Here is a 57671-nt window from a genome sequence, read left to right on the forward strand (position 1 = left end):
ATATGCGGCTCCGCCGCGATGGGGGTCCCCCCGCTCGAGCGAAGCCGAGAGTGGGGGAGCGACCAGCCCCCACCCACCCGCAGCCGAAGGACGACCCAAGGCTCCCTAACTCTTCCGGTGGCCGATAAGCCGCGGCTTCTGCTCCATGCCGTCCAACCCGTGCCACGCCAGGTTCACCAGATGCGCAGCCACCTCCGCCTTCTTCGGCCGGCGGACGTCGAGCCACCACTGCCCGGTGAGGGCGACCATGCCGACCAGGGCCTGGGCGTACAGCGGCGCGAGCTTGGGGTCGAAACCCCGGCTCTTGAACTCGCGGCCCAGGATGTCCTCCACCTGGGTGGCGATGTCGGAGATCAGGGACGCGAAGGAACCCGTCGACTGGGGGATGGGGGAGTCGCGGACCAGGATGCGGAAACCGTCCGTGTACTCCTCGATGAAGTCGAGGAGCGCGAAGGCGGCCTGCTCCAGCAGCTCGCGGGGGTGGCCAGCCGTCAGGGAGCTGGTCACCATGTCCAGCAGGCGGCTCATCTCGCGGTCCACCACCACCGCGTACAGGCCCTCCTTGCCGCCGAAGTGCTCGTACACCACCGGCTTGGACACCCCGGCCTTCGCCGCGATCTCCTCCACCGACGTGGCCTCGAAGCCCTTCGCGGCGAAGAGGGCGCGGCCGACCTCCAGCAGCTGCGCTCGGCGCTCGGCGCCCGTCATCCGGGTGCGGCGCGTACGCCGCGGCTTCTCGTTGCTCGGGGTACTGCTGGAGTCGGTCGCCACGGCGTCAATCATGCCGCCTCGGCGGGTGCCTTCCGGTGCCGGGAGGCGCCCTCATCGGTGTTCCGCCGGGAATCGATACGTGAGCGTGACGGCCAGCGCACGTCGTACGCCCAGCCGAGCTGCTCGAACCACCGGATGAGACGGGCCGAGGAGTCCAGCTGGCCGCGTTCGACGCCGTGCCGCGCGGACGTGGGGTCGGCGTGGTGGAGGTTGTGCCACGACTCACCGCACGACAGCACGGCCAGCCACCACACGTTGCCCGAGCGGTCGCGGGACTTGAACGGGCGTTTGCCGACCGCGTGGCAGATCGAGTTGATCGACCAGGTGACATGGTGCAGCAGCGCCACCCGGACGAGCGAGCCCCAGAAGAACGCCGTGAACGCGCCCCACCAGGACATCGTCACCAGACCGCCGATCAGGGGAGGCAGGGCCAGGGAGAGCACCGTCCACAGGACGAACTGGCGGGAGATCGCCCGGAGCGTCGGATCCTTGATCAGATCCGGCGCGTACTTGTCCTGCGGGGTCTGCTCCTCGTCGAACATCCAGCCGATGTGTGCCCACCACAGGCCCTTCATCAGGGCCGGGAGGGTCTCGCCGAACCGCCACGGGGAGTGCGGGTCACCTTCCGCGTCGGAGAACTTGTGATGCTTGCGATGGTCGGCCACCCAGCGGACCAGCGGGCCCTCGACGGCCATCGACCCGGCGATCGCCAGCGCGATCTTCAGCGGACGCCTGGCCTTGAACGAACCATGGGTGAAGTGCCGGTGGAAGCCGATCGTGATGCCGTGGCAGCCCAGGTAGTAGAAGAACACGAGCAGGCCGAGATCCAGCCAGCTCACCCCCCAGCCCCAGGCCAGCGGGACCGCCGCGATCAGCGCGAGGAACGGGACGATGATGAACAGGAGCAGCGCGAGCTGCTCGACGGAACGCTTCTGCTCGCCGCCCAGCGTCGCCGAGACGGTGGCGGCGCCGGTCGCTTCGGAGCCCCGGGAATCGGTCGGCTTCGGGGCGTCGTCGATCACATCGGAACTTGGGGTCATGGGGCGTCCCCTGTGGGTTCGAGGGTGGAGAGAGGGGGGAAGTGCCTACGGCGACATCGTGCGGGACGTACCTGACGGCATCCCCTACGGTTCCGTAACCTACGGCATCGTAAGTATGTCAGCGCGCTGCACGGCGGCAAGAGAGCCAACCCCCGTCCGGCCGAGTCACCGGAGCGTCCGGCGAAGTCACCGGACCCGGACCGGGCGGCCCACCTGGCACTCCGTGCCGCCAAGTGGACACCTAACGGCCTGTGCGTGCCACCGGCCACCTATCCTGGACTCGGTCGGACAGCGCGGTCCGCTCTGAATCCTGCCCGGATGCCAGGCCCACCACGCGGGCCGAACCGCCGGGCACCACCCGTGCCCCGCCCGGGTTCCCCTCCCAGCCGAGCTTCAACACTGCAAGGAGCCGCACCTGTGAGCAGTGCCGACGACCAGAGCACAACGGTCAGCAGCGAGCTGCGCGCCGACATCCGGCGCCTGGGCGACCTGCTCGGCGAGACCCTCGTACGCCAAGAGGGCCCCGAACTCCTGGAGCTGGTCGAGCGTGTCCGCCGCCTGACCCGCGAGGACGGCGAGGCCGCCGCCGACCTGCTGCGCGGCACCGAACTGGAGACCGCCGCCAAGCTCGTACGAGCCTTCTCCACCTACTTCCACCTCGCCAACGTCACCGAACAGGTCCACCGCGGCCGCGAGCTCCGCGCCCGCCGCGCCGCCGAGGGCGGCCTCCTCGCCCGTACGGCCGACCGCCTCAAGGACGCCGACCCCGAACACCTGCGTGAAACCGTCAAGAACCTCAACGTCCGCCCGGTCTTCACCGCCCATCCCACCGAAGCCGCACGCCGGTCGGTACTCAACAAGCTCCGGCGCATCGCCGCGCTCCTCGAAACCCCCGTCATCGAATCCGACCGCCGTCGCTACGACATCCGACTGGCCGAGAACATCGACCTCGTCTGGCAGACGGACGAGCTCCGCGTCGTACGTCCGGAGCCCGCCGACGAGGCCCGCAACGCCATCTACTACCTCGACGAACTGCACGCCGGCGCCGTCGGCGACGTCCTGGAGGACCTCACCGCCGAACTGGAGCGGGTCGGGGTGACCCTCCCCGACGCCACCCGCCCCCTCACCTTCGGCACCTGGATCGGCGGCGACCGCGACGGCAACCCCAACGTCACCCCCCAGGTGACCTGGGACGTCCTCATCCTCCAGCACGAACACGGCATCAACGACGCCCTCGAACTGATCGACGAACTACGCGGCTTCCTGTCCAACTCGATCCGCTACACGGGCGCCACGGAAGAGCTGCTGACCTCCCTCCAGGCCGACCTGGAAGCCCTTCCCGAGATCAGCCCCAGGTATAAGCGGTTGAACGCCGAGGAGCCCTACCGCCTCAAGGCCACCTGCATCCGGCAGAAGCTGGAGAACACCAAGGAGCGCCTGGCCAAGGGCATCCCGCACGAGCCCGGACGGGACTACCTGGGCACGTCCGAGCTGATCGGTGATCTGACGCTGATCCAGACCTCGCTGCGCGAACACCGCGGCGGCCTCTTCGCCGACGGCCGCATGAACCGTACGATCCGCACCCTCGCCGCCTTCGGCCTCCAGCTCGCCACCATGGACGTCCGCGAACACGCCGACGCCCACCACCACGCCCTCGGCCAGCTCTTCGACCGCCTCGGCGAGGAGTCCTGGCGCTACGAGGACATGCCCCGCGAGTACCGCCACAAGCTCCTCGCCAAGGAACTCAGGTCCCGCAGGCCCCTCGCCCCCACCCCGGCCCCGCTGGACGCCGCCGGCGCCAAGACCCTCGGCGTCTTCGAGACCGTCAAGAAGGCCCTCGCCGTCTTCGGACCCGAGGTCATCGAGTCGTACATCATTTCGATGTGCCAGGGTGCGGACGACGTCTTCGCCGCCACGGTTCTGGCGCGCGAGGCGGGCCTCATCGACCTGCACGCCGGCTGGGCCAAGATCGGCATCGTCCCGCTGCTGGAGACGACGGACGAGCTCAAGGCCGCCGACACGATCCTGGAGGAGATGCTCGCCGACCCGTCGTACCGGCGGCTCGTCGCCCTCCGCGGTGACGTCCAGGAGGTCATGCTCGGCTACTCCGACTCGTCGAAGTTCGGCGGCATCACGACAAGCCAGTGGGAGATCCACCGGGCACAGCGGCGCCTGCGTGACGTGGCGCATCGGTACGGGGTGCGGCTGCGGCTGTTCCACGGCCGGGGCGGCACCGTCGGCCGTGGCGGCGGTCCGTCCCACGACGCGATCCTCGCGCAGCCGTGGGGCACGCTGGAGGGCGAGATCAAGGTGACCGAGCAGGGCGAGGTCATCTCCGACAAGTACCTCGTGCCCTCGCTGGCCAGGGAGAACCTGGAGCTGACGGTGGCGGCGACGTTGCAGGCTTCTGCCCTGCACACCGCTCCCCGCCAGTCCGTCGAGGCGCTCGCCCGCTGGGACGCGGCCATGGACCTGGTGAGCGACGCCGCCGAGGCCGCCTACCGCCGCCTCGTCGAGGACCCCGACCTCCCCGCGTACTTCTTCGCCTCCACCCCCGTCGACCAGCTCGCCGACCTCCACCTCGGATCGCGGCCCTCGCGCCGCCCCGACTCCGGCGCCGGACTCGACGGCCTGCGCGCCATCCCGTGGGTCTTCGGCTGGACCCAGTCACGGCAGATCGTGCCCGGCTGGTACGGCGTCGGCTCCGGCCTGAAGGCACTGCGCGAAGCCGGCCTCGACACCGTGCTCGACGAGATGCACGAACAGTGGCACTTCTTCCGCAACTTCCTCTCCAACGTCGAGATGACGCTCGCCAAGACCGACCTCCGGATCGCCGAGCACTACGTCGACACCCTCGTCCCCGACCACCTCAAGCACGTCTTCGCCACCATCAAGGCCGAACACGAGCTGACCGTCCGCGAGGTCCTGCGCATCACCGGCGAGGACAAGCTGCTCGACGTCAACCCCGTCCTCCAGCAGACCTTCTCCATCCGCGACGCCTACCTCGACCCCATCTCCTACCTCCAGGTCACCCTCCTCAAGCGCCAGCGCGACGCCGCGGCCGCCGGCGACACCCCCGACCCGCTCCTCGCCCGAGCCCTCCTCCTCACGGTCAATGGCGTCGCGGCGGGCCTCCGCAACACCGGCTGACCCCACACAGAAGCGGTGCCCCCATGGTCGTACGACCATGGGGGCACCGTTGTATCCGAAGAAGAGGCAGGGCTCAGAGGGCCACCCAAGCCGCCGTGATCAGCGCGATCCCCGCGCCGCCCAGCACCCACGCCGAACGCGTCATCCGCAGCCCGCCCGCCACCACCACCGAGGCGAGCAGCAGCGCACCGCCGAGCGGCACCCAGGCGTGCAACAGACCCGCCGGCCCCGTCCGCACGACCTCACCACTGCCCGGCTTCACGACGACCGTGTACGTCTTGCCCGTCTCCACCGCCACGGTCTGCTCGATGTCGACCCGCTTCCGCGCCGTCGACCCCACCGACACCGGCTCGTACGGCCCCCAGCAGGACTCCTCGCCACACCGCGAGACAGTCATCGTCCCCTGCTCACGCCCCTTGCTCAGCATCACGTGCTGGGCGCAGTCCCAGGAACCCCACACCCCCGCGATCAGGATCACCACGGCCACGGCACCCATCGCCACGAGCCGCCCGTACCGCAACGCGGACGCCGCGCCGCCGTCCTTGCGCGACGCACGGGCGCGTCGCGAACGCGGAGAGGTCTCGGTGGTCGTCGCAGGCATGGCGGGGATCATTGGCCATGGAACTGCGGTCGGTCAACCGTCGCAGGCCAGCACGGGCGGCCGCCCGAAAACAGGACTTATCCGGATCGACAAGGATCGGCTCAGGAGTTGTACGTCCCCTGCGCCCGCTCCAGGCCATCGATGACCAGACACTCCACCGCGTCCGCCGCCCGGTCCACGAAGTAGTCCAACTCCTTGCGCTCCGCGGAGGAGAAGTCCTTCAACACGAAGTCCGCCACCTGCATACGACCTGGCGGCCGACCGATCCCGAACCGCACCCGGTGATAGTCCGACCCCATCGCCTTCGTCATCGACTTCAGCCCGTTGTGACCGTTGTCACCACCGCCCAGCTTCAACCGCAACGTCCCGTAGTCGATGTCCAACTCGTCATGGATCGCCACGATGTTCGCCACCGGAACCTTGTAGAAGTCCCGCAACGCGGTCACCGGACCACCCGACAGATTCATGAACGACATCGGCTTCACGAGAACCACCCGCCGGTTCCCCGGCCCCGGCGGACCGATCCGCCCCTCCACCACTTGCGCCTGAGCCTTCCCGGCCCGCTTGAACCTCCCCCCGATCCGCTCGGCCAACAGATCAGCCACCATGAACCCCACGTTGTGCCGGTTCGCCGCGTACTCGGGCCCGGGATTGCCGAGGCCGGCGATGAGCCAGGGCGCACTCGGATCGGTCGTCACGTGCATGTCTCCTTGATACGCGCCAGCCGCTGCCCCCTGAAGGGAACAGCGGCTGACGAACCGATGACAGAGCTGAGGATCAGGCCTCGGCGGCCGCTTCGCCCTCCGCGGACTCCTCCGACGGCTCCTCCGCCTGGGCGGACAGGACCTGGAGGACGACGGCGTCGCCGTCGACGGCCAGCGTGGTGCCCTTCGGCAGGGTGATGTCCTTGGCGAGGACGGACGCACCGGCCTCCAGACCTTCGACGGACACCGTGACGGACTCCGGGATGTGCGTGGCCTCGGCCTCGACCGGCAGCGCGTTCAGCACGTGCTCCAGCAGGTTGCCACCCGCCGCCAGCTCACCCTCGGTGTGCACGGGGATCTCGACGTTGACCTTCTCGCCCTTCTTCACGAGCAGCAGGTCGACGTGCTCCAGGAAACCCTTGATCGGGTCACGCTGCACGGACTTCGGGATCGCCAGCTGGGTGGCCTTGCCGTCGATGTCCAGCGAGATCAGGACGTTCGGCGTACGCAGGGCAAGAAGAAGGTCGTGACCCGGCAGCGTCAGGTGCACCGGGTCCGCACCGTGACCGTACAGAACACCGGGAACCTTGGCGTCACGACGGATACGACGGGCCGCACCCTTACCGAACTCGGTACGCGTCGACGCGGCGAGCTTCACCTCGGACATGATCACTCCTCGTAGAAAACTAGGGGGACAAGGTCACCCGGCCACACGAACGGCCTGCTACGAAGAGCGCGTCGATAACGGACCACCGCATCCGTCAGAAAACGGAGTACGGCCTCCCTCGCCGAGCAACTTCAGCAGTCTACTCGGAGGGGGAGGCCGTACCCAAAACGATCTCTAACGCTCGCTCTACTGCTCGTCGAACAGGCTCGTCACCGAACCGTCCTCGAACACCTCACGCACCGCATTCGCGATCGTCGGCGCGATCGAGAGAACCGTGATCTTGTCCAGATCCAGCTCACCCGGGGTCGGGAGGGAGTTGGTGAACACGAACTCGCTGACCTTCGAGTTCTTCAGACGGTCGGCGGCCGGGCCGGACAGCACACCGTGCGTCGCCGTCACGATGACGTCCTCCGCACCGTGCGCGAACAGCGCGTCGGCGGCGGCACAGATCGTCCCACCCGTGTCGACCATGTCGTCCACGAGGACACAGATACGACCCTTCACCTCACCCACGACCTCGTGCACGGTGACCTGGTTCGCCACATCCTTGTCACGCCGCTTGTGCACGATCGCCAGCGGCGCGCCGAGCCGGTCGCACCAACGGTCCGCCACCCGCACCCGACCCGCGTCCGGAGACACCACCGTCAGCTTGCTCCGGTCCACCTTCTCACCCACGTAGTCCGCCAGCAGCGGCAGCGCGAACAGGTGGTCCACCGGACCGTCGAAGAAGCCCTGGATCTGATCCGTGTGCAGATCCACGGCCAGAATCCGGTCCGCACCCGCCGTCTTCATCAGATCCGCGATCAGACGCGCCGAAATCGGTTCACGCCCACGGTGCTTCTTGTCCTGCCGCGCGTAACCGTAGAACGGCACGATCACGGTGATGGAACGAGCCGACGCACGCTTCAACGCGTCGATCATGATCAACTGCTCCATGACCCACTGGTTGATCGGCGCCGTGTGGCTCTGAATCACAAAGCAGTCCGCACCACGAGCCGACTCCTCGTAACGGACGTAGATCTCCCCGTTCGCGAAGTCGAAGGCCTTCGTCGGGACAACCCCGACACCCAACTGCTGGGCGACCTCCTGGGCAAGCTCGGGGTGGGCGCGGCCGGAGAAGAACATCATCTTCTTCTCGCCGGTCGTCTTGATCCCGGTCACAGCACTGTCTCCTCAGAGGTTTCTCAGCCGGGCGTACGGCAGCCGCTCAGCTGGGGTGCGGGTGTGCATTTATCACGGTACGCCGTCCCAGACGCACCTGTTTCCGGTCAGCTTTCGCTCTCCGCCTCCCGAGAAGCCACCTCGGCCGCCTTCGCCGCCGCGCTCCCCGGACGCTTACGAGCCACCCAACCCTCGATATTCCGCTGCTGGCCACGGGCCACGGCCAACGAACCGGGCGGCACATCCTTCGTGATCACGGACCCCGCCGCGCTGTACGCGCCGTCCCCGACCGTGACAGGCGCCACAAACATGTTGTCGCTGCCGGTCTTGCAGTGCGACCCCACGGTGGTGTGATGCTTCTGCTCACCGTCGTAGTTCACGAACACGCTCGCCGCACCGATGTTCGTGTACTCACCGATCGTCGCGTCACCGACGTAGGACAGGTGCGGCACCTTCGTCCCCTCGCCGATGTTCGCGTTCTTGGTCTCCACGTATGTACCGATCTTGGACTTCAGCCCGAGACGGGTACCGGGACGGAGGTACGCGTACGGCCCCACGGTCGCCTGCGGCCCGACCTCGGCACCGTCCGCGACCGTGTTGTCCACCCGCGCACCGGCCCCGACCCTCGTGTCCTTCAACCGGGAGTTCGGACCGACCTCCGCGCCCTCACCGAGGTGCGTGGCGCCGAGGAGCTGGGTGGCGGGATGGACGACCGCGTCCTGCTCGAAGGTGACGGTCACATCCACCCAGGTGGTGGCCGGGTCGACGACGGTCACACCGGCCAGCATGGCCTCGGTCAGGAGCCGGTCATTGAGGATGCGACGGGCTTCCGCCAGCTGCACGCGGTTGTTGATACCGGCGATCTCACGGTGGTCGCCGGCCACCGAGGCACCGACCCGATGCCCGGCCTCCCTGAGGATCCCGAGGACGTCCGTCAGGTACTCCTCACCCTGGGAGTTGTCCGTCCTGACCTTCCCGAGCGCGTCCGCCAGCAGCTGACCGTCGAACGCGAACACCCCCGAGTTGATCTCACGGATCGCGCGCTGCGACTCGGAGGCGTCCTTGTGCTCGACGATGGCGGTCACGGCACCGGAGGCGCCGTCGCGCACGATACGGCCGTAGCCAGTGGCGTCCGGGACCTCGGCGGTCAGCACGGTGACCGCGTTGCCGTCGGCGGCGTGGGTGGCGGCGAGGGCCTGGAGGGTGGCGCCGGTGAGGAGCGGGGTGTCGCCGCAGACGACCACGACCGTTCCGTCGACGGTGCCGCCCAGCTCTTCGAGGGCCATGCGCACGGCGTGCCCGGTGCCGTTCTGCTCCGCCTGGACCGCCGTACGGACGCCCGGGTCGATCTCGTTCAGATGCGCGGCGACCTTCTCGCGGGCGTGCCCCACGACCACGACGAGGTTCTCCGGGTCCAACTCGCGTGCGGCGGCGAGTACGTGGCCGACCAGCGAACGGCCACAAATGCTGTGCAGAACCTTCGGTGTGGCCGACTTCATACGGGTGCCCTCACCCGCTGCGAGTACGACGACGGCTGCCGGGCGGGTTGCGCTCACGGGGATGCCCTTCGGCTGTGGATGGGTGGGGTGTGGACATCCGCAGGATACCGGGGCGTTGTGAGGGGGAAATGTGAGCGGGTCCTGACCCGTCTGGCTTGGGTCAGGACCCGAACTGAGTAGAGCTCCCCCGCCAGGACTCGAACCCGGACAGATGGCACCAAAAGCCACAGTGCTGCCAATTACACCACGGGGGAATAACTCGACCAAACCAGACATTTAGTCCGGCCGTCGAGAGGCGCCTCCTACTATGCCGTACCAGGCGCCTTCCATGCGACGGTATAGATCGGCGCTCTTGAGTACGTAGATGATCAGACAGCCGCGATATGCCTCCGAGGTGTTCTTGCGGTTTGTCTTCGGGTTGTGCTTCTTGAGGGTGGCCTTCTGGAATGCGGCGCGGTCGACGCCGACCAGTCCGGCCCAGAACTCTTCAGCGCCTGCCACGTCGGCCGACTCGTGGATGCTCACCCGAAAGCGCAGGCGCTCGCGCTCTACGCCAACTACGTCAAGCCAGCGCAGGAAGAAGCGGATGACGTTCGGGTCGCTGTTGATGAAATGCAGCCTCTCGCGGCGGCTGTACGACTTGTCCTTGGCGCCTTCGGCCCAGTAGAGGGTCACCCCCGCCAGGAACACCTCTCGCTCGGTCAGGTCGCCGACTGCTTGCTGGGCGGCGGACTTCGCGTGCTGGCGCTCCTCCTCGCGGCGCTGCAGAGTGGCCTCCCAGCCCCTCCTCGCGATGGCTGAGGCTTCCTCGGGGGAACGCTTCCGTTCCGGCTTCGGCAGGTCCCGTACCCAGAGCGAGATCGAGCTCTTCGAGCAGCCCAGCTCTACCTGGATCTGGTCGTACGTCCAGCCCTGGAGGCGTAGCTCTCGTGCCCTGTGCCGCAGGTCGTCCTTGGCGTTCGGGCGCTTGGTCCACTCCGGTGGGGGCTCCCCTTCCAGGAGGCGGTTGAGGATGTCGTTGTTGTCGACGTGGAGCCGGTCGCGGATCTGGCGGCGGCTGAGGCCTGATCGGCGGAGGGCGACCGCCTGGTCGCGGAGGCCCTCGAAGTCGGCGTACTTGCCGTATGCGTGTGCCATGGGCATACCGTCCGGGCGGAATGGGGGGTTCCGGGGTCGAACGGTGGGCGATTCAACAGTTCGAGGGATACCGGGTGGTTTCGCTTCTGTTCGAATGCGGGGTGTGGTGTAGGCCAGTACGGGAAACTCGCCGGAAAAGCGGGGGCGCACGAACGTAGGCTTGGGCTATGACCACGACGGGGGAAGACCGCACCGGGGCCGAGGCGGGGGAGAGGGCCGGGCCGTGGTGGTGGGAGCGGTGGCGGGGGGCGCTGCTGGACGGCGGGTTGGCGCTGGTGTCGGCGGTCGAGTGCGCGGTGCAGGGGGAGCGGTTCGCGGGCGAGGCCGGGTTGCCGGTGGGTGTGGGGGTCGTGTTCGGGGCCGTCGCCGGGTCGGTGTTGTTGGTGCGGCGGATGTGGCCCGTCGCCGTCGTTCTGGTCTTCGTCGCTGTCGCGCCTGCTCAGATGGGGTATCTGATGGGGCTCGTCGGGTTGTACACGCTGGCGGCGTCGGAGGCGCCGCGGCGGATCATCGGGGCGCTCTCGGGGATGGCGTTCGTCGGTGTGTTCATCGTGTGGTTCGTGCAGGCGACGCAGAGCAAGGTGAGTGGGGACGCGGGGGTCGGTGGGGAGTGGTTCGCGCCGTTCGTGTCGTTGACGCTGGCCATAGGACTGACCGCGCCGCCGGTGTTGCTCGGGTTGTACGTGGGGGCGCGGCGGCGGTTGATGGAGAGTCTGCGGGAGCGGGCGGACTCGCTGGAGCGGGAGCTTCAGTTGCTCGCGGAGCGGGCGGAGGAGCGGGCGGAGTGGGCTCGAGGGGAGGAGCGGACCCGTATAGCGCGGGAGATGCATGACGTGGTCGCGCATCGGGTGAGCCTGATGGTTGTGCATGCCGCCGCGTTGCAGGCGGTGGCGCGGAAGGATCCGGAGAAGGCGGTGAAGAACGCGGCGCTTGTGGGGGACATGGGGCGGCAGGCGTTGACCGAGTTGCGGGAGATGCTCGGGGTGTTGCGGTCGGGGGAGGGGTTGTCGTCGGTGGTGCGGGCGGAGCCGGCGGGGGTGCCGTTGGCGGCGGTGGGGGCTGCTGCCGCTGCTGCGGCTTCGCGGGCGGAGGAGGAGTCGGGGGAGGGGCCTTGTCTGGCGGAGTTGGAGGAGTTGGTGGGGCAGTCGGCGGCTGCGGGGATGGTCGTCGAGTTGTCGGTGGAGGGGGAGGTGCGGGCGTATGCGGCTGATGTGGAGCAGACGGCGTACCGGGTGGTGCAGGAGGCGTTGACGAACGTGCACAAGCATGCGGCGGGGGCGAAGACGCATGTGCGGTTGGCGCATCGGGCGGCGGAGATCGCGATGCAGGTGGAGAACGGTCCGCCGCCGGAGCCGGGGGCGGCGGGGGCCGCGCGGTTGCCGAGCGGGGGGAACGGGTTGCTCGGTATGAAGGAGCGGGTGGCCGGGCTGGGTGGTGTGTTTGTGTCGGGGCCGACGGAGGCTGGGGGGTTTCGGGTGTCGGCGGTGATTCCGGCGGCGTAGCTCCGCTGTAGCCAAGGTTCGCGCGGCTTGTACGGCGCCCGGCGGCTGGTGCTGGGCGGGGGTGGGTTTCGCTTACCGGCGCTTGCCGGGTGCCGCTGGGCCCACCCTCCCCCACTCTCGACTTCGCTCAAGCGGGAGGGACCCCCATGAGCGGGAGGTACCCCCATCGCCCCAGCGGCACGATTGCCCGCGGCTGCGTATGCGTATGGGCGTGCTCAGCCCGCTGTCAGCCGTACCGGGGCGTTGCCCGCGAGGAGGGTGGTGAGGGCGGCGTCGATGTGGGGGCCGAGGTACCAGTCGCCGGTGTGGTCGAGGGCGTAGGCGCGGCCGCTCGTGTCGATGGCGAGGAGGGCTCGGGTGGCCGTTTCGTGGCCGAGGGGGCAGACCTCGGTGTCGAGGGCGCGGCCGAGGTCGCCGAGGGTGCGGGCCATGTGGAGGCCGTGGAGGGGGTCGAGGTGGAGGTTGACGGGGGCGAGTTGGCGGCCGGGGCCCTGTGAGGTGAGGTGGAGGCCGCCGAATTCGGCCCAGGCCTCGACGGCCGCCGGGAAGACGGCGTGGCGGTGGCCTGCGGGCGAGGTGTGCTCGCGCAGGGTGTCGGCCCAGAATTCGGCCTGCTTTATGTCCCAGCGTCCGGGCTGCCAGCCGGCGGCGCGCAGGGCGGCGTCGACGGGTACGGAGAAGCGCGTGGTCGAGGTGCGGTCGGTGTGCATCTGCCCTTTGTTCGTCGGGGGGTTCGTCGGTGGTGGGGACATCGGCCTACCAGGTGATCCTGTGTGTCCGGGGTGGGTTTCGTGATTTCCGGGGTGTTCCTCCAGAGATGGCGCTTGGGGCTGTTCGGTTGCCCGGTGGGGGCTCGGTGGGGGATTGCCCGTCAGTTCTGCTGCGTCGGGTCCACGATGCGGACGCCGAAGTGGGAGCTGAGGGCGGTGCAGGCGCGGCAGGGGGTGGCGAAGCCGCCGTGGAGGGGGTCGCCGTCCTCGCGGATGTGGCGGGTGGTGAGTTTGGCCTGCTTGAGGACCTTGCGGGCCTCGCCGTTGGTCATGGGTCTGCGGGCGGCGCGCTTGCTGCGTCCGGCGTCGGCGGTGGTGATGTGCCGGGAGATGAGGATGGCCTCGGCGCAGCGGCCGGTGAAGCGGTCGCGTTGTGCGGTGGCGAGGGAGTCGAGGAACTCCTGGACGAGGGGGTGCAGGGGCGGTGGGTGGTCGCCGCGGGCGGCGGTGCCGGTGAGGGTTTCGCCGCGTACGGAGAGGGCGGCGGCGACGGTGGGCAGGATGCCGTCGCGGCGGTGGAGGAGGGTGGGGGCATGCGGTTGTTCCGCGGTGCTCCAGCCGATACGGGGATCGCCCGAAGGTCCCGCCTGCGTCGTGCTCATGATCGTCATCCCCTCCTGTTGCATCCCCCGTCAGCGGACACAGAGTGCCAAACGGTGTGGCGGGTGCGGAAGCTGGGGCTGTGCGACACGCCCGGGCTTCGGCACACGGTGAGGGTGATGTGACGGCTGGTCACGGAAGCGGAGGCCCGGTGACCGGTGTCGCCGTACCGCATAGGCTGTCGACAACCGCGATCCGTGCGGTTCCCGCGATCGAGGGCAGATCGAGAGCCGGTCGGGTGCGGGGGCAGGGCGGATCGGGGTGTGGGAACGGGGCGTGTACGAGGTCGTACACGGGCCTTTCCACAGCCAGTCACATAGAGACAGCAGTCAGACCGCCAGAACAGGTCACACAGAACGCCGCAGGGGGCTACCGCCATGACGACAGGTCGGCTCGGGCAGCAAGCCGCGCCGCCGAACGCGGCCTACGCCGGGCAGGTCGTGCAGTTTCCGGACCCGGTCCGGGCCGCGCGTCATCCGAGGGGTGTCCGTGTTGACGCGCACGGCTATCCGGACTTCTCGCCCTATGCGCGTGCCGCGGCGGAGATCGCCGATCCTCCGGAGGGGTTCGGGGTGGACGAGCTGCGGTTGACGGACTACGTGTCCGCGAACGCGGCGCTGGCGGCGACCGGGCACGAGTTGTGGGACACGATCCCGGCGGTGGCGACGCCGCACGGGTGGACGTGGCATCACGTGGCGGGCGGTCGGCGGCTGGAGCTGGTGCCGGTCGAGGTGAAGGCGCTGCTGCGGCATCACGGTGGGATCGCGACGGCGCGCGTGGACCAGAACAAGCGGGGCACGCGGCCGTTGCAGGAGACCCGGCCGGCGCATTTCGGGTTGCCGAAGACGTCGGCGGTGGCGGTGACCGAGTCGCAGGTGCAAGGGGTTGAGGAGGATCTCGGGTACCGGCTGCCGGGCGCGTACCGGTCGTTCCTGAAGGCGGCCGGCGGTTGCGCTCCGGTGGGGGCGGCGCTGGACGCGGAGTTGGGGCTGCTGGTCGATCAGCCGTTCTTCACGGTGCGCGACGAGGCGGCCGTCAACGACCTGGTGTACGTCAACAAGTGCCTCCGCGACCATCTCACCAAGGACTATCTGGCGGTCGCGTTCGCGCAGGGCGGGCTGCTCGCGGTGAAGGTGAAGGGCGACCGGATCGGGTCGGTGTGGTTCTGCGCGTACGACGACGCCCGTGATGTCGATCCGTCGTGGCCTCCGGCCGAGCGGGTGGAGCGGTTGCTGGTCCCCGCCGGTGAGGACTTCGACACGTTTCTGTCCCGGCTGGCGGGCAATCCGCCGGAGTTGGAGACGGTGGCGAACCTGATGGTGGACGGTGGCTTCGCACGTGCCGTGCCGGTTGCCGCGGGCGCCGCGACGTCTTCGGTGGGGGAGTGAGTTTTCGATGGTGACGTTCGCTCAGGCGCAGGAGCGCGCCGAGGAGTGGATCAACGGGGAGCTGCCCGCGTACCAGCATCGTGAGGTGCGGGTGCGGGAGTTCGAACTCGGGTTCGTGGTGTGGGCGGAGGACCGTGCGGACGGTCCGCGCTCCGACGGCGGCGCGCAGCGGCTGGTCATCGCCCGGGACAGCGGGGAGGCCACGCTGTGGCCTGCGCTGCCGGTGGGTGAGGTGATCCGCCGTTACGAGGAGGAGTACGGCCGTACGGAGGCACCTCCGGAGGCCGCGCCTCCGGCGCCTCCGGCGCGGGTGGATCTGAACCAGACGTCGTTCCTGCTGACGCCGCCGGAGTGGTTGCAGGACGCGGCGGACAAGCTGGGGATTCCGGATCGCCGGTCGGGGTCGGGGTCCGGGTCGGGGTCGGGGGCGGGTGCGTCCGATGGCGCCGGGGCCCGTCCGGCCGCGGCCGCTGCCGCGGATTCCTTGGGTGGCCCGGGTGGCCCGGGTGCCAATGGGGTGTCCGGGGGTGCCGGGGCGATGCACGAGACAATGCCGGGTCCGGGTCCGGCGACCCCGCCCGGACCCATGACGCCCGGTACACCCGGTGCGCCCGGTGCGCCCGGTACGCCCGTCACTCCGGCCGACGCGACGCCGTGGCCGGCCGCCGCGGCGGCGGACGACGACGTGCGGGACGCGGTGCCGCCCAGGGACATCGGCGAGCCGCACGACGCGGTGCCGGGTGTGCCCGCCGGGGCGACTCCGTGGGCCGGTACGGACACCAACGCCGAGGCGGAGGACGACCGTTCGGTACCGCTGCCGCAGACGGTGTTCGCGCCGCCGCTGTCCGTGGACGAGGAGCGCGACACCCCGCCGCCGACCGCGGCGCCGGACGCCAAGACCGCGCTGATTTCCGGGGGCAGCCAGCTTCCGCGTACGACGGTGGCTCCCGCGGTGGGCGGTCCTGGCCCGGGTCCCGACCAGGGAGCGCCGGGCGGGCCTTCGCAGCAGCAGCCGCACGGGCCGGGCACTCCGCCGCCGGGTGCGCCTTCGTACGGGTACCCGCAGGGGCCCGGTGGGCCGCACGGGCAGCCGGGTACTCCGCCGCCGGGCGCGTCTTCGTACGGCTATCCGCAGGGTGCGGGTGGCCCGCAGGGGTCCGGTCCCGGTACGCCGCCGGGTCGTCCGCTCGCGCCCAACGCCGGTGACATCGCCGACGCCGCCACCAGCAAGGCGGCGCCGCCTCCGCGTCGGGGCGGCCGGAGCGGTGGTCCCGGTACGCCGCCGCCTCCGGCTCCGCCGGGTACTCCCGGTACGCCGGGCGCGCGTCCGGGCGGTACGCCCGCGCCGCAGTCCGGGCCCGGTGCTCCGGGGACCCCGGCGGGTGGTTACGTGCCTACGCAGCTGGTTTCGGCGCTCGGCCCGGACGGGCCGGAGGGCCTGGCCGGCGGGCCGGGTACGCCCGCTCCCGGTCAGCCCGGCGCTCCCGGTGTCCCGGGTGCTCCTGGTGCGCCGAATCCGCCCGGGGGTACGCCTGCGGGTGGTATGCACCATGCGGCGACCATGTTGGCCGGTCCCGCGGTGGGCGGCCCGGGCGCGCCGCTGCCGCCGGGGCCTCCTGGGGCTCCGGGTCAGCCGCCCGCTCCCCCCGGTCCTCCGGGCGCGCCGGGTGCTCCTGGCGCGCCGCATCGGCCCGGGGGTACGCCTGCGGGTGGTGTGCATCACGAGGCGACCATGTTGGCCGGTCCCGCGGTGGGCGGCCCGGGTGCGCCCGGCGCTCCTGGGCAGCCGGGGACACCGCCGGGTGCCCCCGGTCCCGTACACCACGCCGAGACGATGCTGGCCGGGCCTCCGGTCGGCGGCCCCGGCGCGCCCGGTGCCCCGCAGCCGCCCGGCCCGCCGGGGATGCCGCCGGGTGCTCCGCAGGGGATGCGGGGCCAGCCGCCGGTGGGGATGGGGGCGCCTCCCGCGTACGGCTACCCGCAGCCGCCCGCCGGTCAGCCGACCGTCGGCCCGGGCTACCAGGCCGTACTGCGCTATCGCGCGCCCGACGGCTCCGAGCAGCAGGTGATCCGGCGGTCCGCGCCGGGTACGCCGCACCCGGAGTGGCAGATCTTCCATGAGCTGCGCGGCATGAACATTCCGCCGGAGGCGGTTCTCGAACTGCACACGGAGCTGGAGTCGTGCGAGCTGCCGGGTGCGTACTGTGCGCGGATGATTCGCGAGCAGTGGCCGAACGCGCGCATCACGTCCATCGCCCCGTACGGCAAGGACCACGCGAGCCGGCAGCAGGGTATGGCTCAACTCCTCGCGCATCAGGGTGAGTTGCACCAGGTGGCGGACGGTCCGGCGCGGCCCGCGCCGGTGCGTGCGCCGTTGGTGCCGGTGCAGCCGGCGCCGCCGATTCCGCCGGAGGCGATCGGGCAGGAGCTGGCGGCGGTGTTCGGGCCGGGGGTGTTCCGGTTCGACCAGCAGGCGGTGTCGCGGCAGGGTGTTCCGCCGATCGTGGCGCACACGCTGGTCGTGGCTGGGCTGCCGGTGGACATGGGGCCGTTCTTCTGGGCGCAGGCCCAGCCGGGCCGTCCGGTGCCGACGCTGGCGGAGCTGGCGCAGGAGCGGGGTGTGCAGCCGGGGGCCGACGCGGGCTCGTACCTCGTCATGGGCAGCGACTTCGGCAAGGCGCTGTGTGTGCAGTACGGCACGGCGAACATCGTGGCCGTACCCGTGGAGGCGGGGCCGGGCGGTGCGCCCGTACCTCCGCAGTTCGTGAACACGGGCCTGCCCGAGTTCGCGCGCTGCCTGGCTCTGCTGGGCCGGATGTGGCGGCTTCGCTTCGGTCTGAACCAGGAGCAGGCGGGCCGCTGGACCGTCGATTTCCAGGCCCAGCTCGCCGCCCTAGACCCGGCGGCGCTGGCGTCGCCGGAGAGCTGGTGGTCGGTGCTGCTGGAGCAGATGTGGGACGGATTGCTGTGAGGCGCGGCCGTCGTCGCTGACGGTGGTGTGGGAAGGCAACAGGGACTGGGCCCGGTCGTAGAACCGGGCCCAGTCCCTTTCTCTGTTCTTGTTGCCCATGGCCTCGTACGGAGTGTCGCGTTATGAACACTTCTGTCCGATACATCAAGATGTGCGCGAAATCATCATTTCGTGTGCGTCCGGCGGAGAGGGTCCAGCATGAGCAGCGCACCGACGGCGCCCCCCGGTTTCGACTCCGACTTCGACGTCGTACGGCGTGGTTACCGCCCCGACCAGGTCTACGCCTGCGCGGTGGCGCTCTCGCAGGACCGTGACGCCGCCTGGGAGCGGGCCGCCCGGCTGACCGTGCTGGCCAAGGACATGGCCGCGGAACTGGCCCGGCTGCGCGAGACGGTCGCCGGGCTGCCCCCGCAGACGTACGAGGCGCTCGGCGGCCGGGCCCGCGAGCTGTTCGAACTCGGGGTCGAGGAGGCCGGGGCGGTGCGCGAGGGCGGGCGCGAGGAGGCCCGGCGGATCGTCGAGGAGGCGGCGGAGGCCGGGCGGCGGATGCTTCAGGCCGCGCAGGCGTACGCCGACGAGGTGCGCGGCGAGGCCGACGAGCGGGCCCGGCACCGGTTGCTGGCCGCCCAGGCCGAGGCCGACGACCTGCGGATCGGCGCGCGGCGCGCGGTGAAGGAGGGCCGGGGTGAGGCCCTGGCCGCGCTGCGGGAGGTACGGGAGCGCACCGAGGGGATGCTCGCCGAGCTGGACAGGGAGTACGCCGAGCGTGTCGCCGACATCGAGCGCGACATCGCCGGGCGCGAGGCCCTGTTCGAGGCCCACTACGCGGAACGCGTCGCCCACGCCCAGGCCGCCGTCGCCGAGGCGGAACGCGTCCTCGCCGACTCCGCGGGATCCGCGGCACAGATCCAGGCCGAGGCCGAGGCCCGCGCCTGCGAACTGATCGCGGAGGCCCGCATGTGCGAGGAACGCCTCATGCGCGAGACCGAACGGATCCTGCGCGAACACGGGGACCGCTCGGACGAGTTGCAGGCCCAGATGGACTGTGTACGCGCGAGCCTGTCGGCACTGACGGGCAACGCTCCGGGCGAGTAGCCGGAAAGTACACGTCGAGAACCACGGCGAGCCGCTACCGCATGTCTTCTTCGGGCTGGACGTGACACCAGCCGTCGTCGACTCCTACCTGGATGAGGATCCCGAGGCGCCCGACTGGCGCGCGACGCTCGGGTTCCTGGAGCGGCAGCTGGGACGCGGGGTTCCTGGTGTCACCGAGGTGATCGTGACGTCGTTCCTGGGCCAGCTGCCCTACCAGCACGAGCCGGGACACGGAGTCGTCGAACACCTCGGTCCCGCTGCTGTCCGCGAGGTACCGCGAGCTGCGGCCTCGGGTTGAGGTGGGTCACGTCCCGGCCGGTCGCGCGCGGCTCAGTCCTTCAGGACCGGAAACCTCCGCGGCGCGACCATCAGCAGCACCACGAACGCCACCGCCGCCGCGCACGCCGCGCCCAGATACACCGCGTGGACCGCGTCCGCGACCGCCCGGCGTACCGGCTCGGCGGCGGTACCGGAGTCGAGGGCGTGAGTCACCGAGTCCAGGTCGCCCGCGCCGCCGAGCCGGGATGCCAGGACGCCGTTCGCGACCGCGCCGAAGGCCGCCGCGCCCAGGGTCTGGCCGGTCTGGCGGCAGAAGAGGATGGACGCGGTGGCGGTGCCGCGCTCCTCCCACTCCACCGTCGACTGGACGCCCACGATCAGGGGGAGTTGGAAGAGGCCCAGGGCGGCGCCGAGGAGGAGCATCAGCAACGTCGGCTGCCAGGCCTCGCCCGGATAGGGGAGGAACGGGAAGGCGAACAGGAGTGCTGCCGCCCCCGCCATGCCCAGGAGGGCCGTGTCGCGGAAGCCGATGCGGCGGTAGACGTGCTGGCTGAAGGCCGCTGACACCGGCCAGCTCAACGTCCAGATGGAGACCACGAATCCGGCGGCCACCGGCGCCAGGCCCAGCACCGACTGGGCGTAGGTCGCGAGGAAGACCGTGGGCGCGACCATCAGCAGGCCCAGCGCGCCGAGCGACAGGTTCACCGCCGCGATCGTGCGCCGGCGCCACACCCAGCCGGGGATGATCGGTTCGGCGGCCCGGCGCTCGATGAGCACCAGGGCCGCGATCAGGGCGACCCCCGTGCCCAGCAGGGTCAGCGAGGGCCAGGAGAGCCAGTCCCAGGCCACCCCGCCCTGCACCAGCGCCGTCAGCAGGGCGCCTCCGCAGGCGAAGATCGTCAGGGCGCCGGCCCAGTCGATACGCGGCCGGCTCGTCGACTCCCGCCGCGGCTCGTGCAGATGACGGACCAGCAGCCACAGCGCCGCCGCGCCGAGCGGGAGGTTGATGAGGAAGATCCAGCGCCAGTCGGCGTACGCGGCCAGCACGCCGCCCACCCCCGGACCGGCCACCGCGGACACCGCCCACACCGTGGACAGCTTGGACTGGATCTTGGGGCGCTCCTCCAGGGGGTAGAGGTCGGCCGCCAGCGTCTGCACCGTGCCCTGCAGCGCCCCGCCGCCCAGACCCTGCACGACACGGAAGGCGATCAGGGACGCCATGTTCCAGGCCAGCGCGCAGAGCAGCGAGCCCAGCAGGAACAGGACCGCACCCGCGATCAGCACCGGCTTGCGGCCGAAGGTGTCGGAGAGCTTGCCGTAGACCGGGAGGGTGACCGTCACCGCGAGCAGATAGCCCGAGAACAGCCAGGAGAAGACGGAGAAACCGCCGAGGTCCGCGACGATCTGCGGTACGGCGGTCGAGACGATCGTGGAGTCCAGCGCGGCCAGCCCCATGGCCAGCATGAGGGCGGCCGCGACGGCTCTTCGCTTGCCGGTTCCGGTGCGCTGTGCCGTGTCGCGTATCGCGGGTCGCGTGTCGCCCACCGCATTCCTTTCCCTTGCATCTATCTGCCTGGAACACCATGCCACTTGAGCCTCACGTGGCGGCAGGGTGCAACCTGAGTGGGCCGGAAGGAGGACGCGGACCCCGAGACGGGCTCGTTCCGGCGGGCGAGATCCCCTAGGGGTAGCTCCGCCATACGGCTCGGGGAGGGCTCGTACCGGCGGAGGACGAGATGCCACCGGTCATCTCCTTAACCTGGCTTTACGCCGCTGGGGGGCGGCTCACCGGATCGACGGGGGTGGGGTTTTCCCCAGGGGAAGACGGGGTCGCGCACCAGCGCGCCGGACTCCCGTCGCGGACCAGACTCATCGACGTACCGCAGCGAGCCATTCCAGAACTGCCGCACAGCAGAACCATCTGCTGACCGACTTAGGAGACATACCGTGACATCGGCTGTGACCATCACCAGGCACGGGGGTACTGGAGGGACTACGGCCGTTGCCGCGCGGGCGCGGCAGGTCGTGAAGGCGTACGGGTCCGGGGAGACCCGTGTCGTCGCCCTCGACGAGGTGGACGTGGACATCGCGCGGGGGCAGTTCACCGCGATCATGGGTCCTTCGGGGTCCGGGAAGTCCACCCTCATGCACTGCCTCGCCGGGCTCGACACCGTGACGAGCGGTCAGATCTACCTGGACGACACCGAGATCACCGGGCTGAAGGACAAGAAGCTCACGCGGCTGCGCCGGGACCGGATCGGGTTCATCTTCCAGGCGTTCAACCTGCTGCCGACGCTGAACGCGATAGAGAACATCACCCTGCCCATGGACATCGCCGGGCGGAAGCCGGACAAGCAGTGGCTGGGGCGGGTCGTGGACACGGTCGGGCTCTCCGACCGGCTGGGGCACCGGCCCACCCAGCTCTCCGGCGGTCAGCAGCAGCGCGTCGCCGTGGCGCGGGCGCTGGCGGCCCGGCCGGAGATCATCTTCGGTGACGAGCCGACCGGGAACCTGGACTCGCGGGCGGGTGCGGAGGTGCTCGGCTTCCTGCGGCGGTCCGTCGACGAGCTCGGGCAGACCATCGTCATGGTCACCCACGATCCCGTGGCCGCCTCGTACGCGGACCGTGTGCTGTACCTGGCCGACGGGCGGATCGTCGACGAGATGTACAAGCCGACCGCGGACACCGTCCTGGACCGTATGAAGGACTTCGACGCCCGGGGGCGTACGTCATGAGCGTCATGAAGACCTCGATGCGCAACTTCTTCGCGCACAAGGGACGGATGGCCCTGTCGGCCATCGGGGTCATGCTGTCGGTGGCGTTCGTGTGCGGCACGCTGGTGTTCACCGACACGATGGGCACGACGTTCGACAAGCTGTTCGCGGCCACCGCCTCCGACGTCACGGTCAGCGCCAAAGACGCCTCGGACACCGGTGAGACCCAGGCCGACAACGGCAAGCCGCCGGTCATGCCCGCCTCCGTCCTCGACAAGGTGGGCGGCGCGGAGGGCGTCAAGTCCGCCGAGGGCACGGTCTTCTCGACCTCGGTGACGGTCGTCGACGCCGACAAGGACAGCCTCTCGCCCACCAGCGGCGCCCCGACCATCGTCGGCAACTGGAACGCCAACGACGCCCGCACCATGAAGATCGCCTCCGGGAACGCCCCGCGCGGACCGGACCAGATCATGGTCGACGCCGACACCGCCGACAAGCACGGACTGAAGCTCGGCGACGAGATCGGTGTCATCACGGCCGTCGGCACGCACAAGGCCGAGGTCTCCGGCACCGCCGAGTTCCAGGTCACCAACCCCGGCGCCGCGATCTTCTACCTCGACACCGCCACCGCCCAGAAGACCCTCGTCGGCGAGACCGGCGTGTACACCAACGTCAACATCACCGCCGCGGCCGGCTTCACGGACGCCCAGGTGAAGAAGAACATCGCCGCCGAACTGGGCGGCGCCTACAAGGTGCAGACCGCCAAGGAGGTCGCGGACGCCAACGCCAAGGACGTCGGCGAGTTCATGGGCGTGATGAAGTACGCGATGCTCGGCTTCGCCGGGATCGCCTTCCTCGTCGGCATCTTCCTGATCATCAACACCTTCTCGATGCTGGTCGCCCAGCGGACCCGTGAGATCGGCCTGATGCGGGCAATCGGCTCCAGCCGCGGCCAGGTCAACCGGTCCGTGCTCGTCGAGGCGCTGCTGCTCGGCGTCTTCGGCTCGGTCCTCGGCGTCGGCGCGGGCGTCGGCCTCGCCATCGGCCTGATGAAGCTCATGGGCGCCACCGGCATGAACCTGTCCACCGACGACCTCACCGTCGCCTGGACCACTCCGGGGGTCGGCCTGCTCCTCGGCGTCGTCGTGACCGTCCTCGCCGCGTACGTCCCGGCCCGGCGCGCCGGCAAGGTCTCCCCGATGGCCGCCCTGCGCGACTCCGGCGCCCCGCTGGACGTCAAGGCCGGTGTCGTACGGGCCGCGATCGGCCTGCTCCTGACCGGCGCCGGCGGCTACTGCCTGTACCTCGCGTCCGCCGCCGACAAGGCGAGCGAGGGCTCGATGTGGCTGGGCGGCGGTGTCGTCCTGTCCCTCATCGGCTTCGTCGTCATCGGCCCGCTCCTCGCGGGCGCCGTGGTCCGGGTGCTGGGCGCGCTGGTCCTACGGATCTTCGGCCCCGTCGGACGGATGGCCGAACGCAACGCACTGCGCAACCCGCGCCGTACGGGAGCCACGGGCGCCGCCCTGATGATCGGCCTCGCCCTCGTCGCCTGTCTGTCGGTCGTCGGTTCTTCGATGGTCGCCTCGGCCACGCAGCAGCTCGACAAGACCGTCGGCACGGACTTCATCATCCAGAACGACCGGGGCGAGCCCCTCACCCCGCAGGCGGTCGAGGCCGCGAAGTCCGCGCGGGGCATTGAGCGCATCACCGAGTACAAGTGGACCCGGGCCGACTTCACCACCCCCGACGGCGAGACGCTCGAGAAGACGGCGATCACCGCCGCCGACCCGGGCTACGCCACGGACCTCGCCACCGAGACCGTCGCCGGCAAGCTCACGGACGCCTACAAGCCCGACTCGATGTCCGTCCACGAGGAGTTCGCCAAGGACCACGGCATCGAACTCGGCTCCAAGATCGCCGTCGCCTTCCAGGGCGGCACCACGGCCCAGCTGACCGTGCGGGCCATCACCAGCAGCGAGGTCGTCATCGACCAGGGGGCCATGTACACGGCCATCGACACCATGGCCAAGTACGTCCCCGCCGACAAGATGCCGCTCGACCAGCTCCTGTTCGCCTCGGCGAAGGAGGGCCAGGAGGCGGCGGCGTACAAGTCCCTCAAGGACGCGCTGCACGACTATCCGCAGTACAAGGTCCGCGACCAGACCGACTACAAGGAGGCCCTGAAGGGCCAGATCGACCAGCTGCTCAACATGATCTACGGCCTGCTGGCCCTCGCGATCATCGTCGCGGTCCTGGGCGTCGTGAACACCCTGGCCCTGTCGGTCGTCGAGCGGACGCGCGAGATCGGCCTCATGCGGGCGATCGGCCTCTCGCGCCGCCAGCTGCGTCGCATGATCCGCCTGGAGTCGGTTGTGATCGCCCTCTTCGGCGCGCTGCTCGGCCTGGGCCTGGGGATGGGCTGGGGCGCCACCGCCCAGCAACTCCTCGCCCTGGAGGGCCTGAACGTCCTCGACATCCCCTGGCCGACGATCACCGGGGTCTTCCTCGGCTCGGCCTTCGTGGGCCTGTTCGCGGCCCTGGTGCCGGCGTTCCGGGCGGGTCGGATGAACGTGCTGAACGCGATCGCCACCGAGTAGCCGTCGAGTAAGTGGCCATGGGCCACGGGGGAACCGGGGGAGAGCCCGGCGCCGGGAAGTCGACACTTCCCGGCGCCGGGTTCCACCGCTTCAAGGGGACGTACGTTTCAAAGGGGGCGTACGACTCAAGGAGCTGCGCGGCGGCCGACTCAAGGGGAGGTTCGTTTCAGCAGCACGTACCCCTGGACCAGGCCCTTGAGCTCGTACTGGGCGCGCGGATGCAGCTGACGGGCGTACCCCGGGACGTCCTTCACCCACCGCGAGGAGTTGTTGAAGACGATGTAGTCCGGGGTGAGTCCCTTGGCGCGGCCGATCCAGAAGACGCGGCAGCGGGAGGTGAGGCGGCTGATGGGGCCGACGTTGGACTCGACGGTGGCGCCGTCCGGGATGGTGTCAAGGAGCTTCTCGACAGCTCTGACCCTTTCCGGGACGCGGTAGGCGCCGGCCTCGGTCAGCGCGGACAGCGGCAGCGAGGTCGTCAGCGCCAGCGCGGCCGCGGCGACGGCGGCGGGCAGATGGAACGCGTACGAGCGCAGCCACGGGCGGGCGCTGTGGCGGGCGGCGGGCAGCGCGTCGACGAGGGCGAGGGTGACGATCGGCATCAGGACGGCGCTGTAGTGCCAGTCCGTGCCCCAGTAGTGGTCGTCGGAGGAGAGGAAGCGCCAGCCGAGGGTGGGGAGAGCGGCGATGAGGATCGGCGAGCGCAAGGCCAGCAGCCCGCTCGTCGGCACCAGCAGCCACAGCAGCGTGCGGATCTTGGTGTCCGCGCCGTCGAGCGGGCCGGCCTCGCCGACCTTGGTCCAGTAGTCGTAGCCGCCGGTGGAGTTGAACGCCGGGATGATCATGGCGAAGGTGAGCAGCGCCGCGACCGCGCCGAAGGAGACCACGGCGATGGCGTACGGGACGGCCCGGGGCGAACCGTTTCGCCGGGACCGTAGCGCGACCACGACCGCGAGAGCCGCCGTCGTCAGCCCCAGGTCCTCCTTGACCAGCACCAGCGGGAGCGCCCAGAGCAGCGCCGCGCGCCACCGGCGCGTCAGCAGCGCCTCCAGCGAGAACGCGATCAGCGGAACCGCGAAGCAGATCTCGTGGAAGTCGAAGTCCACCGCCCGCTGCAGCCCCCACGACAGCCCGTACGCCACCCCGACCGCCAGCCCACGCGCCCGCCCCAGCATCCGCGCCGCGACCCGCGTCACCGGCACCGCCGACAACGCGAACAGCGCCGCCTGCGCCACCAGCAGCGTGACGGGCGAGGGGAAGAGCCGGTAGAAGGGGGCGAGCAGGGCGGTGACCGGGCTGAAGTGATCACCGAGCACATTGAACCCGGGCCCCTTCAGATCGACGACCGGCGCCCGAAAGTGCGCGTACGCCCATACCGCCTGCTCGAATATCCCCAGGTCCCACGACCGCGTACCCATATGCCGATACCGCCCGACCGACACCGCCACGTACGCCACGAAGAGCCCGACGGCGAGCACGTACGGATCGCGCCGGGCGGGGAGGAACCGCCGCAGGTCACGGACCGAGTCAGAGCCCGAGGCCGTGACCTGCGCGGGTATGAGGGGAGTGGGCGACGGAGCGGTCGGGGACATCGGGGCTCGCGTTCGGGTGGGGGCAGGGGCGGCGGGCGCCCTTCAGGTTAGGCCGCGCCTGGTGAACGAGGCCGCGTACCGGTGTCTGCCAGGGGCGCGGGGAACTGCGCGAGAAACCACATACGACCGTTACGAACCAACTGACCGCAGCCACCCCATGACCCCCAGCGGGGGCCTGGGGCGGCAGCCCCCAGAAGCGGGGTCGAAGGGGCAGCAGCCCCTGGTGATGATGGGGGTCCCCCCGCTCGAGCGAAGCCGAGAGTGGGGGAGGGCAGGGGCGGCGGGGGGCGAGATCCTCCAAGCCCCTCCCAGACCCACCTCACGGTTATCCACAGCCCCCACACCCACCCACACCGCCGTCGTACCCTGGACACCCCCGGCCCGTCCCACGAGGTCGGGCATTCGCGTTGCCCCACCCCAGCTCAGCCCATGCCCAGTCAGCCCCGGCCCACCCAGCCCACACCGACTACCCACCCCCCCATGCCCCCGGACGGGAATCGCCCTACATGAGCCTCCACGGTCTGCTCGACGCCGTAGTCAAGGACGCCCCCCTCGCGGAAGCGATCAGGGCGGCAGCCGACGGCAACCGCACCCACATCGACCTGGTCGGACCCCCGGCGGCCCGCCCCTTCGCGGTGGCCGCGCTCGCCCGGGACGCCGCCCGCCCCGTACTGGCCGTGACGGCGACGGGCCGCGAGGCCGAGGACCTGGCGGCAGCCCTCCGCTCCCTCCTCCCCCCGGAGGGCGTTGTGGACTACCCGGCATGGGAGACGCTCCCGCACGAACGGCTCAGCCCGCGCAGCGACACCGTAGGCCGCCGTCTCGCTGTCCTGCGCCGCCTGACCCACCCGAGCCCCGACGACCCGGAGACCGGCCCCGTTTCGGTGGTCGTCGCCCCCGTCCGCTCGGTCCTCCAGCCCCAGGTCAAGGGCCTCGGCGACCTGGAGCCGGTGGCGTTGCGCACGGGCGGGACCGCCGACCTGAACCGGACGGTCGAGGCGCTGGCGGCGGCCGCGTACTCCCGGGTCGAACTGGTCGAGAAGCGCGGCGAGTTCGCCGTACGCGGCGGCATCCTCGACGTGTTCCCGCCGACCGAGGAACACCCCCTTCGGGTGGAGTTCTGGGGCGACGACATCGAGGAGATCCGGTACTTCAAGGTCGCCGACCAGCGGTCGCTGGAGGTCGCCGAGCACGGGCTGTGGGCCCCGCCCTGCCGTGAGCTGTTGTTGACGGACGACGTACGCGCACGCGCGCGTGCCCTCGCCGAACGCCACCCCGAACTCGGCGAACTCCTCGGCAAGATCGCCGAGGGCATCGCCGTGGAAGGCATGGAATCCCTCGCTCCGGTACTCGTCGACGACATGGAGCTGCTGATCGACGTACTCCCGAAGGGCGCGATGGCCGTCGTGTGCGACCCGGAGCGGGTGCGCACGCGCGCGTCGGACCTGGTGGCCACGTCGCAGGAGTTCCTGCACGCGTCCTGGGCGGCCACGGCGGGTGGCGGCGAGGCGCCCATCGACGTCGGCGCGGCCTCCCTGTGGTCGATCGCGGACGTCCGGGACCGGGCGCGCGAGCTGGACATGATGTGGTGGTCGGTGTCCCCGTTCGCGGCGGACGAAGAGCTCGACGCGGACACTCTCAAACTCGGCATGCACGCGCCGGAGACCTACCGAGGCGACACGGCCAAAGCGCTGGCCGACACCAAGGGCTGGCTCGCCGACGGCTGGCGCACGGTGTTCGTGACCGAGGGCCACGGCCCGGCCGCCCGTACGGTCGAGGTGCTGGGCGGCGAGGGCATCGCCGCCCGTCTGGAGGCCGACCTGGAGGAGATCTCCCCGTCGGTCGTGCACGTGGCGTGCGGCTCGATCGACCACGGCTTCGTGGACCCGGGACTGAAGCTGGCCGTCCTCACCGAGACCGACCTCTCCGGCCAGAAGGCGGCCGGCAAGGACGGCGCGCGCATGCCCGCCCGCCGCCGCAAGACCATCGACCCGCTCACCCTCGAACCGGGCGACCACATCGTCCACGAGCAGCACGGCGTCGGCCGCTACATCGAGATGGTCCAGCGGACCGTGCAGGGCGCGACCCGCGAGTACCTGGTCGTGGAGTACGCCCCCGCCAAGCGCGGCCAGCCCGGCGACCGCCTCTACATCCCGACCGACCAGCTGGAGCAGATCACCAAGTACGTGGGCGGCGAGGCCCCCACGCTCCACCGCCTCGGCGGCGCCGACTGGACGAAGACGAAGGCGCGCGCGAAGAAGGCAGTCAAGGAGATCGCCGCAGACCTGATCAGGCTCTACAGCGCCCGCATGGCGGCCCCCGGACACGCCTTCGGCTCCGACACCCCCTGGCAGCGCGAACTGGAGGACGCCTTCCCGTACGCCGAGACGCCCGACCAGCTGACCACGATCGCCGAGGTCAAGGAGGACATGGAGAAGACCGTCCCGATGGACCGCCTGATCTGCGGCGACGTGGGCTACGGCAAGACGGAGATCGCGGTCCGGGCCGCCTTCAAGGCCGTCCAGGACGGCAAGCAGGTCGCCGTCCTCGTCCCCACGACCCTGCTGGTGCAGCAGCACTTCGGCACGTTCAGCGAGCGCTACTCCCAGTTCCCGGTCAGAGTGAAGGCGCTGTCGCGCTTCCAGACGGACACCGAGGCGAAGGCCACGCTGGAGGGTCTGCGCGAGGGTGGCGTCGACATCGTCATCGGTACGCACCGACTGTTCTCCGCGGAGACCAAGTTCAAGGACCTGGGCCTGGTCATCGTCGACGAGGAGCAGCGCTTCGGCGTCGAACACAAGGAGCAGCTGAAGAAGCTGCGCGCCAACGTGGACGTGCTGACGATGTCGGCGACCCCGATCCCTCGGACCCTGGAGATGGCGGTCACGGGCATCCGGGAGATGTCGACGATCACGACACCCCCGGAGGAGCGCCACCCGGTCCTGACCTTCGTCGGCCCGTACGAGGAGAAGCAGATCGGCGCGGCGATCCGCAGGGAGTTGCTCCGGGAGGGCCAGGTCTTCTACATCCACAACCGCGTCGAATCGATCGACCGGGCGGCGGCGCGACTGCGGGAGATCGTTCCCGAGGCACGCATCGCGACCGCCCACGGCCAGATGTCGGAGCAGGTGCTGGAACAGGTCGTAGTCGACTTCTGGGAGAAGAAGTTCGACGTCCTCGTCTCGACGACGATCGTCGAGTCCGGCATCGACATCTCCAACGCCAACACACTGATCGTGGAGCGCGGCGACAACTTCGGCCTGTCGCAGCTGCATCAGTTGCGGGGGCGTGTGGGGCGAGGCCGTGAGCGCGGATACGCGTACTTCCTCTACCCGCCGGAAAAGCCGCTGACGGAGACGGCCCACGAACGCCTCGCGACGATCGCCCAGCACACGGAGATGGGCGCGGGCATGTACGTGGCGATGAAGGACCTGGAGATCCGCGGCGCGGGCAACCTGCTGGGCGGCGAACAGTCCGGCCACATCGCGGGCGTCGGCTTCGACCTGTACGTACGGATGGTCGGCGAGGCGGTCGCGGACTATCGCCGCCAGCTGGAGACCGGCGAGATCGAGGAAGAGCCGCCGCTCGAGGTCAAGATCGAACTGCCCGTCGACGCGCACGTCCCCCACGACTACGCTCCCGGCGAGCGGCTCCGCCTCCAGGCGTACCGCGCCATCGCCTCCGTCAACTCCGAGGCCGACGTCACCGCCGTACGCGAGGAACTCGTCGACCGCTACGGCAAGTTGCCCGAACCGGTCGAGAACCTGCTGCTCGTGGCCGGCCTGCGCATGCTCGCCCGCGCCTGCGGCGTCGGCGAGATCGTCCTCCAGGGCAACAACATCCGCTTCGCACCGGTGGAGCTGCGCGAGTCGCAGGAGCTGCGCCTCAAGCGGCTGTACCCCGGCACCGTCATCAAGCCGGCGGCGCACCAGGTGCTGGTGCCTCGCCCGAAGACGGCGAAAGTGGGCGGAAAGCCGCTGGTCGGGCGGGAGCTGCTGGGGTGGACGGGGGAGTTCTTGGCTTCGATTCTGGGGTCGTAAGGGGGGTGCTTGCGGCCCCGGCAGCGGGCACCGGGGCCTCGCGGGGCCCGGCTGCGGGCACTCGGGCTTGCGGGGGCCGCAGGCGCTCGGCGATTGGCAGTCTCAGTGGGTGTGCCGTCAACGCGGCCGTTCCTGGGGCATAGCCGGCAATCGCCGAGACTCAGCTGCCAGTTGCTGGGTGCCTACGGGATCGGCCGGCGGCTCCGCATGACGGCCGACGGCCACGACACACTCCCTCGGGGGCGAACGCGCGGACGGTGGCACGGCCACGGCCACGGCCTGGGCCGGTTCCGGCGCCGGTGATCAGAACGGTGCGGAGGCTGGTCAGGCGGAGGCTCGGTCAGGCGGAGGGGAACAGGAGCTCCGTCGCCGTGCGGAAGACCTCCTCCGGGTCCTGGTCGCCGACGACTCCGTCCAGGTTGCGGCTGAGCAGCAGCGTGGCGAAGCCGTGGGAGAAGGACCAGGCGGCGATGCCGGCCAGCCGGGGGTCGGTGCCGGCGGCCTCCGGGCGGGCCGTGGTGACGGCCATGCGCAGCTGCTCGCTCGACAGGGCGCGGGCGGTGGTCAGTTCGAGGTCGCCCTCGCGGAGCAGTTCCGGCCGGAACATCACCTGGAAGTGCGCCGGGTGCTCGCGTGCGAAGCGGACGTAGCGCACGCCCGCGTCCGGCAGGCCCTCGGCCTCCGCGAGCGCGGCCGCCAGCAGTCCGTGTCCCTCCGCCGCGATCGCCGTGAGCAGTCCTGTGCGGTCCTTGAAGTGGTGGGCCGGTGCCGCGTGCGAGACGCCCGCGCGGCGGGCGAGGTCCCGGAGGCTCAGCGCCGACGGGCCGTCCGTGGCGATGGCGTCGAGCGCGGCGCGGAGGATCGCGCGACGCAGGTCGCCGTGGTGGTAGGGGCGTTCGCCGGTGCTGTTCTCGGGCATGGGCAACAGAGTACGCCGAAACTAGCCATTGACAAGTTGGGGGCGGCTGAGGCAATCTAGCCATTGGCAAGTTCCGGCTTGGTCGAGATGGCTGAGGGAAGCGGCAGGGGGATGCGTCATGTCCGAGAACGTCAACGTCGCCGGAGGCGGTTCGGCGGTGGGCGGTGAAGGTGTAGAGGGAAGTGCGGGCGAGGGTGCGGGCGTAGCGCTGCCCGAGGTCCGCCGTATGTGGCACCTCCTGGAGCCACTGCACGCCGTCCTCTACTACGCGCCGGAGGCGTTCGAGGAGGCGGCCGCGCTCGGGTACGGCGTGGAGGAGCGGTGGCCGAGTTACTTCCCGTACCGGGCGGCGCCGTTGGGGGCGGCCGGGAGCGAGCGGGTGACCTCGGCCTTCTTCAGCTTCAGCCCCCGCATGGTCGCCGAGCACATCGAGCCGGCCTGGAAGACAGCGAGCCCGGAGGCCGTGCTGGCGGCACGGGACCGGGCGATCGACCGGGCCTACCGAGCGATATTCGGCGACCGGGTGAACAGCCCCGAGCTCACCGAGGCCGCCGCACTCGCCCGCCGCGCCGCGGAGTCCGCGAACACGGCCGGGCGCCCCCTGGTCGCGGCCAACGCCGAACTGCCCTGGCCCGAGCCCGCCCACCTCCAGCTCTGGCGCGCGGCGACCCTGCTGCGCGAACACCGGGGCGACGGCCACCTCGCGGCCCTCCTGATCGCGGACCTCGACCCCGTCGAGTCCCTGGTCTCCTTCGCCGCGATAGGCGCGGCGTCGGTGGAACGCTTCGAGAGCCGGGGCTGGAGCCAGGAGGAATGGACAGCGGCCCGCGCCCGCCTCACGGCACGGGGCCTGGTCACCGCGGACGCGCACGGGGACGGGAAGGGAGGTGGCGGTTCGGCTACGCAAGCCGGCCGGAGCTTGCGCCGACAGGTCGAGCGGCACACCGACCAACTGGCCGCCGAGCCCTGGCAGTTCCTCGGCCCGGCCGACACCGCCCGGCTCGCCGACCTGCTGGGCGAGTTCTGGGTCGCCGTGATCGGTTCGGGCCTGCTGCCGTCGGAGACGACGCTGGGAATAGGCAAGGTGTGAACCTTCGACCACGAAGCTGTGCCGGGAAGCTGTGAGCGACGGCGGTACACGCCGGGCGTGCACCCACTGCCGGTCGAGGTGCCCGGTTCGCTCCTCCCGGCGGCCGCTACGGTGATGGGCAGGGAAGACAGGCCGGACGGGGCAAGACCGGACGGACAAGGCCGGGCGAGAGCACGGGCAATGGGGAGGGGTGTCGCGTGGTGCGTCTGAGGGGTGGGGTCGCCGTGGCCGCCGCAGCGCTGCTACTGACCGCGGTCAGCGGCTGCGAACTGGACACGGAGGGGTCGTCGGGCCCGGAGGGGAGTTCCGGCGGGGGAGGCGCGGTCCTCGCCGCCGCGGAGGCGTTGCCGGTCAAGGGACGGGCGCCCAAGACCGGTTACGACCGGGACAGGTTCGGCAGCCCCTGGGCCGACACGGACTCCAACAAGTGCGGCACCCGCGTTATCTCTATGATTCGCCGGGTGACCGAGATATTTGTGCAGCTCAAGCCGGGAGTCGTGAGCTGTGCTTACTGAGAGGGACGTGAGGCACAGGGCTGTTGGGAACGCTCGCTTCTTCCGTGCGGCGACGATGTTGGCAGCTGTCGTTCTGCTCGTCTCGGGATGCGAGCGTCTCGGCGAAGACGACTCCTCCACGGGCTCCGGGCCGACTGCGTCGGACGGGCGGGCGGTCAGTCCGCTCAAGAACCCAGACGGTACGAAGCCGGGGCTCGCGCCCCTGACGACGGATGCGGACAAGGCCGCGGCCCGCAAGCTCATCGAGGAGCTCTCCACGAAGGGGCGGGGGCCGAAGACGGGCTATGACCGCGACGAGTTCGGCTACGCGTGGATGGACACGGCCGATGGGGTGCCGCTCGCGAGGAACGGGTGCGACACTCGAAATGATCTTATTCGTCGTGATGGTCAGAACCTTCGTTTCCGAGCCGGCTCCGACTGCGTGGTCATCGCTATGACCCTGGACGACCCGTACACCGGAACGATCATCGAGTGGCGCAAGCAAAAGGCCACCGAAGTGCAGATAGACCACGTGGTGCCGTTGTCCTACAGCTGGCAGATGGGTTCCTCGCGCTGGCCGGAGGCCAAGCGGAAGCAGCTCGCGAACGACGTGCTCAATTTGATTCCCGTCCAGGGGCGGGCCAATTCAGCCAAGGGCGATTCCGGCCCCGCCTCCTGGCTCCCGCCGAGCAAGCCGATCCGCTGCGCGTACGCGGTCCGCTTCGCCCAGGTCGCCATCAAGTACGAGATGCCGGTGACGGCCGCGGACAAACAGATGATGCTGCGGCAGTGCGGCGGTTGAGAGGGCGGCTGTGATGGTCTTCCGGGGTGCCCGCGCTGGTCGTGGACGGCGGCCTGAGGAGTAGATCCTTTGCCAGCGGTTGGCTTCGGGTCCGTCAGAACAAGCACGGCGCGCAGGAGGTGGATGCCGCCGTCGGAGCCGGCTTGACCTTGACGCTGGGTCAACCCCCCATCATTCCGGCAGGGGTGTCCACGCAGACGCGTGGAACAGCTCCGCAAAGGAGGCAGATGACCATGACGGCCCAAACGATCGCCGGTCCGGCGATGCGCGTGCGGGGTCTGGAGAAGTCGTACGGGAAGCTCGAAGTGCTGCGCGGTGTGGACTTCGACGTGGCGCGGGGCAGCATCTTCGCCCTGCTCGGCTCCAACGGGGCGGGCAAGACCACGACCGTGAGGATCCTCGCCACGCTCCTGAAGGCCGACGCGGGGACGGCGAGCGTCCATGGCTTCGACGTTGCCACGCAACCGGCGGAGGTACGGGAGTCCATCAGTCTCACCGGACAGTTCGCGGCTGTCGACGAGATCCTCAGCGGTCGGGAGAACCTCGCCCTCGTCGCCAGGCTGCGCCACCTCAAGGACCCGGGCGCGATCGCGGATGACCTGCTGAGGCGCTTTTCGCTGAGCGAGGCGGGCGCGCGGCGAGTGTCCACGTATTCGGGTGGGATGCGCCGCCGGCTGGACATCGCGATGAGTCTCATCGGGAATTCGCCGGTGATCTTCCTGGACGAGCCGACGGCCGGACTCGACCCCGAGGCGCGCATCGAGGTGTGGGATGCGGTCAAGGAGCTCGCCGAGTACGGCACGACGGTGCTGCTCACCACGCAGTACCTGGACCAGGCCGAGCAACTGGCCGACCGGATTGCGATCCTCCACCAGGGTCGGATCATCGTGAACGGCACCCTTGCCGAGCTCAAGCAGCTCTTCCCGCCCGCCAAGGTCGAGTACGTCGAGAAGCAGCCGACTCTGGAGGAGATCTTCCTTTCGGTCATCGGCGGCGGCGAAAAGAGCGACGCCACTGGCACGACAACCGGGGGACAAGGATGACCGCGTACTTCTTCAGCGACGCTGCCGCGCTGACGGGGCGGACCCTGCGCCATGTCACACGCAGCATGGACACCATCATCACGACCGTCATCACGCCGGTCGCCATGATGCTGATGTTCGTCTACGTGTTCGGAGGCGCCATTGATACCGGGTCGGTTTCGTACGTGAACTACATGCTGCCCGGCATCCTGCTCATGACCATCGCATCGGGCATCTCCTATACCGCGTACCGGCTGTTCACCGATGTGAAGAGCGGGATCTTCGAGCGATTCCAGTCCATGCCGATCGCGCGGTCGGGTGTGCTGTGGGCGCATGTCGTCACCTCTCTGGTCGCCAACCTGATCGCGCTCGTGCTCGTCGTGGGCGTCGCTGTGCTCATGGGCTTCCGCTCGGGGGCAGGAGTGTCGGCATGGCTCGCGGTCGTCGGCATCTTGCTCTTGTTCACCCTGGCGCTGACCTGGCTCGCCATGATCCCCGGACTCTCCGCGTCGTCGGTCGAGGGAGCGGGCGCGTTCGCCTACCCGCTCATCTTCCTGCCGTTCGTCAGCTCGGCGTTCGTGCCCACAAAGACGATGCCCGGCCCGGTGCGCTGGTTCGCCGAGCATCAGCCGGTGACGTCGATCGTCAACACGATCCGTGCTCTGTTCACAGGGCGGCCGGTCGGCGACGACATCTGGATCGCGCTCGCGTGGTGTGTGGGCATCCTCGTCGTGGCGTACGTCTTCGCGATGACCGCCTATCGCCGGAAGATCGCCTGAGGCAGGCTGAGACCCGTGCTCACCATCAGCCAGCTGGCGGCGTACGCCGGGGTGACGGTACGGGCGGTACGCCACTACCACAAGATCGGGCTGCTGGCCGAGCCCGAGCGCGACCGGTCGGGGTACCGGACCTACGATGCCGCCTCGGTCGTGCGACTGATCCGGATCCGCACCCTGGCCGATGCCGGCGTGCCGCTGGCCAGGGTGCAGGAACTCCTTGACGCCGGCCCGGAGGAGTTCGCCGGCGGCGTCCAGGAGATCGACAAGCATCTGCGCGCCGAGATCCGGCGGCTACAGGACACCCGCAGTCGGCTCGCCCGGCTCGCCGCCGGAGAGCACCTGGCGCTCCCGCAGAGCGTCGTGGACTACCTCGACCGGCTGCGCGGTCTCGGCGTCGGGGAGCGGTATATCGAGCTGGAGCGGGATGCCTGGATCATGATCGCCGCGCAGGTGGGCGGACCTGATCGACTCCGTGATCGCCAAGAAGCACGACGAGCTGGACGACCCCGACATGGTGAGGCTCTACAGCTTCTTCACCGGGGAGCCCGACTGGCGGGCCGGCGATCCACGGATCGTCGAGGTCGCCGACATCCTGGAGCGTCTGATGATTCGCGCTGTGGAGGCCGGCGAGGTGGGGGCCGATGGCTTCGACGATCAGTTCGTCGCCCTGATGGACTCAACCATGCTGGAGTCCGCACCGGGCGCCGAACTGGTGTTGGCGATTCTGAAGGAGCGTGGCTGGAGGGGCTGGACCCGCATCGAGCGAGTGCCTGCCGATAGGTTCAACACTGAGCCGCCGTCATCTTGAAGGCAAAGCAGGCACCATGCCAGACCCCTGGCCAGCTATTTCAGATGTGCATGTTCACCGCGGGGGCAGCGATCGCATGGCGCGTCGGAGCCCGGCTCTGGCGGCGACGAGTTCATCCTCGGCTTCCTGTAGTCGTCCCTTCAGAGAGTTCACCTGATCCTGAGCTTCGGGTAGTTGGTTTCTCAAGTCGGCGTTCTCGCCCTCCAGTTGCTGGATGCGTTCCACCAGGCGGTTGCGGTCGACCTCTTCGATCTCGGCTCCCAGCGACAGGCGGACGCGCTCTCGGAGCCGGTCCCGTTCCCGCTTGAGGTCCTTGATCTCCTCTCGTGCCAGAGCGAGCTCCGTCTGCAAGGCAGCAGGTGATGCCTGCTGCTTGCCTGGCGCGGGACGCCCTCGCAGGCCCTGCTCGCGCTGGGTGGTCATACCGGCCCGGACGGCGTCGTGCACCTTGGGCTGGTTGTAAATGAACCAGGTAGAGACCGATGCCTCGCGGGCGATCTGGGCGACGCTGATCCGGCGCCCGGAGTTGAGCAAATCGCTCACCGCTTCCAGCGCGCGTGCCGTCTTGGCTTCGCTGTCACGGGTGCGACTGGCATGCAAGCGCTCGATACGTGCGTCCCGGCCGTTGCCGCTGGCCGGGATGGTCGGCTTCACTCAGGGCTCCGCGTGTGCAGCGCCTGGAGGGGGAAGAACGCTGCGGCGGAGCGGGCCTTGCGCAGTTCGCGTGACGCCGACTCGACCGCAGCCCGTTCCTCCGGCGGCATGTCCTCGAGTTTCCGCCGCATCTCGTCAGCCGACTTCGAGTAGGCGCGGATCTGGTCGTCGAGATTGCGTACGACCCAGTCGGCGGCGTCCATGGCCAGGGCGGACTCCTTGTCGGCCCGTAGGTCCGCGATCTGCTGTTCCAGGGCGGGGAGGTAGGAGGGGTCGGGTCGGTAGAAGTCGCAGCCGGCGCACTGGAAGCGGATGCGGCAGTGTCCGCCGCCGGCCGTGACGTTGCTCGGCTCGGTGCAGCCTCCGTAGGGGACCCCGACGCTCTCGACCTCGTAGGCCAGGGCGTCCTCGAAACCGCGTGGAGCGCCATGCCGGTCGACGGCGAGTCTCGCCACCGTTTTGACCGCCTCTTGTTTCCTGGTCAGGGAGACCTTGTAGTAGCCCATGGTGACGTCCAGGGACCGGTGGTCCATGAGCTCGCGGAGGACGTCGGGACGGGTTCCGGCGTCAGCATGACGCTGGGCGTACGCGTGGCGGAATCCGTAGGGGACGACCTGCGTGCGGTCGTAAGCGAGCGGTTCGCCGTTGTCGTCCAGGCGGTCGTCCACAAGGTCCGGGATCAGCTCGTCCACCCAGTCGCGGAAGATCCTGTTGCAGAACTGTGCGGTGGTCAGATGACTGCGACGTGGACGGTTGCGCTGTCCCGGCGAGGGGAACAGCCACTGCTCGCAGGCGGGTACGGCCGGCAGCTGGTCGAGTTCCTTCTGCCGTGCCTCGATGGCCTGGGCCGTGCTCTCGGAGACGGCGATCCTAGGTCCGTGACGGCGGCGTTTGTGGTTGTCGTAGAGGAGGGTGGGCTTGCCGTCGACCCGCTCAAGGCATTCGCGGTGCAGGCTGGTCACCTCGCCGGGGCGGCGGCCGCGGTCACTCTCACGGGTGATGTTGATCGAAGGTGTGCGCGGGAGGGGAACGGGGTGGCTAGGTTCGTGGCATGTCACGTTTCCGGATGTATCCGACGCCCGCGCAGGCTGAGCAGATGCTCACGCACTGCGCGCACGCCCGGTACGTCTGGAATCTCGCTGTCGAGCAGCACTCACACTGGCGCCGGTGGCGTAAGAGCGCGCCCGGTTTCGCGGAGCAGTGCCGTCAGCTCACCGAGGCCCGGCGGGAAAACGAATGGCTGGGCTCCGGGAACGCGGACGTGCAGCAGCAGGCACTGAAGGACTTCGCCAAGGCCAAGAACGCCCGCTTCACGTCCGGGTTCGGTGAGCCGACCTGGCGCAAGAAGTTCCGGCATGAGGGCTTCAGGGTCATCGGCACCGACCGCGTACCGGAGTGCAACGCAGACGGGTCGCCGAAGCTGAACGCGAAGACCGGCAAGCAGGTCATGGGCCGGTCGGTGGTCGTGCACAGGCTCAACCGCAGGTGGGCTCAGGTCAAGGTGCCCGGCTGCGGCTGGGTCCGGTTCCGCCTCAGCGCCAAGGGCAAGGGCAAGGGCGTGAAGCTGCCCGACGCGAAGACGTTCCGGGTCACCTTCCGCAACGGGCAGTGGCACATTGCGTTCGCGGTCATCCCTGAGCCGACCCCGGCGCCCGGTACAGGGGAGGCGATCGGCATCGATCGGGGTGTCACGATCACCGCTGCCCTGTCGGACGGCCGGAAGCTGAACTGCCCGCAGCTCACCGTCAAGGAACGCGCCCGGATCCGAAAGCACCAGCGGCGGGCGGCCCGGGCGAAGAAAGGCAGCCCCGAGAAGGCGGCCGAGTACGCGAAGGCCGCCAGGCTCAAGGCCCGGGAGGTGAACCGGCGCAAGGACTGGTGTGAGAAGTCCAGCACCATGCTCGCCCGCTCCTACGACCTGGTCCGGTTCGAGAAGCTGAACATCAAGAACATGACCCGCTCTGCGAAGGGAACTGTGGAGCAGCCCGGCAGGAACGTGGCGCAGAAAGCGGGTCTGAACCGGTCGATCCTCGCCCAGGGCTGGGGCCTGCTCCGGCAGCGCACCGAGCACAAGGCCCCGGGCCGGGTCGAAGATGTCCCCGCCCCTTACACCAGTCTGCGGTGCAGCGCCTGCGGATGGATCGAGAAGAAGTCACGCAAGAGCCAAGCTGACTTCGCCTGCGTGTCCTGCGGCTTCACCTGCAACGCGGACACCAACGCGGCAACCAACGTCGCGGCAGGACAGGGCGGGATCCCCCGCCCCCGGCGAACAGCCGGTGCCGGAGGGGTGACAACGGCCACCGGCAGTTCGAGCGCCCGTGAACCTCAACCCGACCAGGTTGGAATCCCCCTCTTTTAAGAGGGGGAGGATGTCAATCCTCGTCCAGGTCGATCACGTTGCCCTTGGGGGCCTCGGCCGGGACCGGCTTGTTGTAGTCGGTGAAGGTGAGCTCGCCGGGCTCCTTGGCGGACTTGCTGACGACGCGGAGGAGGTACGGCTTGCCCTCGGTCGCCACGTACAGGGTGTAACGGTCCTTGCCGTCACCCTCGTTGAGGGTGATCGCGGGGGTGCCGTCGAAGGCGGTGGTCTTGCCGCGCTCGGCGTCGGAGTTCGTGTCCTCGAACTCGGAGAGCGTTTCGTCGAGGTCGCAGAAGCTGGCGATGTCCTCGGAGTCCTCGGCGGTCGCGGACGTCTTGGTCCACTTGTCGGCGAGCATCTCGACGACCATGTCGGCCTCTTCCTTGGAGGAGTCCTTGGACTGGGCGCGCAGGAAGGCCTCGTCGTACTTCATGTAGATCGTGTCGCCGACCTTGATCAGCTCGGCCTGGCCCTCGCCGCCCATGCTCATGGTGCCGGCGCAGTCGCCCTTCTTGTTCATCGCCATGTCGAGTTGGACCGTGCCGCCGGCGGTCTCGTCCGTGATCTCGCCCTTCATCCGGAGCGAGTCCGCGCCCGTGGTGGCCTTCACGGCCTTGTCGGCGATCTCGCCGCCGGTCAGCCCGGCGAACGGGACCTTCGCCGCGTCTTCCTTGGCTTCGCTGCCGGGCAGGCAGCCGGTGACGGAGACGGTGGCCGCGGCGGCGAGGCAGACAGCGGCGAGTGCGGTGCGACGCATGGGAGTACCCCCTGGGATTCGTGAAATGAGCGGTGAGCTGTGCGGTGGGAAGCGAGAAAATGAGCGGTGCCGACGCGGATGCGCAGGGCGTCAGTACGTCCGGGTGCCGAGTACTTCGCCCGCCGAGTCGTAGACCGTGACGCGGCCTCGCTCGTCGTGCTTCCAGTCGGCGAAGACGGTGGCGATCAGTCGGGCGGGGCCTGTGCCGCCGCCCCGTGGGCCGCCGGTGAAGTCGGTGTGGATGTCGGTGGAGTCGATGTCGCCCGCCGACGGGGCGGGTCTGTGAACCTCGGTGACATGGGAGACGGCGGCTCTCTCGGCGGAGGTGCCGTGACTGTTCACAAAGGCCTTGAAGCGGTTCGCGTAGCCAGTGCCGTACACGGCAGTGTCACCGCTCCCGGCGTTCGCCGAGACCACGCCGATGACGAGGAGACCGACCGCCGCGTTCAGCGCGAGCTGGGCTTTCATCCGCATGGCCGTGCTCCTCCCCTGGTATGTGACCGCACGACGAGGTGTGACCACCCGGATCGGGCGGGCTCGCCGTTCCATGGGTCAATCACAGCAGAGCTTGTGAACCGAGTCAACATGATTCACAAGGTTGGGTGTGTACACGATGTGAAGGGGTAGATCTTGCGTACGTCGGTATGCTCGACGTCACAGAGCGGAACGAGGGGAGTCGGGCGCGTGCAAGGCAACGGGACAGAGGTCACCGCCGCGGAGATCGCGCGGCTCGCGGGCGTCGGCCGCGCCGCCGTCAGCAATTGGCGCCGCAGGCACGCCGACTTCCCCAAACCGGTCGGCGGCACGGAGACCAGCCCGTCCTTCGCGCTCACCGAGGTCGAGGGGTGGCTGCGCAAACAGGGCAAGCTCGCCGAGGTGCCCCTCAAGGAGCGCGTCTGGCAGCAGGTCACCGGCCACCCCGACGGCCCCGTCACGGCACTGGTCCACGCGGGCTGCGCCCTGCTGTATCTGCACGACCGGCCCCTGGCCTGGCTGGAGTTGAGCGCCTGTCCCGGCGACGAGCAGCTGGCCAAGCTCCTGCCCGACCCGCTCTGGCACGTCCTCACCCCGCGCTTCGGCCTGGTCCGCGAGCCCGCGGTGCCCCACCCGACGCCCGCCGAGTTCCTGCCCTCGATCCCGCTGCTGCGCGCCGCCACCGAGCTCGCGGCCGACCTGGGCGCGCGGCAGACCTTCGAGTTCCTGCTGGCCCGGCACCTCGACGCCAACCCGCGCCAGTACACGCTCACTCCGGGCGAGCTGGCCGAGCTGATGGCGGAACTCGCCGGCCCCGCACGCTCGGTGCTCGACCCGGCCTGCGGCACCGGCGCCCTTCTGCGTGCCGTCGCCGCCCCGTCCGGCCAGGAGCTGTTCGGCCAGGACAGCGCCCCCGAACTGGCCGCCCTCACCGCGCTCCGCCTCGCCCTGCGCACCAAGAGCACCATCCGCACCGCCCCCGGCGACAGCCTCCGCGCGGACGCCTACGAGCACGTCAGGGCCGAGGCCGTGCTGTGCCACCCGCCGTTCAACGAGCGCAACTGGGGCCATGACGAACTCGCCTACGACCCGCGCTGGGAGTACGGCTTCCCGGCCCGTACGGAATCCGAACTCGCCTGGGTGCAGCACGCGCTGGCCCGCCTGGAGGACGGCGGCACCGCCGTGCTGCTGATGCCGCCGGCCGCCGCGAGCCGTCGCTCGGGGCGCCGTATCCGCGCCGACCTGCTGCGCCGCGGCGCCCTGCGCGCGGTGATCGCCCTGCCGGTCGGCGCGGCACCCCCGTACAGCATCCCGCTGCACCTGTGGGTGCTGCGCCGGCCCGGCAAGGCCCCGGTGCGGCCCGAGTTGTTGCTGGTGGACACGGGGCGGCTCGGGGCCGAGGGCAGGGGTGCGGTCGACTGGGCGGCCGTGCGCGGCGCGGTGCTCGACGCCTGGCGGCCCTTCGACCGGGCGGGCGAGGTCGAGGAGCGGCCGGGGCTGAGCCGTTCGATGCCGGTCATCGAACTGCTCGACGACGACGTGGATCTCGCTCCCGCCCGGCATCTGCCGCCCCCGGCCGCGGGCGGCGGCGCCGAGGAGCTCACCGCCGTACGTGAACGCCTCGGTGAGACCCTCCGGCTGACCGCCGACCTCACGCCCCCCGTCGCCGACGAGGCGCAGCCCGCGCGGTGGCCGCTGACCACGGTCGGTGAACTCGCGCGTGGGGGCGCCCTGTTGCTGCGTACGGGTGGAAACGGTCCGCACGCGCGCGTGCTCACCGATCACGACGTCATCGCCGGAACGGAGCCTTCGGGGACTCTGCCCGAGACCGGCGAGGCTGCCGTACTCGTGGAGTTGGGTGACGTCGTCGTGCCCGTGCTCGGCGGCGGTGGTGTCGCGCGGGTGATCGACGACGAGACGGCGGGCGCCGCCCTCGGCCGCAACCTCGCGCTCCTGCGTCCCGATCCGGCCGCGCTCGACGCGTGGTTCGTCGCCGGTTTCCTGCGCGGCACCGCCAACAGCCGCCAGGCCAGCAGCTACGCCTCCACCGCCACCCGCCTCGACGTACGCCGCCTCCAACTGCCCCGGCTGCCCCTGGATCAGCAGCGTCGCTACGGCGAACGGTTCCGCGCCCTCGCCGTCTTCGAGGCCGCCCTCCGCCAGGCGGGCCGCCTCGGCGAACAACTCGTGCGCGGCATGCACGACGGGCTGACCGACGGCACGGTCGCCCCGGGCTGAACCAGCTGGACGGAACCGTTCCGCCGTGGGCGACGTGACCAGCGACGCAACGGTTGTCCACAACCCTGGACCGCATGTCGGCCTCGGCCTATACCCTCTGAACGTCACTCATACGACTGTCTTCACCAGGCACTCAGGAGCAGCCATGCATGGCCACGGCTACACGCCACCACCGCCGAGGCAACCCTCGACCGGGGCGCTGGTCGTGCTGCGCGTGTTCATCGTGATGGTGGCCTTGCTGAGCATCGGCTTCCTCGCCTGGATCGCGCCTCTCGTGGCCGCCATCGTGACCCGCAAGGCGCGCGACTGGACGGCCCTCATCGGGTCGCTCGTGATGTTGGGCATCAGCGTGGGGCTGATCAGCACCGACCATACGGACGACCTGAGTACCCCGGCCGGCAACGCGGGCATGATCATCCTGCTGCTGAACGCCTGTGCCTCCGCCGGCCATTACCTGTACGCGGACATCCGCCACTACCAACAGCCCAGGTTCGCAGGCTACATATCGCCCCAGCACCCGACGATTCCCACAACGGCGTACGGCTACCCGCCGGCCCCCGCCCCGCAGCCCTACGCGCCCACCTCGCCGGTCCCACAGCCTCCCGTCCAGCCGCAGCCTCAACCGCAGCCGGAGCCGCAGCGCCCCGGGCCCGCTCGAATAGACCAGGTGCGCGCCGAGCTCGACGAGCTCAGTGACTATCTCCGTAACCACGAAGGAGACAGGTGACCCCGGGGACCGGCCGCCTGATCACCGGCCGCTACGAACTGTCCACGCTCATCGGGCAGGGCGGCATGGGCCAGGTGTGGACGGCGTACGACCAGCGTCTCGACCGGCGCGTGGCGGTGAAGCTGCTGCGCCCGGACAAGGTCGCGGGTCAGGAGGCCGACGAACTGCGCCGCCGTTTCGTGCGCGAGTGCCGCGTCACGGCCCAGGTCGACCACCCTGGCCTGGTCACGGTGCACGACGCGGGCAGCGAGGGCGAGGAGCTGTTCCTCGTCATGCAGTACGTCGACGGGGCCGACCTCGCCGACCACCTCGCCGAGCACGATCCGTACCCCTGGCAGTGGACCGTCTCGGTCGCCGCCCAGCTGTGCGCCGTGCTGTCCGCCGTGCACGCGGTGCCGATCATCCACCGTGACCTCAAGCCGCGGAACGTCATGGTCAAGCAGGACGGCACGGTCACCGTCCTCGACCTGGGCGTCGCCTCCGTGATGGACACCGACACCACCCGCCTCACCCACACCGGCTCACCCATCGGCAGCCCCGCCTACATGGCCCCCGAGCAGGCCATGGGCGGCGCGGTCGGCCCGTACACCGATCTGTACGCCCTCGGTGTGCTGATGCACGAACTGCTCAGCGGGAACGTTCCGTTCACGGGGTCCACGGCTCTCGGCGTTCTGCACCGCCACCTCTACGAGCCGCCGGTCCCGGTCGGCCGTATCCGCCCCGAGGTGCCCGAGGCGCTGGAGGCCCTGGTCCTGCGGCTGCTCTCCAAGGACCCGCAGCACCGCCCGTCCTCCGCGCAGGAGACGTACGAGCATCTCCTCCCGCTGCTCCCCGCGCGCGGCATGCCCACCGGCTCCCCGCTCGACCCCACCCGCCCCTTCCTGCGCCCGCACGCCCCCTGGCCGGACCGGGCCCGCATCCCCGCGCCGCAGCCGTCCGCCGCGCCCGTGCAGACGCCCGCGGTGGAGAAGCCGGACGTCGCGGGCGCCGTCGACGAGGTCAAGCGACTCCTCGGCGAGGGCCGCATCACCCAGGCCGTCGACATCCTCGGCGCGATCCTCCCGGCCGCCGCCGCGCAGCACGGTGAGCACTCACCTGTCGTCCGCACCCTGCGCAAGCAGTACGCGGCCACCCTCATGGACGACGGCCAGTACCGCCGCGCCCTGCCCGAGCTGCGCCGCCTCGCCAATGAGCGCGCCACCGAGGCCGGCCAGGCCGACCCGCAGTCCCTGCGCTTCCGCTACGAGTCCGCCCAGTGCCTCGAACAGCTCGGCGAACCGGCGGCAGCCCTCGCCGAGTACCGCTCCCTCCTGCCGTACTTCGAGAACCAGTACGTCGGCGGCGACCCCGAACTGTCGCTCGACGTCCGCCGCCGCATAGGCCACCTCCTCCTTGCCCTCGGCGACCGAGGCGCCGCCCACGAGACCCTGGGCCGCCTCCTCCTCGACGTGGAGCGCCTGCGGGGCCCCGGCCATCCGCTGGCGGCCGAGGTACGGCGGACGCTGCAGTGGCTGGGGCAGGTGCGGGGCTGACCCCCACTAGGCCCTGTCGTCACATTCCCGTCTGCCGAGCGGCGCCATGCACGCTCCCCCACTCTCGGCTTCGCCCGGCACGCCCAGAGCACGCACCTACGCGGACATCAACCGCTACCGCGGCGGGCGCGCGGCCCGCCCTCCGGGCGGACGACGGGAATGTGACGACAGGACCTAGGGTTCGCACATCACAGCGATCAAGGGGCGGGGTCACTCATGTCCAGCAAGTCCAGCCACCGGCAGTCCAAGAAGCGCAGATACGTCGCCTGGACCGCCGCCGGAGCCGCCGTGCTCGCCGGAGCGGGCCTTGCCGCACAGAACTCGCTCGCCGCCCCCACCGCCTGGCCGGCCGCCAAGGGCTACACGGGCCGCGCCTTCGACACCTGCACGGCACCGTCCCTGTCCGCGATGAAGGCATGGAAGACCGGCTTCTACGGCGCGGCGGCCGTCTACATCGGCGGCAAGAACCGCGGCTGCGCCCAGCCCAACCTCACCGCATCCTGGGTGAAGTCGGTCAACACGCTCGGCTGGAAGCTCGTCCCGCTCTACGTCGGCGCCCAGCCGCCCTGCCAGACCGGTTCAAGCCCCGTGGTGATCAAAGCGTCGACCGCCGCCTCCCAGGGCGCCGCCGACGGGGCCGACGCCGTGGCCAAGGCCGCCGCCCTCGGAATGAAGCCGGGCAGCGCGCTCTACCTGGACATCGAGGCGTACGACATCACGAACACCGCCTGCAACGACGCCGTCCTCACCTACATCAGGGCCTGGCACAAGGCGCTCGGCGCCAAGCAGTATCGTTCCGGTTTCTATGGCTTCAGCAGTTCCAGCGCCAAGGCGGTCGCCACCGCCACCGACCGCACCAACCTGCCGGGCAACCTCTGGTACGCCAAGTGGGACAAGGTCAACACGACGACCACCGACTGGCCGTACGACCCGAAGCTGTACACCGGGCACCACCGCGCCCACCAGTACATGGTCAACAGCAGGGAGACGCGCGGCGGACACACGATCAACGTCGACCGGAACGCGTGGGACGCGCCGGTGGCGATCGTCGGCTGAACCGCTGAAACGACGACGTGGGCCGGAGGTGGTGAGGGCCCTGGTGCGGCGGTGCCGGAAGTCGGCATGAATCGTTGGTCGAATGGCTGGCCGAGAGCAGCCCCACTGCCTACCATCGATCACCGCAAGACCTTGTGCACCGTCGCACAATCTCCTCAGGAGGTCTCCTTGCACCGCCGCCGTCGCACCGCGCTCCTCCTCTCCGCCGCGATCACCGCCGCGGCCCCCTTCCTCTCCGCCTGCGGAAGCGACGCGCACCCGGGCGCGGCGGCCGTCGTGGGCGGTGAGCGGATCACCGTCTCGCAACTGGAGAACCGGGTGAACGACGTGCGTGCCGCACTGCGGGCGGCCAGCGCGGACGAGGCCCAGTACGAGCGGGTCGTCGCCCAGACCGGCACCCTCACCCGCAACACCCTCAACGGCATGGTCCTGGAGAAGGTCCTCGACCAGGCCCTCGAAGACGCCGGCGTGAAGGTCACCCGCAAGGAAGTCCAGGAATACCGCTCCGACCTGGTGGAAGACGAGGAGGGCGGCGCCCCGGCCCTGGAGCTGACCTGGCTGCAGCAGTACCATGTCGCCCCCGAGCACCTCGACGAGAGCCTCCGCAGCGACCTCGAGGTCCAGAGACTCGCCACCGCCCTCGGCGTCGACGCCAACACCCCGGACGGCAGCACCGTCTTCTGGCAGGCCATGGCCAAGGCCTCGGAGGAACTCGGCGTCGACCTCAACCCCCGCTACGGCACCTGGACCGTCGAGGTCGAGAAGGAAGGTCGCGTGGGCCTGGCGGAAGCCAAGACACCCTGGGTGGAAGAGGTCACGAAGGCCGGGACGCAGGAGCCGGCGTAGCCCAGTACCGGCCGGTAGGCCCCTGCCCGCAGGGGCCTACGTGCCTCACGGTCCGCAGCCTGTGGATAACTTCGGGGGCCGTCCGTGGCGTGGGTTACGTTCGTGGGGTGAACGCAAACCGCCCCGACGGCGCCCCCGACACCACGGCCCCCGGACCAGCTTCCACCCAGGCCTCCGGCCCCGGCCGTGTCGTCCTGCTCACCACCAGCCACCGTGTCGCGCCCGGCCTGCTCTCCTGGCCCGCCTGGCAGGCGCTGCACGAGGCCGACGGTGTCCTCTGCGCGGACGAGGCGCACCCCCAGCTCCCCTATCTCCGCGAGGCCGGCATAACGGTCGAGCGGGCGGCCCCGACCGCCGAGGAACTGGTCGACGCCTGCGCCGGTGACCGCACGGTCGTGGTCGTCGCGACGGCCGAGGGCGAACCCCACCTCACCGACGGCCTGGCCCGCCTCGCCGGCTCCGGCCGCGTCCAGATGCCGTCACTGGAACTCCTCCCCGCCTCCTACGACCTCCCTGGCGCCCGCCTCCTCGACCTCGTCCAGATCATGGACCGCATCCGCCGCGAATGCCCCTGGTCCTCCCAGCAGACCCACAAGGGCCTGACCAAGTACGGCATCGAGGAGGCGTACGAGCTGGTCGAGGCGATCGAGGAGGGCGACAGGGACGAACTGCGGGAGGAACTGGGCGACGTCCTGCTCCAGGTCGTCTTCCACGCCCGCATAGCCGAGGACGACCCCGACGCCCCGTTCTCCATCGACGACGTGGCCGCCACCATCGTCACCAAACTCATCCACCGCCACCCCCACGTCTTCGGCGACGAGACCGCCACGACCCCCGAGGAGGTCAAGGAATACTGGCTCCGCACCAAGGCGATAGAGAAGCGACGCGAGTCGGTCACCGACGGCATACCCCTCGGCCAGCCCGGCCTCGCCCTGGCCTCGAAGCTGGCGTCCCGAGTGCGCATGGCGGGCCTGGACGTCCCGCTCCCCGCCGACGAGGGCCCCGGCTACGAGTTGCTGGCGATGGCGGTACGTGCGGAGGCGGCCGGAGTCGACCCCGAGGCGGCGCTGCGGGCGGCGGCCCGGGCCTACCGGGACGCGATCCGGGTGGCGGAGGGCGTGGACGAGAACTGACGCGCTGCCATGAGCTGGGACTACGGGCGCGGTGGGCATGACAGTGCCCCTGATCTGCTGTGGGACGAGGTGAGGGAGTTCTTCGACCCCGAGCTGATGGGTTCGCTGCCGGACGTACGTGTTCCCGACACCTCGGTGGAGGACTGGCAGTCGGTCCTTGATCTTGTCGCCGAGCGCGGCTGGAGGCACGAGTACCTCCAGGGCACCACCGTGCTGGCGGTGCCGAGCGCCGCGGATGTGCTGGCGCGCCCGGCCGAGGCCGAGTGCCCACAGCTGAGGGTCTGGCCGACGGCCGACGTGTTGGCGATTTTCCGTTTCTATGCGGACGAGGAGGTCGACTTCGACGTCGACCTGCGGGAACTCCAGGGACAGGACCGACTCGACATGTTCTGCGGCTTCCTCCGGTCGATTGGCCGCCGCCTCGGCCAGCCGGTGCTGATGGATCCGGAGGGTGCCCATGGCCGTCCGGTACTGGGCTTCGACGTCGTGCTCGACCGCGTCGTGCTGCTGTGTGACTGAGTACCGTTGACCCCAGCGCTTGCGGGGCAAGGGGGCGCGGTGTAAGAGGAGTTGACGGAGGCGGCCGCCGGGTTTTCCTCGGGGTGGCGGACAAAGGTGTGGAACCGGATCGAACGTCGTCTCGCGCCGGTCTTCGGCGACAGAGTCGTGAACGTGGTGCTGGTTGGGCGGACACTCAATGCGGGCGGAAGCTCCGAAGACACCGAGAAGCCGGTTGCCGATCTGCTGAAGCGCCGCCTAGTCTCGCGCCCCGAGCTCTTCCTCGAACGGGCGGAGATCCTACGTGAGTTCGGAGGAAACGGGGAGATCGAAGAGTTCGGATGGATGGCCCCGCCTTCCGTCTCCGTCGAGAACGCCACTCCGACGGTACCTTCCACGACACGGTCATCCAGGCCGGTTCCATAGGCACTGTTCACAAGCACTCGCCGCAGCCCCCGGCCGGCGACCGTTTCGACTGTCAGGTGGCCGTGAACTCCACGGGGAGGTTTCGCAGCCCACGCATGATCAGCCCACCTCGCCAGCGCAGGTCCATGGGGTCAGCGGCAAGCCGAAGGTCGGGTAGACGGCGCAGCAAGGTGGCCAGCGCGGTGCGGCCTTCGAGACGGGCGAGCGGGGCGCCGATGCAGTAGTGGATGCCATGTCCGTAGCCGAGGTGCTGGTTGTCCCCGCGGGAGAGATCGAGCGTGTCCGGCTCGTCAAAACGAGCGGGATCACGGTCGGCAGCGGCGAGGACCACGAGCACGGGATCGCCGGAAGCGATTCGTTGCCCACCCATTTCGAGGGGCTCCGTTGCGTAGCGCCAAGTAGCCAGTTCGACAGGGCCGTCGTAACGGAGAAGCTCTTCGACGCCGGTGTCGAGTAGTTCCTGTTCGCCGCGCTCGAGCGACTTCTGTAGTTGCGCTCGCTGCTGTGGGTTGCGCAGCAGCGCATACGTACCGTTGCCGATAAGGTTGATAACCGTCTCAAAACCAGCAAACAGTAGTACGAAACACATGGCCGCGGCTTCGTTCTCGGTCAGGTGCTCGCCATGGTCGGAGGCGCGGATGAGGCCGGAGATGAGGTCTTCGCCGGGGTCGGGCTTGTCCGGGAGCGCCTCCCGTTTGCGGTGGATCAGCTCGGCGAGATAACTGCGCATCTTCTTGACCGACCGGGCAACGCCGCCTCTGGGCCCTCCGCTGTGCCGGATCATCATGCCCGCCCAGTCCCGGAAGTCGTCCTGGTCCTCGCGCGGGACGCCGAGCAGGTCGCAGATGGCGTAGATAGGGAGGGGGAACGCGAACTCGTGGATGAGGTCGGCGCTTCCGGTGTGTGCGAACTGGTCGATGAGGTGGTCGGTCAGCTCTTGGACGCGGGGTGCGAATTCCGCCACTCGGCGGGGTGTGAACGCCTTGGAGACAAGCCGGCGGAGCCGCGTGTGGTCCGGTGGATCGATGTTGAGCAGGTGCGTCATGAGGTTGGCGCTGCGTTCACCGGGGATGCCCGTCCTGCTCTTGCCGTGGGCGTCTTCGGAATGGTGCACGGGATTCTTGGAGAGCCGCGAGTCGGCGAGCGCCTGTCTGGCGTCCGCGTACCGAGTCACGAGCCACGCTTCGACCCCGCTGGGGAGCCGCGTGCGGTGCACCGGGGCGTGCTCCCGGAGCCAGGCGTAGGCGGGGTAGGGGTTGCTGGCGAACTCCCAGGTGAAGAGTTCGGGTTCGATGTGCGGGGCGTTCACGAGGTGACGGTACCGGGAGCCGCGTCGCATGGGTGAGGACGCTGAACTGTGCAATTCCCCTTCAACTGCATAGAGCGACAGATAGGGTTCCTGAAATGGCACCGGCCCCAGAGCGCTTGCAGCAGCGCAAAGGAGCCGGAACCTTCCCGGCGGTGAGCCAACACCCCGGGGACGGAACAGTCTCGGAGGACTGAACATGCCCATTGTGGCACGCCCCTGCCTTGCCGCCCCTGCGGCCGTCGTCGTCGCCAACTACGCGCGCGTCTCTACCTTCGACCAGCTCGACGGCTTCGGACTCGAGGCCCAGGACAAGGTTTCCAACGGGTGGCTCGACCGACACTCTGAAGTCACCGTCTACGACTCCTATGTGGACGAAGCCGTGTCCGGGGCCTTGGAGAGCCGCCCTGAGATGGACCGCCTCGTCACTGACGCACACCAGCAGCGCTTCAACCGCATTCTCGTCCCCAAGGTCGACCGCATCGGGCGTACTGCCCGAGCTGCCTATCAGTGGGCATGGAACATGGCCGACATCGGCATCTACTTCATCTCGGTCACCGAAGGCATCGACACCAGCACCGAAGCGGGCTGGCAGCAGTTCACGCGATATGTCACCTTCTCCGAGATGGACTGGCGACGCATCAAGGAGCGCACCGTCGCCGGCCGAGAGCTGAAGATCAGTTACGGCGGCTGGCCCGGTGGCCCGGCTCCCTACGGCTACAGGATCGAGAAGGACGCCAAGGAAGTCGGCGGACGCCGTAAACGCTTCTCCGTCCTCGTCACCGACGGCCATGAATCCATGGTCCTCGCCGTCGCCGCGGAACTCATCGTCGACCAGGGCATGAACCTCACCGAGGCTTGCGAGGAACTCAACAACCGCAAGCTCCTCACCCGTAGCGGCGTCCCCTGGAGCGTCGGCAACCTCCGTAACCGCCTCCACAGCGAAACCATTCACGACGGCTACGTGGTCTACCGAAAGACCAATCGCAGTAACGGGAGGAACCACACCCGCCGATGCGACGACGGCACCCCCGTCCATGGTGACCAGGTCAGAATCGGCGTCCCGCCCATCTTCTCCGACGAGCGGGCCGCGCAACTCATGGCCGCTTTGAAGGAACTCGGCTTCCAGAACGGTCGGCGAGGGAATTGTGTCTACCCCCTCACGGGACGGATTCACGGCACGTGTGGCGAGGTGTACACAGGGGCCGGCAGGGGCGTCGGCCGGTCGTACCGCTGCAAGGGAGGTCTCAAGGACCCCTCGTGCCGCGAGCCCTACTTCGAGGCTGACGATATCGAAGGTGCCGTCTGGAAGGAGCTGGCCAGGATTCTCGACGAGGAAGGGCATCTACGGGACCTGGCGTCCGAACGGGTGGGCGGCCTCTCCGGAGACAAGGAGAAGTACGAGAAGCGCGTCGCCGAGTTCACTACCAGAATCGCCGAACAGGAGCACCTGATCGAGGTGCGCATCCCCGAGTACGTGCGCGCCGACGTCGACCCAGCGGTACTCAAGGCCTCCATCACGGGGCTTGAGGCCGAACTGGCGGAATTCCGGGAGCAGCGCAGGTTCGCCCAGCAGTGGCTGGAGGCGTACAGCGAGCATGAACGCCAGGCGCGCAACCTCGTCAACATCGCGCGACCAACGCCGACGAGCGGCTGGAGAGCCTGACGTTGGAAGAGTGCAAGGAAGTCTTCGACATGTTCGACCTCAAGGTCGTTCTCGGCGGTATGACCGACCACCGCAAGTCCGGCGTGAGGTGCGCTGTCAGCGAGTGGCACTGGAGGACCGGCACGAAGGTGCCTCCGGACCCCGACGACGAGCAGTGGGAGAACGTGCTGGAAGTGCTGCAGCCGTATTTCACCAAACGCCACTTCACGAGTAGATGCGACATCCGTCTCCAGTTCGAAGGGATGCTCCACCGTCTTCGGCACGGCCTCTCCTGGAGCGATATGCCCCATACTTGGGGGCCCGTCGACTCGATTCGCGTGCGCCAGCTTTCCTGGTGGCAGAAGGGCGCATGGCCGGAGGTCATGAAGGCCCTGGACGCCGGCACCACTGGAGTCGACGCGTACAAGCGGCCGACCTTGCCACAGCTCACGGTGACAGGCCGGTTTTGGGCCGGGCTGCTTGCGGAGGTCCGGAGTGAGGTCACCGGAGACATGGGACGGCGGCAGTAGCCGACCCCGCTTGGCGCGGCGGGCTCATCATGCGGGGATTGCGCATGCTTCCGGTCGAGTTCAAGCCGGCTCGGGTGGCCGATGGTGGTACGCCGTAAGCGGCCCGTAGCAGTACCCCACGCGGCGCCGAAACATGACACACCCTCAAGTCTGTGATCTTCACGTGATCTACGCTGCATTAACTTGTGACAACTGATCGACTGCCGATACGTTCACACGTCAGTGCGAAGGGCGTGGCCGGTCCAGCCCGTCACACCCTTCGCACGGTCACTGCTGTCGTGTGAAAGGCAACCGCATGCTCTCCGGGACCGGTCGTCACCGTCGCCCCCGTCAGGCTCCGGCCCTCCTTGTCGCGGCCGGAGTGACCGGCTCCGCCATCGCCATCCCATTCCTCGGCGCCACCGGCGCGAGCGCGGCCAGCGGAACCACCTGGGACCAGGTGGCGGACTGCGAGAGCGGCGGCTCCTGGAGCGCGGACACCGGCAATGGGCGCTACGGCGGCCTCCAGATGACCCAGGAGAGCTGGGAGAGCTATGGCGGCCTCGACTACGCCACCAGCCCCGACCAGGCCAGCCGTTCGCAGCAAATAGCCGTCGCCGAAAAGATCCTCGCCGACCAGGGCGTCGGTGCCTGGTCCACCTGCGGGCTGCTCCACAACCTCGGCGGCGACTCCGGCACCGCCGATGTGGACACCGGCGTCGCGGACGATTCGTCGAACTCGGGTGATTCATCCAGTTCTGCCGACGGTTCTGCCGACAGGTCTACCGAATCGACGAAGTCGGCTGAATCATCCGAAACATCTGACTCCTCCGAATCTTCCGACTCGTCCAAAACATCCGAATATTCGGCGGATGTCACGGAAGGTTCCATCAACGCCGACGTCGACTCGGGCGACTCCAAGAGCTCCGGCGACTCCGATGAATCCGGCGAATCCGGTGACTCCGGCGGCGATGTCTCGCAGGGATCCGACAGCTCTCCCGCAGATGACGCCGAGGCCGGCAGTGGTCGCCACCGGGGCGCGAGCGCCGACGAGAGCGACGCCGACGACAACTCCCGTACCGAATCCTCGTCGTCCTCGTCATCCATGTCCTCGGGCCGTCACGCCTCCCGTGACGGCGAGGCCGCCCGGGAAACCGTCGACGCCGTCCACTCCTCGTACACCGTCCGCGAAGGGGACAGTCTGACGTCCATCGCCGACTCCCTTGCCCTCCAGGGCGGGTGGCGTGAACTGTACGCGGAGAACGAGGTCACGGTTGGAACTGACCCGGACCTTATCCTTCCCGGTCAGACCCTCGAAGTCGGTGTCGAAACGGGCGAAGAGTAGCGGGAGTTCGAGTCACGGTTCGCCCATGAATGCCCGTTTTGATCTCGGTGGGAGATGAATCACAGACCCCCTGATCGCCTTTGATATTCGGCGATTCACGTGTTTACGGTCGTGACCGCTCGCCACAGCGGGCCCCTGCGGTCGTCACGCCGAATCCTGCCAACGGCCGCGTGGGAACAGTCGTCGCGTCAAGCGCCGTAGGCAGGAGCGGGGGACCCAAGGTAAGTGCCGGGTCCGGAAGTTGAGGCCCTTCGGGGTCGTACGACCGGAACCGGCTCGGGGTGAAGCCGCGCGATGTGAGCCGAAAGGCGCACGAGCGCGGCCGGGCAACTCAACCGGCCCGAACCCGACAGCTCACCTCGCAGGCGTCGGTGAGGGGATCACTCGATGCTGTTTTCCAGCAAGGGCAAGCACCGCCGCCCGAGCAAGGCCGCCCGTGCCATCGCCGCCGCCGGTGTCACCGGCGCCGCCGCCATCGCCGCTCCGCTGATGGTCGCCGGCAGCGCCTCCGCCGCCACCGCCTCCGAGTGGGACGCGGTCGCCCAGTGCGAGTCCGGCGGCAACTGGTCCATCAACACCGGCAACGGCTACTACGGCGGTCTGCAGTTCTCCGCCTCCACCTGGGCCGGGTACGGCGGTACGAAGTACGCCGCCACCGCCGACCAGGCCACCAAGGCTCAGCAGATCGAGATAGCCGAGAAGGTCCTCGCGGGCCAGGGCAAGGGCGCCTGGCCGGTCTGCGGCACGGGCCTGTCCAGCGCCTCCTACGACGGTGCCGCCGCCGGCAGCGGCTCCTCGAACTCGAACTCCGGCTCGAACTCCGGCTCGAACTCCAGCTCCTCGCAGGAGAGCACCCAGGAGACCCGCGCCTCCCGCTCCTCCGAGCGCGCCACCGTCGAGACCCCGACCGGCAAGAAGGTCAAGAAGGGCGACGGCGAGTACAAGGTCGTCTCCGGCGACACCCTCAGCGGCATCGCCGAGGCGGAGAACGTCGAGGGTGGCTGGGAGAAGCTCTACGAGCTGAACAAGGACATCGTCGACGACGCCGACTTCATCTACCCCGGCCAGCAGCTCCACCTGAGCTGACGACCGGGCGGATGTGACCGGGCGCGTGGGGCCGGTCCGGTATGACTATGACTGGACCGGAACGGCTGTGCCGAAAAAATAGGCCGCTCCTCAGCTGAACCACAGTCCGCTCACATCCGTGTCCTCCATAGTGAAGACCTCGTGAGGGCATTCCCCCGTCCCCCACGGGCTCCCCGCTCCGGTGCGCATTCCCCCGTACGCACCGGAGCGGGGCTTTTTCTTGCCCGCCCTCCCTCCTTCTCGCCTCCTCCTCTCCTTGTTCACCTCCCCACCTCCCTCTCTTTGTTCCGGCGTGAAACAATCGGTACGGTCTGTTCGTCCACGGGACGGTCGGTCCGCTGCCGACAGCCCCGGGGCGGTTAGGCTCTAGTCGCAAACAGCGTCACATCGCGTCACATCCCAAGAAGGAGATGCTCGTGCCGTCCATCGACGTCGTCGTAGCCCGGGAAATCCTGGACTCCCGAGGCAACCCCACGGTCGAGGTCGAGGTCGGCCTCGACGACGGCAGCACGGGGCGTGCCGCCGTTCCGTCCGGCGCCTCCACGGGTGCCTTCGAGGCCATCGAGCTCCGTGACGGCGACCCCAACCGCTATCTCGGCAAGGGCGTCGAGAAGGCCGTCCTCGCGGTGATCGAGCAGATCGGCCCGGAGCTCGTCGGCTACGACGCCACCGAGCAGCGCCTGATCGACCAGGCGATGTTCGACCTGGACGCCACCGACAACAAGGGCTCCCTCGGCGCCAACGCCATCCTCGGCGTCTCCCTCGCCGTCGCCCACGCCGCCTCCGAGGCCAGCGACCTCCCGCTCTTCCGCTACCTGGGCGGCCCGAACGCGCACCTGCTGCCGGTGCCGATGATGAACATCCTGAACGGCGGCTCGCACGCCGACTCCAACGTGGACATCCAGGAGTTCATGATCGCCCCGATCGGCGCGGAGTCCTTCTCCGAGGCGCTGCGCTGGGGCGCCGAGGTCTACCACACCCTCAAGAAGGTGCTGAAGACCAAGGGCCTGTCCACCGGCCTCGGCGACGAGGGCGGTTTCGCCCCGAACCTGGAGTCCAACCGCGCCGCCCTCGACCTCATCCTTGAGGCGATCAAGGAGGCCGGCTACACCCCCGGCGAGCAGATCGCCCTGGCGCTCGACGTCGCCGCCTCCGAGTTCTACAAGGACGGCGTCTATACCTTCGAGGGCAAGGAGCGCTCCGCCGCCGAGATGACCGAGTACTACGCCGAGCTCGTCGAGGCGTACCCGCTCGTCTCCATCGAGGACCCGCTGTTCGAGGACGACTGGGCCGGCTGGAAGGTCATCACCGACAAGCTGGGCGACAAGGTCCAGATCGTCGGCGACGACCTCTTCGTCACCAACCCCGAGCGCCTCGCCCGCGGCATCGAGGAGGGCTCCGCCAACGCCCTGCTGGTGAAGGTCAACCAGATCGGTTCCCTCACCGAGACGCTGGACGCCGTCGAGCTGGCCCAGCGCAACGGCTTCAAGTGCATGATGTCCCACCGCTCCGGCGAGACCGAGGACGTCACCATCGCCGACCTCGCCGTCGCCGTGAACTGCGGCCAGATCAAGACCGGCGCCCCGGCCCGCTCGGACCGCGTCGCCAAGTACAACCAGCTGCTGCGCATCGAGGAGATCCTCGACGACGCCGCGGTGTACGCCGGCCGCAGCGCGTTCCCCCGCTTCAAGGGCTGAGGCCCTCTGTAGGGCAGCAGTAGGAAGCGTCGTACGTACGTCCCCGTACCCGGTCCCGTACCGTGTGCGGGGACGTACGCGCATCGCGCCGTGAGTGAAGGGGAAGTGGGACATGGCCGTGAAGGACCGGGACCGTTTCTCCACGGCGACCAGGCTGAAACTGCTCGGTGAGCAGACGGCCGCCCGGGTCTACCGCTCCCAGACCAAGCGCCAGGCCCGCCGCTCCCGGCTGACCGGCCGCGCCGCGCTGCTCGCCCTCGTCCTCTGCTCGATGATCGTGGCCCTTGCCTACCCCATAAGGCAGTACGTCTCCCAGCGCGCCGAGATCGCCGAGTTGCAGCGGCAGCGCGAGGAGGCGCGTGAGCGGGTCGAGGAGTTGCGCGACCTCAAGGCGCGCTGGCAGGACGACGCGTACGCCGAGCAGCGCATCCGGGAGCGGCTGCACTATGTGATGCCGGGCGAGACCGGCTACACGATGATCGACCCGGACGCGGCGAAGCAGTCCCGTACGACGCAGGGGGCGGCCGACCGTCCCTGGTACACCAATGTCTGGGACGGCGTCGACAAGGCCGACGCCGCCGACAGCTGAACGGTCACCCCGTGACCGTGAACCGAAGAGCCACACCGAGGACTTGAGTAGCACGTTATGCAGACGCCCCCGCCGCCCACCCCGCGCACCGAGCCCACCGACGCGGACGTCGAGGCCTTCCAGCAGCAGCTCGGGCGCCCGCCGCGCGGGCTGCGCGCGATCGCGCACCGCTGCCCGTGCGGACAGCCGGACGTCGTCGAGACGGCGCCGCGCCTGCCGGACGGCACACCCTTCCCGACGACGTACTACCTGACGTGCCCGCGCGCCGCCTCCGCGATCGGCACGCTGGAGGCGAACGGCGTGATGAAGGAGATGACCGAGCGGCTGGCCAAGGACGAGGACCTGGCCGCGGCCTACCGGGCCGCTCACGAGGACTACATCCGGCGCCGCGACGAGATCGAGGAGCTGAAGGGCTTCCCGAGCGCCGGCGGCATGCCCGACCGCGTGAAGTGCCTGCACGTCCTGGTGGCGCACTCGCTGGCCGCCGGCCCCGGCGTCAACCCGCTGGGCGACGAGGCGATCGAGATGCTGCCGGAGTGGTGGGCGAAGGGGCCGTGCGTGGTTCCCGCCGAGGAGGCCGGCAAGTGACCCGCGTCGCCGC

The 57671-nt window shown here is 69.6% G+C and carries 48 protein-coding genes, 1 tRNA gene, 2 pseudogenes and 1 riboswitch (1 of these 52 running past the window's edge); of the genes and pseudogenes, 32 read left to right on the forward strand and 19 right to left on the reverse strand.

The window, feature by feature from the left end; all coding sequences use genetic code 11:
• Positions 1–105: 105 nt before the first annotated feature.
• Both F3T56_RS31065 and F3T56_RS31070 read right to left on the reverse strand, forming a co-directional pair.
• Complete coding sequence (locus tag F3T56_RS31065; RefSeq protein ID WP_149828672.1) at positions 106–783, reverse strand: TetR/AcrR family transcriptional regulator; 678 nt, start codon at positions 781–783, stop codon at positions 106–108.
• The gene (locus tag F3T56_RS31070) at positions 780–1811 is read right to left on the reverse strand and encodes an acyl-CoA desaturase (protein WP_149828673.1); all 1032 of its coding nucleotides are present in this window, start codon (positions 1809–1811) and stop codon (positions 780–782) included. The genes F3T56_RS31065 and F3T56_RS31070 overlap by 4 nt, the downstream gene beginning before the upstream one ends.
• A 417-nt stretch (positions 1812–2228) precedes the next feature.
• Between F3T56_RS31070 and ppc the strand changes: the two genes are divergently transcribed.
• Positions 2229–4961, forward strand: coding sequence for a phosphoenolpyruvate carboxylase (gene ppc, locus F3T56_RS31075; RefSeq protein ID WP_149828674.1), 2733 nt, complete (start codon positions 2229–2231; stop codon positions 4959–4961).
• A 73-nt stretch (positions 4962–5034) separates the two neighbouring features.
• Here ppc and F3T56_RS31080 read toward each other — a convergent pair whose 3' ends face one another.
• From F3T56_RS31080 to F3T56_RS31110, 7 genes are all read right to left on the reverse strand, one after another.
• A complete protein-coding gene (locus tag F3T56_RS31080; protein ID WP_425473668.1) occupies positions 5035–5562 on the reverse strand; it encodes a hypothetical protein in 528 nt (175 codons plus the stop codon).
• A 101-nt stretch (positions 5563–5663) separates the two neighbouring features.
• On the reverse strand, positions 5664–6266 hold the full coding sequence (gene pth / locus F3T56_RS31085; protein WP_149828676.1) for an aminoacyl-tRNA hydrolase: 603 nt from the start codon (positions 6264–6266) through the stop codon (positions 5664–5666).
• Positions 6267–6339: 73 nt separating this feature from the next.
• Positions 6340–6933: a 50S ribosomal protein L25/general stress protein Ctc gene (locus F3T56_RS31090; protein WP_149828677.1), complete on the reverse strand. Its 594-nt coding sequence runs from the start codon at positions 6931–6933 to the stop codon at positions 6340–6342.
• Positions 6934–7119: 186 nt separating this feature from the next.
• Positions 7120–8094: a ribose-phosphate diphosphokinase gene (locus F3T56_RS31095; protein WP_149828678.1), complete on the reverse strand. Its 975-nt coding sequence runs from the start codon at positions 8092–8094 to the stop codon at positions 7120–7122.
• A 107-nt stretch (positions 8095–8201) separates the two neighbouring features.
• Positions 8202–9650, reverse strand: a complete 1449-nt coding sequence (gene glmU, locus F3T56_RS31100) for a bifunctional UDP-N-acetylglucosamine diphosphorylase/glucosamine-1-phosphate N-acetyltransferase GlmU (RefSeq protein ID WP_149828679.1) — start codon at positions 9648–9650, stop codon at positions 8202–8204.
• A gap of 125 nt (positions 9651–9775) precedes the next feature.
• A tRNA-Gln gene (locus F3T56_RS31105) sits at positions 9776–9847 on the reverse strand.
• 22 nt (positions 9848–9869) lie between these two features.
• Positions 9870–10730, reverse strand: coding sequence for a hypothetical protein (locus F3T56_RS31110; protein WP_149828680.1), 861 nt, complete (start codon positions 10728–10730; stop codon positions 9870–9872).
• Positions 10731–10897: 167 nt separating this feature from the next.
• Between F3T56_RS31110 and F3T56_RS31115 the strand changes: the two genes are divergently transcribed.
• Positions 10898–12232, forward strand: a complete 1335-nt coding sequence (locus F3T56_RS31115; protein WP_149828681.1) for a sensor histidine kinase — start codon at positions 10898–10900, stop codon at positions 12230–12232.
• 215 nt (positions 12233–12447) lie between these two features.
• On the opposite strand, the gene F3T56_RS31120 is transcribed toward F3T56_RS31115, so the two are convergent.
• Both F3T56_RS31120 and F3T56_RS31125 read right to left on the reverse strand, forming a co-directional pair.
• Complete coding sequence (locus tag F3T56_RS31120; RefSeq protein ID WP_149828682.1) at positions 12448–12942, reverse strand: SUKH-3 domain-containing protein; 495 nt, start codon at positions 12940–12942, stop codon at positions 12448–12450.
• A 161-nt stretch (positions 12943–13103) separates the two neighbouring features.
• Positions 13104–13613 (reverse strand): YwqJ-related putative deaminase, encoded by a 510-nt coding sequence (locus F3T56_RS31125; RefSeq protein WP_149828683.1) that lies wholly within the window; start codon positions 13611–13613, stop codon positions 13104–13106.
• A 366-nt stretch (positions 13614–13979) separates the two neighbouring features.
• On the opposite strand from F3T56_RS31125, the gene F3T56_RS31130 reads away from it, so the two are divergent.
• The 4 genes from F3T56_RS31130 to F3T56_RS31145 all read left to right on the forward strand — a co-directional run bounded on the left by F3T56_RS31130 (position 13980) and on the right by F3T56_RS31145 (position 19354).
• Positions 13980–14990 carry an SMI1/KNR4 family protein gene (locus tag F3T56_RS31130; RefSeq protein ID WP_149828684.1) on the forward strand — a complete coding sequence of 337 codons (1011 nt, stop codon included), beginning with the start codon at positions 13980–13982 and terminating at the stop codon, positions 14988–14990.
• Positions 14991–14997: 7 nt separating this feature from the next.
• Positions 14998–17961: an SUKH-4 family immunity protein gene (locus tag F3T56_RS31135; RefSeq protein ID WP_149828685.1), complete on the forward strand. Its 2964-nt coding sequence runs from the start codon at positions 14998–15000 to the stop codon at positions 17959–17961.
• A 198-nt stretch (positions 17962–18159) separates the two neighbouring features.
• On the forward strand, positions 18160–19056 hold the full coding sequence (locus tag F3T56_RS31140) for a cellulose-binding protein (protein ID WP_149828686.1): 897 nt from the start codon (positions 18160–18162) through the stop codon (positions 19054–19056).
• Between the two features lie 61 nt (positions 19057–19117).
• Positions 19118–19354 (forward strand): hypothetical protein, encoded by a 237-nt coding sequence (locus tag F3T56_RS31145; RefSeq protein WP_149828687.1) that lies wholly within the window; start codon positions 19118–19120, stop codon positions 19352–19354.
• A 32-nt stretch (positions 19355–19386) separates the two neighbouring features.
• Here F3T56_RS31145 and F3T56_RS31150 read toward each other — a convergent pair whose 3' ends face one another.
• Positions 19387–20880: an MFS transporter gene (locus F3T56_RS31150; RefSeq protein ID WP_149828688.1), complete on the reverse strand. Its 1494-nt coding sequence runs from the start codon at positions 20878–20880 to the stop codon at positions 19387–19389.
• A 402-nt stretch (positions 20881–21282) separates the two neighbouring features.
• Between F3T56_RS31150 and F3T56_RS31155 the strand changes: the two genes are divergently transcribed.
• Complete coding sequence (locus F3T56_RS31155) at positions 21283–22071, forward strand: ABC transporter ATP-binding protein (protein WP_149828689.1); 789 nt, start codon at positions 21283–21285, stop codon at positions 22069–22071.
• Positions 22068–24647 (forward strand): ABC transporter permease, encoded by a 2580-nt coding sequence (locus F3T56_RS31160; protein ID WP_149828690.1) that lies wholly within the window; start codon positions 22068–22070, stop codon positions 24645–24647. The genes F3T56_RS31155 and F3T56_RS31160 overlap by 4 nt, the downstream gene beginning before the upstream one ends.
• A gap of 149 nt (positions 24648–24796) precedes the next feature.
• Here the strand turns inward: F3T56_RS31160 and F3T56_RS31165 are convergent, their stop codons facing one another.
• On the reverse strand, positions 24797–26239 hold the full coding sequence (locus tag F3T56_RS31165) for a DUF2079 domain-containing protein (RefSeq protein WP_149828691.1): 1443 nt from the start codon (positions 26237–26239) through the stop codon (positions 24797–24799).
• Positions 26240–26745: 506 nt separating this feature from the next.
• On the opposite strand from F3T56_RS31165, the gene mfd reads away from it, so the two are divergent.
• Entirely contained in the window at positions 26746–30279 is a 3534-nt protein-coding gene (mfd, locus tag F3T56_RS31175) for a transcription-repair coupling factor (protein WP_149828693.1), read from the forward strand.
• Positions 30280–30619: 340 nt separating this feature from the next.
• Here the strand turns inward: mfd and F3T56_RS31180 are convergent, their stop codons facing one another.
• The gene (locus F3T56_RS31180; RefSeq protein WP_149828694.1) at positions 30620–31198 is read right to left on the reverse strand and encodes a TetR/AcrR family transcriptional regulator; all 579 of its coding nucleotides are present in this window, start codon (positions 31196–31198) and stop codon (positions 30620–30622) included.
• Positions 31199–31424: 226 nt separating this feature from the next.
• Between F3T56_RS31180 and F3T56_RS31185 the strand changes: the two genes are divergently transcribed.
• From F3T56_RS31185 to F3T56_RS50225, 6 genes and pseudogenes are all read left to right on the forward strand, one after another.
• Entirely contained in the window at positions 31425–32288 is an 864-nt protein-coding gene (locus F3T56_RS31185; RefSeq protein ID WP_149828732.1) for an SCO6745 family protein, read from the forward strand.
• 197 nt (positions 32289–32485) lie between these two features.
• Positions 32486–32728: pseudogene (locus tag F3T56_RS31190) on the forward strand (hypothetical protein); the annotation flags it as partial.
• A gap of 130 nt (positions 32729–32858) precedes the next feature.
• On the forward strand, positions 32859–33584 hold the full coding sequence (locus F3T56_RS31195) for an HNH endonuclease family protein (RefSeq protein WP_149828695.1): 726 nt from the start codon (positions 32859–32861) through the stop codon (positions 33582–33584).
• Between the two features lie 233 nt (positions 33585–33817).
• Positions 33818–34627 carry an ABC transporter ATP-binding protein gene (locus tag F3T56_RS31200; protein WP_149828696.1) on the forward strand — a complete coding sequence of 270 codons (810 nt, stop codon included), beginning with the start codon at positions 33818–33820 and terminating at the stop codon, positions 34625–34627.
• Complete coding sequence (locus F3T56_RS31205) at positions 34624–35385, forward strand: ABC transporter permease (RefSeq protein WP_149828697.1); 762 nt, start codon at positions 34624–34626, stop codon at positions 35383–35385. Before F3T56_RS31200 ends, F3T56_RS31205 begins: the two co-directional genes overlap by 4 nt.
• Before the next feature lie 15 nt (positions 35386–35400).
• Positions 35401–36193, forward strand: a pseudogene (locus tag F3T56_RS50225) (MerR family transcriptional regulator).
• A gap of 54 nt (positions 36194–36247) precedes the next feature.
• Here F3T56_RS50225 and F3T56_RS31215 read toward each other — a convergent pair.
• Together F3T56_RS31215 and F3T56_RS31220 are read right to left on the reverse strand one after the other, a co-directional pair.
• Positions 36248–36847, reverse strand: coding sequence for a DUF6262 family protein (locus F3T56_RS31215; RefSeq protein WP_149828698.1), 600 nt, complete (start codon positions 36845–36847; stop codon positions 36248–36250).
• On the reverse strand, positions 36844–37809 hold the full coding sequence (locus F3T56_RS31220; RefSeq protein WP_172639229.1) for a tyrosine-type recombinase/integrase: 966 nt from the start codon (positions 37807–37809) through the stop codon (positions 36844–36846). Before F3T56_RS31220 ends, F3T56_RS31215 begins: the two co-directional genes overlap by 4 nt.
• 89 nt (positions 37810–37898) lie before the next feature.
• Between F3T56_RS31220 and F3T56_RS31225 the strand changes: the two genes are divergently transcribed.
• Positions 37899–39206 (forward strand): RNA-guided endonuclease InsQ/TnpB family protein, encoded by a 1308-nt coding sequence (locus F3T56_RS31225; protein WP_149828700.1) that lies wholly within the window; start codon positions 37899–37901, stop codon positions 39204–39206.
• Between the two features lie 13 nt (positions 39207–39219).
• Here F3T56_RS31225 and F3T56_RS31230 read toward each other — a convergent pair whose 3' ends face one another.
• Complete coding sequence (locus F3T56_RS31230) at positions 39220–39963, reverse strand: hypothetical protein (RefSeq protein ID WP_149828701.1); 744 nt, start codon at positions 39961–39963, stop codon at positions 39220–39222.
• A gap of 90 nt (positions 39964–40053) precedes the next feature.
• A complete protein-coding gene (locus tag F3T56_RS31235) occupies positions 40054–40437 on the reverse strand; it encodes a hypothetical protein (RefSeq protein ID WP_149828702.1) in 384 nt (127 codons plus the stop codon).
• Between the two features lie 210 nt (positions 40438–40647).
• Here F3T56_RS31235 and F3T56_RS31240 point away from each other — a divergent pair, with 210 nt between their 5' ends.
• The 8 genes from F3T56_RS31240 to F3T56_RS31275 all read left to right on the forward strand — a co-directional run bounded on the left by F3T56_RS31240 (position 40648) and on the right by F3T56_RS31275 (position 48893).
• Positions 40648–42675, forward strand: coding sequence for an N-6 DNA methylase (locus F3T56_RS31240; RefSeq protein ID WP_149828703.1), 2028 nt, complete (start codon positions 40648–40650; stop codon positions 42673–42675).
• A 145-nt stretch (positions 42676–42820) separates the two neighbouring features.
• Positions 42821–43402 (forward strand): hypothetical protein, encoded by a 582-nt coding sequence (locus tag F3T56_RS31245; RefSeq protein ID WP_149828704.1) that lies wholly within the window; start codon positions 42821–42823, stop codon positions 43400–43402.
• A 38-nt stretch (positions 43403–43440) separates the two neighbouring features.
• On the forward strand, positions 43441–44934 hold the full coding sequence (locus F3T56_RS31250) for a serine/threonine-protein kinase (RefSeq protein ID WP_281291926.1): 1494 nt from the start codon (positions 43441–43443) through the stop codon (positions 44932–44934).
• A gap of 216 nt (positions 44935–45150) precedes the next feature.
• A complete protein-coding gene (locus tag F3T56_RS31255) occupies positions 45151–45990 on the forward strand; it encodes a glycoside hydrolase domain-containing protein (RefSeq protein ID WP_149828706.1) in 840 nt (279 codons plus the stop codon).
• 168 nt (positions 45991–46158) lie between these two features.
• On the forward strand, positions 46159–46836 hold the full coding sequence (locus tag F3T56_RS31260; RefSeq protein WP_149828707.1) for a SurA N-terminal domain-containing protein: 678 nt from the start codon (positions 46159–46161) through the stop codon (positions 46834–46836).
• Between the two features lie 107 nt (positions 46837–46943).
• Complete coding sequence (locus tag F3T56_RS31265) at positions 46944–47969, forward strand: nucleoside triphosphate pyrophosphohydrolase (RefSeq protein ID WP_149828708.1); 1026 nt, start codon at positions 46944–46946, stop codon at positions 47967–47969.
• 9 nt (positions 47970–47978) lie between these two features.
• Positions 47979–48488, forward strand: coding sequence for a hypothetical protein (locus F3T56_RS31270; RefSeq protein ID WP_149828709.1), 510 nt, complete (start codon positions 47979–47981; stop codon positions 48486–48488).
• 51 nt (positions 48489–48539) lie between these two features.
• Complete coding sequence (locus F3T56_RS31275; protein WP_149828710.1) at positions 48540–48893, forward strand: hypothetical protein; 354 nt, start codon at positions 48540–48542, stop codon at positions 48891–48893.
• Between the two features lie 52 nt (positions 48894–48945).
• Here the strand turns inward: F3T56_RS31275 and F3T56_RS31280 are convergent, their stop codons facing one another.
• Entirely contained in the window at positions 48946–50202 is a 1257-nt protein-coding gene (locus F3T56_RS31280; RefSeq protein ID WP_342787011.1) for a cytochrome P450 family protein, read from the reverse strand.
• Positions 50203–50398: 196 nt separating this feature from the next.
• Here F3T56_RS31280 and F3T56_RS31285 point away from each other — a divergent pair, with 196 nt between their 5' ends.
• From F3T56_RS31285 to F3T56_RS31320, 8 genes are all read left to right on the forward strand, one after another.
• Positions 50399–51865: a recombinase family protein gene (locus F3T56_RS31285; RefSeq protein WP_149828712.1), complete on the forward strand. Its 1467-nt coding sequence runs from the start codon at positions 50399–50401 to the stop codon at positions 51863–51865.
• Positions 51866–51894: 29 nt separating this feature from the next.
• Positions 51895–52374, forward strand: a complete 480-nt coding sequence (locus F3T56_RS31290) for a transposase (protein ID WP_149828713.1) — start codon at positions 51895–51897, stop codon at positions 52372–52374.
• 295 nt (positions 52375–52669) lie between these two features.
• Positions 52670–53698, forward strand: coding sequence for a LysM peptidoglycan-binding domain-containing protein (locus tag F3T56_RS31295; RefSeq protein WP_149828733.1), 1029 nt, complete (start codon positions 52670–52672; stop codon positions 53696–53698).
• A 183-nt stretch (positions 53699–53881) separates the two neighbouring features.
• Positions 53882–54081: riboswitch (cyclic di-AMP (ydaO/yuaA leader) on the forward strand.
• Between the two features lie 4 nt (positions 54082–54085).
• Positions 54086–54784, forward strand: coding sequence for a LysM peptidoglycan-binding domain-containing protein (locus F3T56_RS31300; RefSeq protein ID WP_149828714.1), 699 nt, complete (start codon positions 54086–54088; stop codon positions 54782–54784).
• Between the two features lie 410 nt (positions 54785–55194).
• The gene (gene eno, locus F3T56_RS31305; protein ID WP_149828715.1) at positions 55195–56481 is read left to right on the forward strand and encodes a phosphopyruvate hydratase; all 1287 of its coding nucleotides are present in this window, start codon (positions 55195–55197) and stop codon (positions 56479–56481) included.
• A gap of 112 nt (positions 56482–56593) precedes the next feature.
• Complete coding sequence (locus F3T56_RS31310; protein ID WP_149828716.1) at positions 56594–57070, forward strand: FtsB family cell division protein; 477 nt, start codon at positions 56594–56596, stop codon at positions 57068–57070.
• Positions 57071–57127: 57 nt separating this feature from the next.
• Positions 57128–57658 (forward strand): DUF501 domain-containing protein, encoded by a 531-nt coding sequence (locus tag F3T56_RS31315; RefSeq protein WP_149828717.1) that lies wholly within the window; start codon positions 57128–57130, stop codon positions 57656–57658.
• On the forward strand, positions 57655–57671 hold the 5' end (the start) of the coding sequence (locus tag F3T56_RS31320; RefSeq protein WP_149828718.1) for a Ppx/GppA phosphatase family protein. The gene runs 925 nt beyond the window's last position; the window shows 17 of its 942 coding nt (coding positions 1–17); its start codon is at positions 57655–57657; the stop codon falls past the right edge of the window. The genes F3T56_RS31315 and F3T56_RS31320 overlap by 4 nt, the downstream gene beginning before the upstream one ends.

Origin of the sequence: Streptomyces tailanensis, assembly GCF_008386495.1 — a bacterium.
In the GTDB taxonomy this organism is placed as follows: Bacteria; Actinomycetota; Actinomycetes; order Streptomycetales; family Streptomycetaceae; genus Streptomyces; species Streptomyces tailanensis.

What these genes read in the sequence shown, in the direction of transcription:
- F3T56_RS31065 (WP_149828672.1), bottom strand. Translation starts at nt 783, where the DNA reads ATGATTGACGCCGTGGCGACCGACTCCAGCAGTACCCCGAGCAACGAG.
- F3T56_RS31070 (WP_149828673.1), bottom strand. Translation starts at nt 1,811, where the DNA reads ATGACCCCAAGTTCCGATGTGATCGACGACGCCCCGAAGCCGACCGAT.
- F3T56_RS31080 (WP_425473668.1), bottom strand. Translation starts at nt 5,562, where the DNA reads ATGCCTGCGACGACCACCGAGACCTCTCCGCGTTCGCGACGCGCCCGT.
- pth (WP_149828676.1), bottom strand. Translation starts at nt 6,266, where the DNA reads ATGCACGTGACGACCGATCCGAGTGCGCCCTGGCTCATCGCCGGCCTC.
- F3T56_RS31090 (WP_149828677.1), bottom strand. Translation starts at nt 6,933, where the DNA reads ATGTCCGAGGTGAAGCTCGCCGCGTCGACGCGTACCGAGTTCGGTAAG.
- F3T56_RS31110 (WP_149828680.1), bottom strand. Translation starts at nt 10,730, where the DNA reads ATGGCACACGCATACGGCAAGTACGCCGACTTCGAGGGCCTCCGCGAC.
- F3T56_RS31115 (WP_149828681.1), top strand. Translation starts at nt 10,898, where the DNA reads ATGACCACGACGGGGGAAGACCGCACCGGGGCCGAGGCGGGGGAGAGG.
- F3T56_RS31120 (WP_149828682.1), bottom strand. Translation starts at nt 12,942, where the DNA reads ATGCACACCGACCGCACCTCGACCACGCGCTTCTCCGTACCCGTCGAC.
- F3T56_RS31125 (WP_149828683.1), bottom strand. Translation starts at nt 13,613, where the DNA reads ATGACGATCATGAGCACGACGCAGGCGGGACCTTCGGGCGATCCCCGT.
- F3T56_RS31130 (WP_149828684.1), top strand. Translation starts at nt 13,980, where the DNA reads ATGACGACAGGTCGGCTCGGGCAGCAAGCCGCGCCGCCGAACGCGGCC.
- F3T56_RS31135 (WP_149828685.1), top strand. Translation starts at nt 14,998, where the DNA reads ATGGTGACGTTCGCTCAGGCGCAGGAGCGCGCCGAGGAGTGGATCAAC.
- F3T56_RS31140 (WP_149828686.1), top strand. Translation starts at nt 18,160, where the DNA reads ATGAGCAGCGCACCGACGGCGCCCCCCGGTTTCGACTCCGACTTCGAC.
- F3T56_RS31160 (WP_149828690.1), top strand. Translation starts at nt 22,068, where the DNA reads ATGAGCGTCATGAAGACCTCGATGCGCAACTTCTTCGCGCACAAGGGA.
- F3T56_RS31165 (WP_149828691.1), bottom strand. Translation starts at nt 26,239, where the DNA reads ATGTCCCCGACCGCTCCGTCGCCCACTCCCCTCATACCCGCGCAGGTC.
- mfd (WP_149828693.1), top strand. Translation starts at nt 26,746, where the DNA reads ATGAGCCTCCACGGTCTGCTCGACGCCGTAGTCAAGGACGCCCCCCTC.
- F3T56_RS31180 (WP_149828694.1), bottom strand. Translation starts at nt 31,198, where the DNA reads ATGCCCGAGAACAGCACCGGCGAACGCCCCTACCACCACGGCGACCTG.
- F3T56_RS31185 (WP_149828732.1), top strand. Translation starts at nt 31,425, where the DNA reads ATGTGGCACCTCCTGGAGCCACTGCACGCCGTCCTCTACTACGCGCCG.
- F3T56_RS31195 (WP_149828695.1), top strand. Translation starts at nt 32,859, where the DNA reads ATGTTGGCAGCTGTCGTTCTGCTCGTCTCGGGATGCGAGCGTCTCGGC.
- F3T56_RS31200 (WP_149828696.1), top strand. Translation starts at nt 33,818, where the DNA reads ATGACGGCCCAAACGATCGCCGGTCCGGCGATGCGCGTGCGGGGTCTG.
- F3T56_RS31205 (WP_149828697.1), top strand. Translation starts at nt 34,624, where the DNA reads ATGACCGCGTACTTCTTCAGCGACGCTGCCGCGCTGACGGGGCGGACC.
- F3T56_RS31225 (WP_149828700.1), top strand. Translation starts at nt 37,899, where the DNA reads ATGTCACGTTTCCGGATGTATCCGACGCCCGCGCAGGCTGAGCAGATG.
- F3T56_RS31230 (WP_149828701.1), bottom strand. Translation starts at nt 39,963, where the DNA reads ATGCGTCGCACCGCACTCGCCGCTGTCTGCCTCGCCGCCGCGGCCACC.
- F3T56_RS31235 (WP_149828702.1), bottom strand. Translation starts at nt 40,437, where the DNA reads ATGCGGATGAAAGCCCAGCTCGCGCTGAACGCGGCGGTCGGTCTCCTC.
- F3T56_RS31245 (WP_149828704.1), top strand. Translation starts at nt 42,821, where the DNA reads ATGCATGGCCACGGCTACACGCCACCACCGCCGAGGCAACCCTCGACC.
- F3T56_RS31255 (WP_149828706.1), top strand. Translation starts at nt 45,151, where the DNA reads ATGTCCAGCAAGTCCAGCCACCGGCAGTCCAAGAAGCGCAGATACGTC.
- F3T56_RS31270 (WP_149828709.1), top strand. Translation starts at nt 47,979, where the DNA reads ATGAGCTGGGACTACGGGCGCGGTGGGCATGACAGTGCCCCTGATCTG.
- F3T56_RS31285 (WP_149828712.1), top strand. Translation starts at nt 50,399, where the DNA reads ATGCCCATTGTGGCACGCCCCTGCCTTGCCGCCCCTGCGGCCGTCGTC.
- F3T56_RS31290 (WP_149828713.1), top strand. Translation starts at nt 51,895, where the DNA reads ATGTTCGACCTCAAGGTCGTTCTCGGCGGTATGACCGACCACCGCAAG.
- F3T56_RS31295 (WP_149828733.1), top strand. Translation starts at nt 52,670, where the DNA reads ATGCTCTCCGGGACCGGTCGTCACCGTCGCCCCCGTCAGGCTCCGGCC.
- F3T56_RS31300 (WP_149828714.1), top strand. Translation starts at nt 54,086, where the DNA reads ATGCTGTTTTCCAGCAAGGGCAAGCACCGCCGCCCGAGCAAGGCCGCC.
- eno (WP_149828715.1), top strand. Translation starts at nt 55,195, where the DNA reads ATGCTCGTGCCGTCCATCGACGTCGTCGTAGCCCGGGAAATCCTGGAC.
- F3T56_RS31310 (WP_149828716.1), top strand. Translation starts at nt 56,594, where the DNA reads ATGGCCGTGAAGGACCGGGACCGTTTCTCCACGGCGACCAGGCTGAAA.
- F3T56_RS31315 (WP_149828717.1), top strand. Translation starts at nt 57,128, where the DNA reads ATGCAGACGCCCCCGCCGCCCACCCCGCGCACCGAGCCCACCGACGCG.